Below are 57,671 nucleotides of genomic sequence, written 5' to 3' on the forward strand. Positions count from 1 at the left end.
ATGCTTTGATCAATTCGTTCTCTAGCAATATAAGATGTAGGGTCAATACGTTTCCAGCCATGATTTTCTTGCCAGTACTCAAGCCAGGCGTGGGCGTCTTTTTGCCTGACAAGCAAATATTGTCCAAAAGGATTCCATTCACCGCCATGATACCCAAGCACAACCCGCGCAGGGATTCCTGCTGAACGTAGAATAAACGTTACGGCGCTTGCATAATGTTCGCAATATCCTTCCCTGGTTTCAAACCAGAATAAATCAAGCTGGTCAGAGCCGTGCCCTACCGGCTTGGGATTAAGCCGATACCAGAATGGCTTTTGCTGAATATGGTGTAAAATTTGTTGTACAAACTGGGTATTGCTGCCTTGGAACTGCCGCTTTCTGTCTTCGGCCCATTGTTTTAAGCGAGGATTTGCATGAGCAGGTAATTGTAAATTTTGTTGTTTCTCGACTGGGCTTAAATAAATGGCCTGATTTTTTTGGCTGGTTAATCCGTATGAAAAACGGCGGGTCACAGGCTCGCCATTCCATCTCATCAGACCGACTGAAGAGGAGAACATAAGTTTTGGCCATCCTTCACCGGGATTTTTTAAATAAAACAGCCATTTTTTTTCATGGGGCTCGAGTAGAATTTCATATTCAGCTTCTTGCTTTGAAGGCAAAAGAGCAAGAGGGAAAAAAACATTATTCTTTTTCGATTGTTTCCATCCCGCGCCATCATAGTAATCCAGTATTAATCCATACCAGTAAAGGGCTGGGGTTGCTTTTGGGTTTTTAAATGTGATGCGCATGACTGTGCTTTCGTCAGGCGCCAGTGAAGAAAGAGAGCCTGGACTCATTTCTTCTTTAAAAGCCGTATGTCCTTGCGAAGGAGGTGTCACATGCCATAATGGATTCACCCTGGGAAATAGAAAAAACATTAAAATCGTAATCGGAAGTACAATAAGCAGATACTTCAAACTTTGCCTGGCTAATTGACCCGCAGATATTGAAGGCAAAACGAGCTTAAGCGATAAAAATAAAATGGCGCTTATGGAGGCGATAAGATACAAGAGAATCCATAGTTTTGCATGCAATACAAGGGCCGTGAATATGATATAAAAACTGGTCAGGATAACTACTTTGATATCACGTAAAGTCTGAATTTCAATAATTTTTAACCAAAAAAAACTCGTCAGAGCGCCGATAAAAAAACCGCTGGAAAAAAAAGAGCCGTATTGCCATTTAAGCAAGGCAAGGAGAAGCATGACAAGAATAAGGCGCAACCATCGCGGCAGGATTGGAAAATAATAATAATGCGCTGTTGCCTGATAGGAGACGGCAACCAGGGCAAGGAATGATAGCCACCAGGGTGTGGCAAACACATGGGGAAGAAAGCAAAACCCCATAACGAGCAACGTATAGCAAAGCGTTAAAAAAGGTACTTGTTGGCGGTAGTTAATTCTCATAAGTGGCCAATTCCCGTAAGCATTTCTGCAAATGCTGCCTGCCATGGCTGATTTCTGTTCGTTTTCCCTGTAAATCCAGGCCGTAGGCATGTCCCTCCTGCTCCGCAGTCTGAAGCCAATAACTCAGCTGCTGTAAATTAAGCTCCTCTTCCTGGTTATCCAGATCTTCAATACGAAAAAGCCAATTTTCGCCTGCAGGGCTAACCATGGTTTTCAGATACCATCCCTGCCCGCGGGCGGAAATTTTCCAGGCAATACGTCCTGCCTGAGCCCAAGGATTCAAAACAGATTTCAATTCATATAATTCTTCCTCGCCGATTTGATGGCTGAGGTATTGTTTTTCATCATTTCCAGTCTGCTTAAGAGGCCAAAACCCAGGATTTTTAGCTGCGGGATAAACATAGTATTCACGATTAAAAAACAAGGTGGCACGCACTGAAAATATACCGAGCGGAAATAAGCTCTTGATTGTGACTGGAGGCAGGATAAAGCGGCCGCGTTTGGGAGTGGCTAAAGGCAACACTACAGTACAGCCTTGTTTTGAAATGCAGTCAATCCTGATTGCTTCTCCTCCTGGAAATGAAAATGTTAATCCATAGCGGATAAATTTATCACCTTGAATTGAAAACGAAATTGCCACAGGCTTGCCTTGTTCGGTATCTTCAATCGATTGACAGCTTATCGTTAAGCCTTTTATATTACGATGGCTCTCCCACATGGAAAGCAGCGCAAGAGAAACCATGCAAAAGGCCAGCAAAAAAGCCGCATTCAGTTGATAATTAATAGCGCCGATGGTCAAAGACAAGAGCACCAATATAAACGCCAACCCAAATCCTGAGGGAAAAATATAAATTTGTTTTGAATGTAATATCTGGGGATTGCCAGTGGGGGCGCGTTTTTTAATCCATTTCAGAATTTTTTTTGTAAAAAATGTATTGATTGAAGCCATTAAACCGGAACCTTAACATGATTGAGCAAAAGATCTGCCGGAGAAAGCAGAATGTCAGATTTTTTGAGCACCAGCCGATGATTGACCACTGCCTGTAATATTGCCTGCACATCGTCGGGACGAATAAAATCACGGTCATTGACCATGGCATACGCTTGAGAGGCGCTGATAATGGAGCGCCCTGCCCGTGGACTCAGGCCGTGATTAAACCAGTCGTGGCTGCGGCTTGCGTGTAATATATCCTGAACGTAATCAAGGATTAAAGGCGATACGGTGATTTTCTGGCACTGGCGCTGCAGTTCTAAAAGCTGTTCGGGGCTCGCAATCGCCGGGGATTCAGCAAGCATCAATCTTTGTTCCTTATTCAGCAATAACGCTCTTTCCGCATCGGGAGGGGGGTACCCAATTGAAAGGCGCATTAGAAATCTGTCCAGTTGCGACTCTGGCAAGGGATAGGTTCCTGTTTGATGTACCGGATTTTGCGTGGCAATCACGAAAAAAGGCACAGGAAGCGGTTCAGTCCCCGCATCAGTCGTAACCTGCCTCTCTTCCATTGCTTCAAGTAATGCGCTTTGTGTTTTTGGGGTTGCCCGGTTGATTTCATCTGCAAGAATCAATTGCGAGAAAATCGGACCGCGGTGAAAATGGAATTTTTGTTGCTGGATATCAAATATAGAGACGCCAAGAAGATCGCTTGGCAAGAGATCGCTTGTAAATTGGATGCGTCGGTACTGCATGCCGGTAAAATGCGCCAGAGCATGGCTTAAGGTGGTTTTTCCCATGCCTGGGATATCTTCAAGCAACAGATGTCCATTTGCAAGCAAGCAACTGATAGAGAGCCTAACTACTTCTTCTTTACCTAATACAATTGAATTTAAAGCTTTTTGTAATTTTTTTAACATATAGGGTCTGCTTTTTTAATCACATGGAACAATGATCAAAATATTGTTGGTGATTCGCTTTAATAGAAAGTATATACCCTTAAAGCGTGATTTTCTGGGAAAATGGTTGATAACTGTATTTAGCCTCGGAAACATGCTACTTTTAGGGGACTTAAATATCCTGTCTCAAGGGCAGCGTATATCCCTGTTGAAACCCTTGCGGTATGGCAATGCGGCTAGGCGTAGCGCCTGATTCAGCGCTGCTTTTTATTGGGCAGGGATGGTTATTATGTTGCCGGTATTATTAGGGTATACTTTTTACGCTTACAGGGTTTTTAGGGGGTAAGGCAGCGCATGAGGGTTATCATCAGGATTGATACCCGCATTCGTTGAAACAGGTTTATATTGACATATCCTGAGGTATTGATTTTATGCATGACGGTGCTGTTTTTTACACAATTTTTTTAATTTTCGGCGGCGCTGCGGCTTTATCTACTCTTGTTTTATACACCAGGCAGTCTCTGCTGGTTGCATACATTTTATTAGGCGCAGCCTTAGGCCCCTGGGGCTTACGATTAATTACTGACTTAAGTGCTGTTCAGCAAGTTGGCGATATGGGCATTGTATTTCTGTTATTTTTACTGGGATTACATTTGCAGCCGCAAAATCTGATCCATATGCTAAAGAAAGTAACCTGGATTGCATTAATCAGTTCTATTGTTTTTGCTTTGATTTCCTATTGGGTGGGCCGCTGGTTTGGATTGAGTTCAGCAGAATCCTGGGTGCTTGGCGCAGCCATGCTTTTTTCGAGTACCATCATAGGGCTTAAATTACTGCCAACCACCATTCTGCATCATCAGCACACAGGGGAAGTGATGATTTCCGTCCTTTTGATGCAGGACTTAATTGCTATTGTGGTGCTGATCATAATCAATGGGGCGCAGCAGGGAGGTGGATTATCCCTGGATGATTTAGTGCTGGTTGGCGTTGCGCTTCCCTCATTGATCCTGTTTGCCTTTTTGGTCGAGCGCTATATTTTGATAAAACTTCTGGCTCGTTTCGACAGAACCCAGGAGTATGTGTTTCTGTTATCTATTGGCTGGTGTCTTGGTTTATCTATTCTTGCGCATAAGTTGGGACTTTCAGAAGATATTGGCGCATTTGTGGCTGGCGTAGCGCTTGCATCCAGTCCTATTTCTCTCTTCATTGCCGAAAGTTTGAAACCTTTGCGTGACTTTTGCCTCGTGATGTTCTTCTTTTTTGTGGGGGCAACGTTTAACTTCGGTTATGCCGCGCAAATCGTGATTCCGGCATTTCTGCTCGCCTCGCTGATGCTTTTTTTAAAACCGATTTGCTTTTATTTCTTGCTGTATAAGGCCGGTGAGAAAAAAGCGGTTGCAAAAGAGGTGGGCGTGCGCCTGGGGCAAGCCAGTGAATTTTCCCTGCTGGTAGCAAGCATTGCCCTAAGCAGCGGCCTGATATCCGATGCTACATCCAATCTGATTCAGGCCACGACAATCCTGACATTTATCGTATCTTCTTATGTTGTTGTTTTAAAATATCCAACGCCTCTTTCACTGACAGAAAAAATGCGTAAAGACTGAGGAGATGAATATGAAACTGTTTGTGGTGGTCGTTGCTTTGCTGAGCGAGCGTTTTTTTGTGCACGCTGCTTCTGGCAAACGGTTTTATTGGTTTTCAAATTATTGTCACACACTAATTTCAAAACTTCAAAAAATACCTTTTTTATCTTCATCATGGGCCAAGCTTGTAGCGGTTGTCACGCCCCTGCTCACTGCGGCATCAGTTATTTTATATATATCCGGTTCGATATTTTATGGCTTTGCTGAACTGGTTTTCAATATCATTATTTTTTATTATTGCCTGGGGCCTGAGAACCCATTTTACTTTAAAGGGTCTGAATCCAGCGACTCAAGAACCGCCAACTATCTGATAGAGGCAAATAGCAAGCTTTTTGCAGTGATTTTTTGGTATATGGCGCTTGGCCCCCTTGCAACCCTCTTATACCGAATGATTTCATTGTGTCAGAACGAGGAGCAGGTAGATGGAAATGCCAGGTTGCTGACTGGTATTTTTGAATGGCTGCCCGCTAAAATGACCGCTTTGCTTTATTTATTGGCAGGAAACTTTCAGGCGGGGTTTCATCATTTCGCAAAATTATTTTTTACCCTGCCGAGTAATAATCAGAATATCTTAAGGCTTTGCGGACTCGGGGCTTCCGGCATAGGAGAGGAGCAATCCCTGAATATTCCGCAAGCTGAAACTCTGGTGGAACATGCGCTTCTCATTTTACTCGTTCTATTATCTTTCCTTACCCTCGCTTCCTGGGTGTGACGGGGTTTATATATAAAAAGATTAGCTTAAGGTTCATTAATTATGGTTCAAATACTTATCCGAATTAGCATGGCAGCTTCAATCCTGTTGCTGGCTGGATGCCAAAGCCACACATCTCAGGGCAATAATGCACTTTGCCAGATAAAATGCAAAGAGAACTTTATATCTTGCACAAAATTATGTCAGGATAGCTGCAGGCAATGCGCGGCCTGCGCCATGGAATCAGCGGGCAAACATTATCTGCGTTACCGCCATCAACAGTGCGTACAGGGTAAAATTATTGCTCGTGAGTTGAAATCCTACCACGATCCTCTACAATGCCGCAAAACAACCTGTGATTGCTCCGCGGATTATCATGTGTGTCAGCAATCATGTACAGGAGTAATTCATAAAAGGCTGCAGGTTGCGCCAACTTGCTGCTGATATTATTTAGCGGGGAACTTCATGACAAACGAACAAATGAATGATATTGATCCAACCGAAACCCGGGAATGGCTGGATGCATTGCAATCAGTGATCATCCATGATGGTAATGAGCGCGCGGCGTTCTTGCTGCAAGAGTTGCTCAATAAAGCCAGTGCCCAGGGCATTAAACTTGCCACATCCATCCATACTCCATACCGCAATACCATAAAACCGCATGAAGAAAAACAAATGCCGCCTGATGAAGGAATAGGCAAACGCATTAATGCGTTAATCCGCTGGAATGCGGTTGTCATGGTTTTACGCGCCGGTAAGCACGCACCCGAATTGGGCGGGCACATTGCGACTTATGCATCTGCTTCTACACTCTATGAGATCGGGTTTAACTACTTTTTTAAAGGCCCTAAAAACAATGGCGGCGATTTGCTCTATATTCAAGGCCATTCATCGCCCGGTATTTATGCCAGGGCTTTCCTGGAGGGCAGGTTATCCGAGCAGCAACTTGATAATTTTCGACAGGAAATTGAAAAGGATGGGTTATCATCTTATCCTCATCCATGGCTCATGGAAGATTTCTGGCAGTTTCCCACTGTATCTATGGGTTTGGGTCCTCTACAGGCTATTTATCAGGCACGCTTCCTTAAATATCTTGAAAATCGAGGCCTGATTGAAGCAAAAGGGCGTAAAGTATGGGCGTTTCTTGGCGATGGTGAAATGGATGAACCTGAATCAGTAGGGGCCTTATCCATCGCGGCCAGGGAAAAGCTGGATAACCTAATCTTTGTCGTAAACTGTAATTTGCAGCGCCTTGATGGTCCTGTGCGTGGAAACAGTAAAATCATCCAGGAGCTTGAAGGTTTATTCCGCGGCGCGGGTTGGAACGTTATCAAGGTGATCTGGGGAGGCCGCTGGGATCCGCTCTTTGCAAGGGACAAGGACGGCTTGCTGCAAAAACGGATGGAAGAATGTGTGGATGGCGATTACCAAAGTTATAAGGCTAATGACGGCGCTTATGTTCGCGAACATTTTTTTGGCCAGTATCCCGAGCTCAAAAAAATGGTCGAGCATATGTCTGATGAGGAGATCTGGCGTTTGAACCGAGGCGGCCATGATGCGCAGAAAGTTTTTGCCGCCTATGCTTCGGCAGTAGAGCATGAAGGCAGCCCAACCGTTATTCTGGCGAAAACGATCAAAGGATACGGCATGGGAGCCGCAGGTGAGGGGTTAAACATTACTCACCAGCAAAAGAAAATGTCTATAGAACAGCTACGGGCTTTCAGGGATCGATTCAGCATTCCAGTAAGTGATAGCAAAATTACCGAGTTGCCTTTTTATAGGCCAAGCGAGGACAGCCCGGAAATCCAATTCATACGCAAACAGCGTGAAGAATTAGGCGGGTATTTGCCGTTCAGAAGCAGCGAAGCAGAACAGCTTGAAATTCCAGACCTGTCTCACTTTTCTGCAGTTACCAAAAGCTCTGGTGACCGGGAAATCTCAACAACCATGGCATTTGTCCGAATTTTGTCGATATTGTTAAAAGATAAAAATCTGGGTGAACGCATTGTTCCGATAGTTCCTGATGAAAGCCGTACTTTCGGCATGGAAGGCTTATTCCGCCAGATTGGAATTTATTCCCCGGTCGGCCAGTTATATACGCCGGTTGATCATGAGCAGGTGATGTATTATCGCGAAGCTCGCGATGGGCAAATGTTAGAAGAAGGGATCAATGAGGCTGGGGCTTTCTGCTCTTGGATAGCCGCAGCCACCTCATACAGCACTAATCAATTACCCATGATTCCCTTTTATATCTATTATTCAATGTTTGGTTTTCAACGCATCGGGGATCTGGCATGGGCTGCAGGGGATATGCGGGCGCGGGGATTTCTTCTCGGCGCTACTTCAGGAAGAACAACACTGGCAGGCGAAGGCTTGCAGCACCAAGATGGCCATAGCCATATTTTGGCGTCAACCATTCCCAATTGCGTCGCATACGATCCCACCTTTGCTTATGAATTAGCCGTTATTATTCATCATGGTTTATATCGAATGTATCAAAAACAAGAGAACGTGTTTTACTACATTACGGTAATGAATGAAAATTACCATCAACCCGAGATGCCGGAAGGTGTTGAGGAAGGAATAATCAAAGGGATGTATTTGCTGCAGGAAGCGGATAAAAAACAGGAACAACATGTGCAGCTTTTGGGAAGTGGGGCTATTCTTCGCGAAGTGATTAAAGCCGCTGAAATGTTACGGGAAGATTATTCTGTCTCCGCGGATATATGGAGCGTCACAAGCTTTAATGAGTTGCGCAGGGACGGAATGGCAATAGAGCGTTATAACCGTATGCATCCGGATGAATCTCCAAAACAAAGCTATGTCAGCCAACAGTTGTCTGGCAGAAAAGGTCCTGTTGTTGCGGCTTCTGATTATATGCGCCTGTATGCCGATCAAATTCGACCCTATATTGAAGCGCCTTATGTGACATTGGGTACTGACGGTTTTGGCCGAAGTGATACACGGGCCCGATTGCGGCACTTTTTTGAAGTGGATGCAAAATTCATTGTCATTGCCGCATTAAATGCCCTGGCAGATCAGGGACAACTACCAAAATCATCTGTTCTTGATGCTATGAAACGCTATAACATTGACCGTGATAAACTAGACCCGGTGAATCATTAATATCAGACTGGTCGCACATAGGTATGAAATTGATGCCTTTGATGCTAGCGGCTTTCAAGCCCATCAAGGCTTGAAAGCCGCTGGATCAAGCCAGAGTGAAACTCCCGGAACCCATTCTGGAATAGGTTGGCTAGATCTGCTTTGTTGAATTTTTGATATAAAGGCCCAAGCCTTCAGAAAGCAGCATTCATACATTGGAAAATCAAGCTAATAAAGCGAGAAATAAGTATGGCAAATCTAAAAGAAATAAAAATACCTGATATTGGTGGCGCCACGGATGTGGATGTCATTGAAATACTGGTTAAAGAAGGAGATGAAATCGAGCAGGATACTCCGTTAATCACGTTAGAGTCTGACAAGGCCAGTATGGATATCCCGGCTCCTGAAAGCGGGATAGTCAAGGACATCAAGTTAAAGGTAGGCGACAAAGTATCAGAGGGCGATATCATTCTGACGCTGGCTAATGAAGCCGGTTATCAGCCTGAAACATCTGCTGAAAAAGAAAATGAACAATCAGGCAATAAAACTCATGTTGAGAAACATCCAGGCAAAACAGAGACTGTCAAGGATAAAGTCACTTCTGAACCAAAAGAGAAATCTGTCAAGGTTCCTGATATAGGAGGAGCAAGCAACGTAGATGTAATTGAGGTTCTCGTCTCGGAAGGCGAGGAAATCGAGAAAGACACGCCCTTAATTACCCTTGAGTCTGATAAAGCCAGCATGGATATTCCATCTCCTTATTCCGGTAAAGTGCGTTCTATCCGAATCAAAGTCGGAGACAAGGTTGCTGAAGGAGATGAAATTTTAACCTTGCTCACAATAGAAAATGTATCTCAGGCACAACAAAAAAGAGAAGTACAGGAAGAAAAACAGGCAAAAAAGGAATCCCTGCCCCAAAAAGAAGCCAGAGGGCCTGCGAAAGAACCTGAAACGAGAGTTACAGAACCTGCTCAACCATTCTCGTCTGCCACTTTAGAAGAAGCAGCCATTCCAGCAGGTCCAGCAGTAAGGCGGATAGCGCATGAATTTGGCATTAATCTTGCTGAAGTTCGAGGCACAGGTCGCAAGTCAAGAATCACGACCGAAGATGTTCAAAACTATGTAAAAACCAAATTGCAGGAAAAAACAGCCAAAGGTCCTGTGGCGCTACCTGCCGCACCAAAAATTGATTTTAGCCAATTTGGCGAAATTGAAACCAGGCCTTTAAATAAAATCAAGCGCCTAACGGGTGTGAATGTACATCGCTCCTGGATTACTATTCCCCATGTGACACAATTTGATGAAGCAGATATCACTGATCTTGAGTCATTTCGTAACTCCCAGGCTGAAGAGGCCAAAAAAGCAGGGTTTAAACTCACTTTGCTTGCTTTTGTTTGTAAAGTTGTCGGCAAGGCGCTGACGGTTTATCCGCAATTTAACAGTTCCCTGGATGAAAGCGGTGAAAATCTGATATTCAAAAAATATGTCAATATCGGTGTCGCAGTTGAAACACCTAATGGTCTTGTGGTTCCCGTTATCAAGGAAATCAACCGCCTAACCGTAAGCGAAATAGCACAGGAAATGGGGCGCTTGAGCAATAAGGCCCGTGAAAAAGGACTCATGCCCGCTGATATGAGCGGCGGCTGTTTTACCATCTCCAGCTTGGGCGGCATAGGGGGCACGGCATTTACTCCGATTGTGAACAGCCCTGAAGTGGCAATACTTGGATTATCCCGTTCATTGATGAAGCCCGTGTTTAAAGACGGCGCATTCATACCTCGCCTGATGCTTCCTTTATCCTTATCGTATGATCATCGCGTTATTGACGGAGCAGAAGCGGCAAGATTTACCCGGTATATCAGTGACAGTTTAGGCGATATCCGCAAAGTATTATTGTAAAAAAGTTTATATAAATGAGGCTTTAACATGACAACAGAAATTAATGCAGATGTAGTGGTAATTGGCAGTGGCCCAGGCGGTTATACCGCAGCTTTCCGCGCGGCGGATTTAGGCCAGAAGGTCGTTCTTGTGGAGCGGTATGAGAATTTAGGCGGTGTTTGTTTGAATGTGGGCTGCATTCCTTCCAAGGCTTTATTACATATAGCCAAAGTCCTCGATGAGACGCGTGAGATGGGAGAGCATGGAATTTCTTTTGCTGAACCTGAACTGGACAGTAAAAAACTTGTCAATTGGAAAAATTCTGTGGTTAAAAAATTAACAGGCGGGCTCAACGCGCTGGCAAAACAACGCAAAGTTGAAGTAGTCAGGGGGGAGGCAAAATTTTCCGATTCGCACCAGGTGATTGTTGACACCAAAGACGGTGCAGTGAAGGTTCATTTTAAAAACGCCATCATAGCGGTTGGCAGCGAATCTGTAAGGTTGCCTTTTATTCCGGAAGACAAGCGAATTTTCAGCTCTACAGGTGCGCTTGAGCTTAATGATATCAAAGGCAGTCTTTTAGTGCTTGGCGGCGGAATCATTGGCCTTGAAATGGCAACCGTGTATGCGGCTTTGGGAGTCGATGTCACGGTTGTTGAATTCATGGATCAATTAATGCCTGGTGCCGATGCAGATATTGTGAATGTTTTGCAAAAACGCATGAGTAAAAAAGGCGTTAAATTCCTCTTAAAAACCAAGGTAACCCATGTCGAAGCCAAAAAAGACGGGTTATATGTCACCATGGAAGGCGAGCACAAAACAGACAAGCCCATGTGTTTCCAGCAAATGCTCGTTGCAGTTGGCCGCAGGCCAAATGGCGGCAATATTGCTGCCGAAAAGGCAGGTGTACAGGTTGATGATCGCGGCTTTATCCATGTGGATAAGCAAATGCGCACCAATGTTAGCCACATCTACGCCATTGGAGACGTGGTCGGACAGCCAATGTTGGCCCATAAGGCAATCCCTGAAGGAAAAGTGGCAGCGGAAGTCATCAGTGGTAAAAAGCATTATTTTGATCCGAAATGCATCGCAAGCGTTGCCTATACCGATCCTGAAGTTGCCTGGGCAGGCCTTACCGAAAAAGAGGCCAAGGCGCAAAATATTTCTTATGAAAAAGCGGTATTTCCCTGGGCGGCAAGCGGACGTGCTTTAAGCATGGGGCGCGAAGAAGGAATGACCAAGCTGCTCTTTTGCTCAGATACGAGACGCATCTTGGGAGCGGCGATTGTTGGTATCAATGCCGGAGATTTGATTGCAGAAACTGCGCTGGCAATTGAGATGGGTTGTGATGTGGAAGATATTGCTTTAACCATCCACCCGCATCCGACCTTATCTGAAACCATAGCCCAGGCAGCTGAAATTTTCGAGGGCAGCATTACTGATCTTTATATGCCTAAAAAGAAAAAGTAATCGGGATAGGGCGTGTTGATTGCTCTTCGCGCCTTATGTGCCTCGGCTTGCCCGAGGCATCCAGGATACCTATATGAAGAGCTCATTTCTTCATGCAGAGCACGCCATTCTGAGCCAAGCCCTTCAATCAAATTAATTTTCCATTGCCAGCGCTGAGATAGATTCGCCTTCGCGGGAATGACAATTATCCTTTCTTTTTGACTTTAAATGCCAAACTGCCATTCTCCATATAAACATCGACAGTATCGCCAGGCTGAAATTGCCCTTGTAATAACGATTGAGCCAATGGATTTTCGAGCTTTTGCTGTATGGTTCTTTTTAAAGGGCGGGCTCCATAAACCGGATCAAAGCCTGCCTCCGCCAGGTATTCAAGAGCACTTGGTTCAACCGACAGATCAATATCTTGCTGATTAAGCCTCTGGCGAAGATAATTGATTTGAATGGTCGCAATACTTGCAATTTGTTCCCTGGTTAAAGCATGGAACACGACGGTGTCATCAATTCGGTTAATAAACTCCGGGCGGAAATGCTGGCGCACGAGCTCCATAACAGCATCTTTGGTTTGTTCATAGGTCATTTTGCTTCCAATATCTTGAATGATGTCAGATCCAATATTGGAAGTCATAACAACGACTGTGTTGCGAAAATCAACCGTTCTCCCCTGACCATCGGTTAAACGCCCGTCATCGAGCACTTGCAGCAAAATATTAAATACATCATGATGCGCTTTTTCCACCTCATCCAGTAAAATAACAGAATAAGGTCTGCGCCGGACTGCTTCAGTCAAGTATCCGCCCTCTTCATAACCGACATATCCAGGAGGCGCGCCAATCAGCCTGGCTACTGAATGTTTTTCCATAAATTCTGACATGTCAATTCGGATCATGGCTTCAACTGTATCAAACAGGAAAGCAGCCAATGCCTTGCAAAGTTCTGTTTTACCAACGCCTGTTGGACCCAAAAATAGGAATGAACCGATAGGGCGATTTGGATCTGCCAATCCCGCGCGAGAACGGCGGATTGCATTGGCAACCGCATCCACAGCTTCATTTTGGCCAATGACCCGTTGATGCAAGGCTTCTTCCATGTGTAACAATTTTTCCTTTTCACCTTCAAGCATTTTTGCAACAGGGATGCCCGTCCATTTTGAAACTACTTCAGCAATTTCTTCTTCGGTAACTTTATTGCGCACTAATTTAGGCTCTTTGCTTTCTGATGTTGAAACCTGAGCCAGCTGTTTTTCAAGTTCCGGAATACGGCCATATTGTAATTCAGACATACGGGCGAGATCGCCTGCGCGTTTTGCAGTTTCCAATTCAATTTTGGCCTGTTCAAGCGCTTCTTTGATATGGGTTGTTCCTTGCATGGCCGCTTTTTCTGCTTTCCATACTTCTTCCAAATCAGAATACTGCTTTTCCAGGTCGCGAATCGTATGCTCCAAATCTTCCAGCCTTTTTTTGGATGCTTCATCCGTTTCTTTTTTTAAAGCCTCGCGTTCAATTTTTAATTGGATAAGGCGTCTGTCCAGCTTATCCAGGCTTTCTGGTTTTGAATCAATTTCCATACGGATTTGGCTGGCTGCTTCATCAATCAAATCAATGGCCTTATCCGGTAGTTGCCTGTCTGAAATATAGCGATGCGAAAGCGTTGCTGCCGCAACGATGGCGGGATCAGTAATTTCCACACCGTGGTGCACTTCATACCGTTCCTTCAAACCGCGAAGAATAGCAATAGTGTCTTCAACGTTGGGTTCATCAACCAGTATTTTTTGAAATCGGCGCTCAAGGGCTGCGTCTTTTTCTACATATTGGCGATATTCATCAAGTGTGGTAGCGCCAATGCAATGCAGCTCGCCACGGGCAAGCGCCGGTTTTAGCATATTGCCTGCATCCATGGCTCCTTCCGCCTTACCGGCACCCACCATTGTATGCAACTCGTCTATAAATAAAATAATCTGCCCTTCCTGCTTGGCCAAATCATTTAATACCCCTTTTAGCCGCTCTTCAAATTCTCCGCGGAATTTAGCGCCGGCAATCAAAGCGCCCATATCGAGCGATAAAAGTCGTTTGTTTTTTAAGCCTTCCGGCACTTCCCCATTAATAATGCGTTGAGCTAATCCCTCGACGATGGCTGTTTTCCCAACGCCTGGTTCGCCAATTAACACAGGGTTATTCTTGGTTCGTCTTTGTAATACCTGGATGGTGCGGCGGATTTCATCATCACGGCCAATCACGGGATCCAGTTTTCCCTGTTCTGCCCGTTCAGTCAGGTCAATGGTATATTTTTCCAGAGCCTGGCGTTGTTCTTCAGCGTTGGGATCTGTGACTTTTTCTCCACCGCGAATATCTTCTATCGCTTTTTCAATGGCTTTGTTTTCAGCGCCTGCCTGCTTAAGCAGCTTTGCCAGTGTGCCGCCTTCCTTGAGAGCCGCGAGAATAAACAATTCACTGGAAATATAATTATCCTTGCGCTCTTGCGATAACTTATCAGTCAGATTTAACAGCCGTCCGAGATTATTGGAAATATGGATTTCTCCGCCAGTGCCCGATACCTTTGGTAATCGTTCCAAAGCCTGGTCAACTGATGTTCGCAACTGAGAGATATTCACACCTGCTTTGGTCAAAAGCGGCCTGCAACTGCCTCCTTCCTGATCCAGAAGCGCTTTCATCAGATGCTCGGGTTCAATAAAACCATTATCGCGGCCGATTGCCAAAGACTGGGCATCAGCCAGCGCCATTTGAAACTTTGATGTCAGTTTATCCATTCGCATGAGCATTACCTTATTAATGGTGATAAGAGGGGTGGTGATTGTTTAAATTGTGTTCCGTTTCACGTAAAATGTGGGTATTCGCCTTAAAAAAATCAAGTCTTTTTATGAATAATCATTCTTCTACAGATAATGCCGAATCACAAGCGCTGGTCAATAAGCTGGTTCTCGAGTACATGCGCGAACAAAAACGCAAGCGCTTTTGGCGATGGGTCTTTCGATTCATTATTTTCCTTTTTATTATGTGGTTTGGTTATCAGATTTTAGCTTTACGCAGCGCAAATCTTGCAGCCAAAGCCAAGCCCCATGTTGGCCTAATTGATATTGAAGGAACCATTTTTGCAGATCAATCCGCTAATAGTGATAATTTTGTCAAAGGCCTTGAGGATGCTTATGAAAATGAAAGCCTGAAGGCTTTAATCATACGAATTGACAGCCCTGGCGGCAGTCCGGTACAAGCCGATTACATGTTTAACGCCCTGATGCATTACCGCAAAAAATACCCTGATATCAAGACTTATGCTGTATGCGTCGATGCCTGCGCTTCCGCGGCTTACTACGTTGCGGCGGCTGCGGATGAAATATACGCCAATCCGTCAAGTCTCGTAGGCTCAATCGGTGTTTTATATAACGGTTTTGGCTTTGTGGATACTTTGGACAAGCTTGGCGTCTCAAGAAGATTATATACTGCAGGGCGCTATAAGGGATTTATGGATCAATTCTCTCCAGAAAACGAAAAAGAAGTTAAGATTTTACAGAATATGCTTGATATCATTCATCAACAGTTCATCAAAAGGGTCAAAGAAGGCCGCGGGAAGCGACTGGTGATTGATGATCAAACCTTTTCAGGACTATTCTGGACTGGCGCTCAGGCTAAAAAGCGCGGGCTAATTGATGGCTTTGCAAGTTCTGGTCAGCTGGCAAGAGACATCATAAAGATTGACAGAATCGTCGACTACACCCATAAAGATAATTTACTTGAACGCGTGGCTAAAAATATAGGGACTGCCATGGCAAGCCAGACTGCGTTAATTCTGGGTGCAAGACCAGGCGTACAACTTCGGTGAATTCATTTTGCAGCCTGGATTAGACAAAGTCGTAATCCAGGGTTTTGCTCCGCCTTGTCCATACTACGCTTCGCTAGAGCTATCCCCGAAATAGCAAGCGGTAACCTTATTGTGTGTTTCGGTTTTCAATGCCTGCATTCTTGTCTGGGAATAATTGCAGAAAGTCGGACTGTAATTTCTCAAGATCTATTTTTTCCGCATCTTTGGGTGTGTGATTGGACTTAAAAAAGGTTTCTTTAAAATCAAAACTCCTTTTTTGTAATTCATTCACGGTTTTGGAATACATTTGTTTGTTAGGGATGCGTTTGGTAAAAAGAGCGATGGCTTCAGTTTTAGAACCTGGCATGTTTTCTAATTCTGATACGGCATGAACAGGATTTGCGCCCAGGGCAATCATTTTTCCGGCATCAGCAAAATGGCAGCCTTGAGTGTAGCCAATCAATGCCTTATTCAGCATTCTTTGTATTGCAATTTCTTCAACAGCATTGAGGGTGTCTTTAGCCGCTGATTCGTTACAATTGATGCCGCAGGCAGTTAATAATTCCTCTACCAACGCGCTATGGCCGTTTTTTGCCGCCTCTTTAATCGCATCTCCATAATATCTTGTGCCTTCCAGGAGATTAAATAGCGGCTCTTTTAGATTGGCAGATGCATAGCCCAGGATAGCAGGCAAGAGATATTTTTCTGAACTGGTATGCAATGCGATATTGACTTGTAAAGTATTGCCTGCCTGTGCCATACCGAAAATTTTTGCTTTCAGTGCGGCATCTTTATTTTGCTTACAATTCGATATCAGCTTGTCTGCTTCTTTTAAAGCCCCGCCACGGGCATATCCCATAACTGCCTCGGGCAGAAGGGAGTCATTTTTTTTAAGCAACTGGTTGACTTCTTCAACATGTTTGCCGAATGCATACCCATATACTGCGTCGCGATACGCGCTCGGCGCTTGAGATAACTCGGTATCAAAGATATTGACTTTGTTTTCAAACGCCAAACGATTGATTAAGTTTTCACCGCAAAATTGAAATTGGAAGTAAATGGAGGATAAAGTCATCGGCTTTCCCAAAAATGAGTCATGGCTAACTTATAGTTTATATCAAAGCTGTAATCCATGCACAGATCGAAGAAATCCAACAACACTCATGGTTTTACTTAATATTTACTTAATCCTTTGTTGCTATAGTTCTAGATAGATGCAAATTACATGCACACTGAATAGAGAATTTTAATTAAAAAGTGTACAATGTATGAATATATAAAGCAGTTTATAGAGGGGTTTTATATATCTTAACGGGAACTTATCCATGAATTTAAATCCTGAGCAGGCGAAAAGCTTAATTGAAAAGTACCTGTCTGAAAAAAAACAGCAAATCAAGGGCAATGATTTTACCGCTTTTCATCGTGTGTTTTCGCTCGTTGAAAAGGAAATAGGCGAGCACTTAAATCTTGCCGCCATTTCTACAGGAAACGAAACTTATCAGAAAGAACAAAAACAGTTATTTAAGATTCTGGATGCCGCAATTGAGTTTCAGGACGCAAATTTTGTGTTCCATGAATCCAGGGCAAGAGAAGCCATTCTATTGGCAAAAAAATCTTTTGATTTTACAGATGTTCGCTCCCTTCACGGGCAATTAAGCAATCTCGGAATCCAGGAAAAGTTCTTAAAGAATACATTGAGCGCCCAGGAATGGCTGACTGATATTGATATCAAACGCGCCCTCGCAATCATGGGGCTTAAAGATGCAGTGCACATAAGCCGCTTTAACAGCACAGACATTGGCATGCATCTCCATTTTGAGCGTAAAAAAAGACAAAATGTGACCGAGCCTTACTCAATTCCTTTTATCTTAAATAAAGGCAGTACGGGAAGTCGGGAGGGTATTCATTGGTTTGCGGGTATTATCACAGTAGATCCGCAAAAGCGCATGATACAGTATCAGGTCAAAGACAGCTTTGCCTTAAATGAAACCCAGAAAAAAGAAATAAAAAAAATAATTGAAAGCGCTATTCATTATCAAGAGAAATACCTCGACGAAGAGAAGCAGGAAAAAGCGTTTGAAGCCTTTCCAGAATGGGTTATCGATACTCAACATAGCACAATAGTTGGCGAATCCAAGCAAAAAGACAGCTATTCTTGCGGTTATCGTGCGTTGCATGCCATTTTGAATGAAGGAAGCCTCGCTTCAACAGTGAAGGAAAATGGCTATGCGGTACGTTATGCGAACTCCGATACCGACAGCCCAACGCTCGTGAAGCAATTCTATCAAATACAGCTGGAAAAACTCGAAGTAAAAGAGGAAATTTTACAACATTTAACCATAAAAAAACGATTTGAATCCATAACCGGTTCTCAAAATAAACGCCTCTCTCCCGAACAGATTGACAGCGCCCTTGCACCGTATAGCCTTGCAAAATCTGAAAAGATCCGTCCTGAGTCCCAGACTCATCCAGTTGTTATAAAAAAAATAAATACCATTAGTGTTTACGACAAAAGTGTCGCTTTTCCAGGCGGCTTGATTGATGAAAACTCGCCGCTCTGCAAAGAGGACTATGATGAATTTTTAACCCGCCTGGCTGGGTGGTTGAAGAATAACCAAAAAACACTGGCGCAATTGATTATTGCCCCTTGTACGAATGAAGCCCTTGACGGTTTGAACGCCTTTTCAGCATCAGATAACCCGATTGGATTTGAAGAGCTGGTACTTAATGTCTCTGATATGCCAAAGGAAGGAGTGAAAGACTTTATCGTCAAGCTGAAAACCTTGTTATCGAACATGTCCTCAAGCCAACTTGCAAGATTAACGCTTGTTGATGAGCAGTCAAAACTAAATAAAGAAGATTTGCAAGCCATAGTTCACTATGTAAAAGAACGTGGCATTACTGTGGAACTGATATTGCCAAAGCCTTTTCAAAATCAAGATTTGCAACGCGAAATTGATGAGGCGGTATCGACGAATCAATTTAAGTTGGTTCAAGGCTTATCCGAACAAAGCCAGTTAAAAACCAAAAAAAGTACTGAAGTAAACAAGCCCGAAAAAAAGCGTACCCGCCCCCGCCTTGATTTGACTAAGAACCTGAACAAAGAAGTTGAATTGCAACAGGAGCAACAGGTTGAAGTGGCTGTTGCTCACGAGCGCATTATCGATAAAGAAAAGCAAGATAAAGAAATTGGCGCGCTTGATGTTTTGAGCGCCAATGAATTTGATAAATTTTTTACAAACCTTAAAGAGCGTAAACTCCTGATTTCTGACGAGCAATATCTTTTGTCAGAGCAGGACGCAAGAGATGCCTGGAACGCCTGGTATGGTCATATTTTTCATCAGGAAAGCATGCAATATCTGGGACAACCACTGCTTGGCGGCATAACCCGCGAGGCATGTGAGGTGTTGCTCAAATACCGCGACAAGGTTCAGTCGGGGCTCGAATTTGATCACTTGCCGCGCGGGTTTGCCTTGGTGGAGTATCCGGAAGGCACGGGCTCCAGAGTGCTGCACTATGATAAAAACATTGCTTTACTTGCAGGCAAGCAGGATGAATTGGCTCTTCAATTTGGCAAGCGGCCTGCCTTAAAGCATCTTCCATATCCGCTTTTTGAAGCCGCGATTAAAAAACTGCAAAATGGAGATGAAAGAGATAAAGTGATTGCCGCTCAGTGGGAAGTGTTGAAAAAGGCAGAATATGAGCGCGAGGCAGTGCAGGGCTTTCAGGATAATCTGCCGTTCTTGCTGCATTTCAACAAGAAGCAGCTTGATGCTCTGTTTGCTCTTTCTTTCGAAGACGGGAAGCTTGTAACCCGTAAATTTGAATTATTAGTCAGGCACCTTCCCCAAATTGCCGCCGTTTTTCCTGATGAATTCGCTAAGGATATACAACCTGCTGCGAATGCACTGCTTTCTGTATTCGGTTCGGAAGAAAATGTGAAGAAGGCAGTGGAACTTGCCAGAACCTTTAAGCCTCTGCAGGAAAAAAGCCTTTTATCCATACTGATAGATGATAAGAAAGAATTAAATGAACAGGTTAAGAGATGGGAAAAAAAGCTCGGGAGCCTTAATCATGACGCATTGCTGCAAGTCTATAATCAATATGGCGAGGCAGGTTTAGAAAAGCTCTTTGCCCAATGGGAAAAAACAAACCTCGACGTTTTAAAAACACTGCACCAGAATTTATATGTTCATGGCCAAAGTTATGCGCCTTTTCTAGCTGAGGCCCATCAAGACGCAATCAGCGCTGTTCAGGGGCTACAAGGCGCACAAAAAGAATGGTGGAATTTACTGCTTAAACAACATGCTAACGCGGCAGGCTATGACGACTTGCCGGCCTTGGTTGATGCTTTTAAGGCATTTTCCACCTTCATTCAGGATAAAAAATTAGAATTTTATCCTCTTCAGAACGATGCTTTTTCCAGCGTAAAAAGCATGCCTGTTGCCCTGGCAAGGATAACTTCCATTCTCAATCATTGCCCGAAAGAGGACTTAAAAGAGCAGTGGGAAACTGTCAGCGCGATTCCCTTGGCATCGAATGGTGCAGTTCGGGCAATTCATGATGCTGAGATCAATAAGAAAGCCTGCACCATCCTGTTGCCAGAGATGGATTTAAAAGACACAGAATATGATGCGGTTCATGGGTATGACACTGCAAACTCTCCAAAAAAAATTGGCGAAAGCAAGGATGAGAAGGCGTTAGCAAAAAATGTCTACCGCTATCTGGCTGCTCAAAAACACCGCCTGCCCATTCGTTTTTATCAAGAGGCATTGGCAATTTTATTGCAGAAAGATAAAAAAACGTTCCCCATAGAGCTTAAAGCCAAGCTTGCTGCCATGCTTGTGGATGCAACGACAGGAGCCCAAAACAGCCTTCATTTGGCGTCTGTGGAAGAATCGCTTAAGCAATGGAAAATCATGCTTGAAGGATTGGAAAACCTTCCCCTGCCTTCGGCAGTAAAAACACTTCTGCCTGGAGTAGAAAACAATGCGCGAGGCCAATTTGTTGACCGGCTGTATACGCTAAGCAAGCCCCCTGCGTTACCTATTCTTGTGAATTTATGCCTGATGATTGCCAACTCGCTGAAGCTCGACTCTCTCAATCTTTTTACAATCAAAGGCGAATTCGACAGTAAAATTGAAAGACTAGATAAGACCTGTTGGCAATTAGAATTTTTAACCAAGTATTATGAAGATGCAATTTATGAAGGCATGAGGTTTTATGAGAAAGCTGATTATGAGCGGCCTGCGAAAGACTCTATCTTCTATTCTCATATCAATACCGCATTAAGCATTGCGCAATACAATGAAAAAAAAGGGACTTTGGCTAATCCTGATGATCGCCTGAAATCGTTAATGCAGCTTATCAGTACCTTTAATTTACAGTCTGATAAAATTGAAAATCTGAATACGTATTTAGGCGTAGCAGATGCAATGTTTGGCGATAAGAAAGAAGCTGTCAATTATGCCTTGTTCTTACTGCGGCAAATGGAACGCAATAAGCTTGTAAATGATACCCAAAAGCTGGATGCTGATACATTAAACAAATTTATCCAAAATTTAGGCCAAGACTACTTCTTACTGGAAAAAAAACCTGAAAACTATAAAGCGTTTATTGAAAACGCTGTCCAAGAGCGTTTTGAAAAGTATTACTCCGAGGGTTTCTTTGAAAAATTAAAAGCAATTGGTATTCCTGAAGATGTAAAAAACATCATTAAAAAACGGTTTGCAAATGAAGAGCAAGAGTCTATCGAATTCATTTTAAACAAATTTTCCAGCCCAGGTGATAATCTTCAATACAAGTCATTGGTAGAAAAAATAGCGCTTGTGGCAGGTACGCTTGAAGCGTCCGAGCGCAATTTGTTCCTCGGCAATTTAAAGCGTGAAGAATTGTTCAAAACAACTGCCATCGCGGATTATATTGGACTTATTGACGCTGTGTTGGAGAGAGGCCATGTCAATGATTTCAATTACCTCTTGGCTCAGCCTGAATCCCATGGCACAGACGGCTTGTGTCAGAAAGCGCAGTTATATTTAAAAACCATACTGCCGGAAATTGATAAAACAAGGAGCAAGGCTGTATCTAAAATGGATTCCTTGACTTTTGTGACGCAATTATTGCTTGAAAGTTCCAAGGACAGCCTAAAACGTCAATTTGAAGATAGAAAAGAAGATGCGCAAATACTCGAATCACTCATTAAGCGATTGGATGCCGCTGAAAAACTTCTTGCCGCACAAAAACCAGTTGATCTTAAAAAACTGCAAGAAGAAATTCAAAGCTTTAATGAAAAGAGCTCTTTTAAAGATCCGGCAATCAAGGAATTGGATAGGGCGGTTGGCGAGATTCTCAAGAAACAGAAAGAGGCAGAATTACAAGAGCAGGAATTAAAAAAACTGGAGCAGAAAAAAAAGCAGCAACCAGAACCCAAACCTCAATCTGTAACTGAACAAATTACCACAGGTTTAACACGATTTTGGGGATTCGTTAAAGAGAGCTTTAAAAAAACAGTTCCCGCCAAACAAGAGCCCAAAGCCCAGATATCCGGCAGTGAAGAGAAAGCGATAAAAAAAGTTGAGGTGCCAACTTTAAATCCGCAATCGATAAAAGACGCTTTAAAAGCTTTGCAACTTGAAAAAGACAGAAGAAGTTATTATGCCGGAATGTTCCAGGAAGTCTTTGGTAAAGTTTGTCAAATTGCTGAACAGTATCCTGGCGCTAAAAATCTGATCATTGATTTTGTTAAAAATTACATTCGTGGATACGACAAGAAAGCCGGTTCGTTGATTGTCAATGCCTGGGAGTGCGTAGAGACCCTGCGGAAGCAATTTAAAGAATTGGATGATGTCGATATCGTGCGCTCCTTATGTGAACATTACAGCGGCCAAGAAGGCGATTATACACCAGAGAAGTTATTGGATATTCTTCGTGATGATGTGTTTACTCAACTTGAGAACAAGCATAAAAAATTATTGCTGAAAATCGCTTCTGCTTTGTTAAATAACGGCTATTTTTTCAAGCCCCAGGAATTCAAAGAGCTTTTAAGGCTATGCGCTCAAGAAGAAAAAGGCCAAGCCTTACTGGGGCTGCTTGCTCAATTTTATGATACAGCGCCATACCCTTCACTTCAGCAAATATCCGGCTGGCACGAAAAGGCTCTCAAGGAAAATGATTATAGCAAAAGCCTAACGTCTTGCTACGTTGAGTTTGATAAAACACCATGCCCTCGTGAATTTAAGGAAGATGATCCTAAAAGCAATGGCTTTCATCTGGCAGAAGCAAAAGAAAAAACAGGATTGACGCCGTCACAGCATAGCATTCAGGGGGTTGAATTTAGCGAAGAAGAAATTAAGGAACTGGAGGCAGCATCGCAAGCAGCAAAAGACAAGGCAACTGCCGACTTGATTAAGGAATTTAAAAGCTTTCATCCAGACGCCAAGCCGCAAGAGGCCAGTATGGCCAAGCTCGTGGCAGCGGCCGCGGAACTTTTGTACCGCAGTAAAGGAAAAGCGGGTAAACCGGGCAGCTCTTTTGAAATCAATACGACCCAATATCTCGCGGTTTATGCGGCATTAAAATCAGGCGGCCATAACCTTTGTGAAATTGGTACGGGGGAGGGTAAATCCCGCATCATGGCTATCCATAATGCCTGCCAGTTTGCTTTGGGAAAAACAGTTGATTTTGTAACCAGCGATGTGCAATTGGCAAGACGCGATTACCTTGCTTTTAAGTCTTATTATTCCCTCCTTGGGGCTAAAACCAACCTAATCTATCCTGATACCCAAACCCGTGAATACTGCATAGGCGGTATCAATTATTCTGACGCGTCAAGTTTAAGCCTGTTTCGCAATAAAGCCCGAAGCGCAGGTCATGGTGATTTGGTCATAGACCCCGATAGAACACGTCGCGCCTTATTGCTCGACGAAGCGGATAAAACCTATTTTGATGCCTATGACACCCGCTTTAACTATTCAACCCAGGGCGATGACAAGCTTAAAGGCATGGAGTGGGTATATCCGGTTCTCGTTCAGTTTTTCGATGAAAAAAAACATCTGGAGCTGTTTTACAATGATATGGATGCATGCAACAGCGCATTCTTTAATTTTGCCGCAGGAAAATGTAAAACCGAGCTTTATGCAAGGCTGAAAGCGCTTCCGACAGCCCAGATTGAAACCTGGCTTGAATCAGCGCTTACCGCAAGAACGCTTAGGTTTGGTGAAGATTTTGTCATCGAACCTGATACAACGGTTGTCACTCCCTTGGGTCCTAAAATTGCCAGTGAAGCACGCTTGATTGCTGACGGCAGGGTATCGCCACATTCGAAATTTTCATTTGGCGTGCATCAATGTCTGCACGCCAGGTTAAATTTATTGAAACAAAATCCCAAAAGGGAAACGGATAACACACTGCTGGCTAAAATTGAATCGTGCAAACAACCTTTTGTTCTGGATGCCGAAAAGCAAATTATTTATTCCTCAACCAGTAAAAGTTTGCTGGATGATTATGCCGAAGGCGTTTCAATCGGTGTAACCGGCAGCATTCCCAAATCAAAATTTGAACGGCAGGAAGCTCAGTTATTCCATGACATGACATTTATTTCAATTCCCCGCCATAAAGGAATGTTTCGGGAAGACAAGGCGGTTCGGTTAACAGCAAATGCCGAGCAGCAACTTGAGGCTTTGGTCGAATATATTCTTGAGGCAACCCGCAACAATCAGCCAACACTTGTTCTTTGTGAAAATGACAAACAAAGTGATCTTTTACATGAGAAGCTCAAGGAAAAATTATCCAGAAAAAGCTTTGAGCTTCAAAATATCCAGCGTGTTCACAGCCAGATGGCCGGTAAAGACGAAGATGCTGCGGTTATAAAAGCGGGCAAACCAGGCATGGTGACTATATCAACCCCCATGATGGGTCGAGGAACGGATATCCAACTGCAGGGTAACGCTCAAGAGAAAGGTTTGAAAGTCTTAATTACCTATCTGCCACGAGAGCGCGACTTAAAACAAATGATTGGCCGCAGCGGTCGATTCGGAAACCAGGGAGATTCCCGATTAGTGCTTGATAAAGAAGAGTTAAAGAAAAGGTTAGGAAAATCAAGTTTAAATGACGGTTTTTATACCAACACCGAAACTTATATCAGCCAGCAACAGGCTTTAATGGACAGGAAAAGGCAATGCGAGCGTTTGATTAAAAACGCAGTAAGTGATTTCAATGTAACGCTTGCCAAATCATTTTTTGAGGATTTGCTCCCTAACACTGATCCCGCGCAGCATAAGGATTTATACCCGCTTTGGATTAAATTTTTCAGAGAGAAAGATCAAGTTTGGAATGCAATCTGGCCTCAGATATTAAGTGAAATGGGTAAGCCCAACCCAAATTCTGAAGCCATCGATCATCACTTAACCCAATTTAAAGAAAAAACCCAATATCTATGGAAAGAACTGTATGAATCGGCAGAAAACATGAAATTACGCGGGGCAAAAACACAGGAGGAATCTCCGCTTGCTAAACTAATAAAAAATACACCTGATTTAAATCTCGGCACCAAGACAAAAGAATTGCTTAAAGAATTTTCAGTGAAGAAAGTCGTCCCGGCCGAGATTAAAGTGTACGACCGCTATGACCCCGCGCATGAAGGCCGTGCCGTATTATATTCAAGACCTTTTGAAAAACTTCGCGCCATATTTCGCGGCGAACGCAGCCTTTTTGCCGAATTCAACAGCTGGCGGAAGGGAAGCGGCATCTTATTTCCTAACTTGCGCGCCTGGTGGAATGGACATATGACTTTCGGGCAAATGTTGCTTGGCGGTTACAGCAGTCCGCCGGCTAAAGCGCAGCTTAGAAAACCGGTGTCAGGCGTAAAGGAAGAAACAAAAAAGACTTCTGTTACTTCCTATGGAACCATAAATGGCGCCTTAAACAAAAAAGAGAAGACAGTCAAACCTCCCCCTCCAGAGAAGAGCGCTATCAAAACTTTAGAAGAATATATGGGTGAGCATCTTGAGGATAATTTAGGACATGCGGCAGCCGGCATCCAACTTCAGGTGCAAAATGAAACTCATGGCAGGAGCATTCGTGTTCTCGATGGCAAAGTGGATTTGGCAAGCCTTGAGAAGGGGTATTACTTGCGTTTTATAGAGCGTAAAAATAGCCAATTTCATGTGTATGGAATTGAAGTCAAAGACCAGGGCAATGTTATTGTCCATGAAAACATACCTCCATCAGAAATGAAAAATCATGAGGATAAATTATTTAAAGAGCAATTATCTCAATTGCATAATGAACATAAAATCTATTTCCGCGCAGCAAAAGAAACAGGCGGCGGCATAGGCTTACATGAAGATTTGGCGCTCCATTATGCGAAGAACGGTTTGGTAGGTGAGTATGTGAACTCCAAGCTTTGTGCGTCTCATACCTTTCCGAAAAAAGACACGATGCCCAAACAAATGGAAGAACAGCATAACAAATTTACTGTCTAACGCGATGTTCGACTTTTTGCACGGGCACGATTTGCTCCGTGCAAAAAGTCGAACATCTCATATCTAGTACATTTTGATGCTAAAGAGTCCCGGCAAAGGAACTGATTCTCAACCTTGAACTTCTTATCATGATAAACTCAAGCGAAATCTGTGTTACTATACGCGTGCTGTCAGGAGATAACACGCTTATAGGTAAGTATGACTAAGAATACGGACAATTTATTCGCAAAAATCATCAAACAAGAAAAGCAATTAATTGCCAAGAAGGAATCAGTCGAACAGTTAAGCCCTTTAATTGATGATGAATTTATTGAAATTGCCCAGACTGGCAAAGCGTTTGATAAACGTGAAGTGATCCGCTGGCTCGAGCAGGAAAGTCATTCAGAACGAACTGGCCTCCAATTCAAGGCGAGGCTAATCAGCGATCAAGTGATTTTGTTAACCTACATCAGCAGCAGCAAGGTTGAGGGTGGCAACTGTAAACTGGCATTACGCTCTTCTCTCTGGCGGGAGAAAGAAGGTTATTGGCGGATGGTGTTTCATCAGGAAACGCCTATTGATTAGAGGTTAACCCTTCCCTGGATTTGGGAACTTTATCGCAAAGCCTAACGCAACTGCCTCCAGGATTGGCGGCCGAAGCGGCTGCTGCCCGGGTTTTCCGTGACTTTCTTAATACTGCCGCTTGTGCCTGCCAGGTATTTAAATTCCTGACTTCCAGCGCTAAGAACTGAAGGCATATTGGTTAAGCCGACACCAGGATTATATCCGCTGGCGACAACTTCCGTTGTATCTCCTCCGCTACTGGTGATGGAGACGGCATCGCCGGCATCAAAACCACCGTCGTTATTTAAATCAAATACATGATAATTCAAACGGGCGCCAGTGAATGCATTAAGCTCCATCAGCCAGCTTTCACCGCCAAAATCGCAGGGATCTTCAGTTGGGATAGTGGTGGTGAAGATGATTTTACCATTCAAAAAAAGCATGTTGGCAATGACGCGTTCTCCGCGTTGCACGTTATTGACGGTTAAATCCATATACCAGCCGCGGTCATTATTGGCGAGCAAATTGTCGCTGGTAACCCGCACATTGTCTTCTTCCTGTAAAATAGTTTGCTGGCGCAATTCATTGCGTCCTGTGATGACTGTATTATTTGTATCTCTTAAAGCATAAACACTTTGTATGCTGGTATCCGTTTTGTCGCTGGCTTCCAGATATTTACCTGTGCCAATGTAGACCTGCAATCCAGAAGGGTCGACATCCAGACGGGATACAGTGGGTTTGATGGTAATGGGCTGTCGATTGCCATTTGCATCCTGGGCGACAAAAAACGGCGCGGGGTTGCTGCCTGATTTAAAACTGAAATCCCATTGATTGACATTACTTGAAGAGATGTCAATTTTCCAGAGATTGCCGAATAAATCGCCGACGTATACCCTATCGGCAATACTATTGCCGTCAATATCCACCACCACGGGCGAGGCCATGCCGTTTGGGCGGCCAAGGCCCAGCGGATCATCACTCATGCCGACGCCTGTATCCAATTTTTTAATGATTGCGCCTGTGTCGATGTTAACAATATATAAAACGGCATTCCCTGTTATGCTGGCTCGGCCATCATCGGCTGTATTGTTATACCCATTACCGAATATGGCGGCCCATTGTCCGTTTGCCAGGCGGACAATGGCTGGCTGGCTGTAGGTAAACCCTAAATCAGCATCATTCACGTCGGTAAATTCCCATTTCACAATATTTGCGGCATTCGCTTCAGTAAAAGAAGCGGGATCTGTAACATCCAGAGCGTAAATGCCTTGTCCGCCGCCATTTAACCCGCCCGCAAGGATAGTTCGCCATTGGTTGTTGATAAATACATCAATCACAGCGGGTGAACCATCAACAAAATAATGGTGATTGTAATCGGGGGAAGTCAGTTTAGTCAGATTAGGATAGACAGCGGAAGGAACATAGGCAAAAAGCTCATTTCCGGTTATGGCATTAAAAGCATGGAGCATCCCATCATTGGCGCCTACATAGAGCACTGCCTGGCGGTTGAGATTTGCCTGACGAAAACTGTTATAGGAAACATTGTTTTCAGGAGCAGCCCCACTCCAAACTACCGGATATTGTTGCTCGGGAACGCTGATGGCAATGGGATTGGAGTTAATGATATCGCCAAGAACCGTTGAGCGGTCGCGGAATGTTCCGCCGTTTCGCGCCTCTTCTGCCTGGTTGCCGCGGATGAAATTAAGACGGTTGCTGCCCAGGGAGTCATTAAGGCCGGTTGCAGGATTTGTATTTAATAAAGCAACTTGAGAAGCATCAAGCTCATCTGTTCCGGGAGATGCGGGAGTTGTTGGCCATCGAAAAGCAATTCCTGTATTCGTTGAAGGTTTATAGGTGATGATGCGCCTGCCGGTATTGAAATTTTGCAGATCCAGTTGCTGTGCCGCATCCCAGATTGCACCTGAAGGCCCGCTGCCGGTAAACAAAATATCACCCGTAGTTTCATCAATGGCAAATGCAAGCAATTGCCCGCTCCAATCTTTGGTGCGGAAGATGGCTTGATAGATTCTGGTTTCTTCGGCAAGAAAACCGCTGCTTAAAGCAGCAGATGCGAAAGAACCTGTACGCTCCATAATGAGCCCAAAGGCTTTTGCGAGCAGGGTTTTTAAATTCGTTGCGTTGGTGACCAAAAAATAATTATCAGGATTGCCATCCCCATCTTTGTCAAATTCCTGGTTTTGATCGGGGATATTGTTGTTATTAAGATCAGTAAAGCCCCCCCATTTTGCACCATACCACAGTGGTGAGTTCAATAGGGCGGCAGTAGGCTCGTTGCTTGAGGTAAATATGCGGGTCGTGACTGTGGGTAGCGGAAGATTATCCTGCCAGCCTTGCCCCGGTAACTGGCCTGGGGGCGTATCCAGAAAATAGTCTATGTCAGCAGTAATTGACGTATCGCTGTCACGGACCTCAAGATAAACGCCGTCTGCCGTCGTACCTGAAATCACATAACCCATGTGCTGGGTAATGGAACCCGCGCTGTAGATGGTTTCCAGGGTAATGGTCAGCGTGTTGTTGGGATTGACAGTGATGGTGTATTTGACAATGGCATCCATATCAAAGTCAGCGCCTTGCTGGACATCTTCAAAATTCACCCGAAATACGCCTCCTGTATCCGTTAAGGACTCAATGTAGAAATCGACTATATTGTTTGTCGGCTGATAACGTCCTTGTGTTGCATTGATGCTGAATCCTTTTACGGATTTGCCAAAGGGAATAATGGTAATTTTGTTTCCGCCCACGTTGAAAGAAATTTCAGGGGAGGGTGAAGATAAGGCAATCATATAAGTTTTGATATTCTGAATCCCTTGGGCGCTGTTGACATCATTTACCCAGCCATAATAGGCGACACTTGCAGTATAGTAGCTGCCTTCGGAGTTCGGTTCATGGGGGGCGAGTCCGCGGATATTGCCAAAACTTGTAACTGTTTTGGGCGTCGGCGCACCGTCGCTCACGCCACCTGACTGGCCGATAAAAGCGAGAATGCTGGCAAGCCCTTCTCCTGAAAAAATGGCTTGGCCAATCGCTGCGGCAGATAGAGAAGGCGATAAATCGCCGCTGAAACTGTTAAAATAACTTCCAGGAACTTGGTCGCTATCGTAAGTGGGATAAATATCGCTGATGACTAGCATGTTTGCTTTAGCGCATCTTGGATACTGGCTGTAGGGGTTAATCCATGAGGGTTTGGGTAAGCCAAGCGCTCCATCGGTTCCGCCTGAATAATTAAAAGATGCCGTCGGATTGGATTTTCCAGCGAAATAGCGCACGGCTTCATACATCATTTCGGCTAGTGGATTGCCCCACATCTGACATTCGCCATTATTGATGTTGCGGGTGGTGATCCAGCCGCAGTCATAGGTATAATCCGTTTTAAAACCGGTTACGGTTAACTTGTCTAGCGTTGCGATAATGCCGTTGACACTGGTAAATTGTCCAGTGTTCAAGTCAATTTCATCAGTAATGGATGAAATGTTTTTTCTTAATACGCCGCCTGCCAAATTATTGTTGTAAGAACCCGTGATCAACCCAAAAAGCATGGCATCGTTTTCGCCAAATTCCTGCAGTAAGCCGATGGGTTTATGGTTGCCATTGGCATAGGTTCGACAGTTCTCTTCAAGGCCAATGTTTGCATCACAGACCTTAACGCGCACCACGAAATCATAGATTGCATCGATGAATGGGCCGCTGCTGCCATTTAATGCCCTGCTGCCTGCAACGGGCCGCTCGATGCTGACCCACTCCCAAATGCGGTAAGGCTCATTTAATGCAACGCGTAGAAGAGGCAAGCCTGAACCATTGCGCAATGTGGTATTGGCAAAAAGGTGGCGTCCTAAAGTCGGTTGGTTAAAAGGGGTGTAATCGCTGATGTTATACCCATCGACAAGGCTGCTATTATATTCCTTGCCCCAACTGTGGCCGTCTTGCGGGATGTAGGTTCTTTGCAGGATGGTTTGGCCGCTGCCGTCGACAGACCGGTAGCCGCCGTATAAAACCTTTCTGATGGCATCAAGGCGTGCGGTGGTCAAATAATTGAGAAAGTTGCCGCTCCAGTTTCCAGGGCATCGTTTGTCTGCAGTATTGGATATTGGGTAAAAATAGAGCCCCGATGCATCATAGGCATAGCATTTGTAACTGTCAAAGTAGCCGAAGTAATCAATACCGGGTTTAAAGCGCAAATCAATCGTGCCGTCGCCATCAATATCAGTAGAATCGTTATAGGCTTCAAAATAGAGCTTGTGGTCACGGCTGACCACAAGCATGGACAAAGGCGCTACTGCATCTGAAAGAAAAAGCGGGCTTTGGGAAAGATTAAGCGGCGCTGCCATCATCTTGCCTGGCAAAATCATGCAGGGCAACAACAGCAGAGGAAGCAGGCGTTTCATCAGAATCTCCTGCCTATCGTGGTTTGTAAAATGCTCACTGCATTATCGGTCGCACCAGTACCGCGAGCAGTGATTTGGTAATAAAATACCCCCTGGCTTTTTTTTGACGAGTCGCCGACTTCCGGAGAATCAGGCACATACTGGAGGAACTCAACGATATAGCGAGGCGGTGTAGCAATATTATCCAGTTCTGAACCATAGGCTGCCGAATTGGATTGCCACCAGGTGCTTGTCTGTGTGGTAAAATCCAGATTTTGGTAAGGTTCGCGCACGCAGGGAAAAGCAGAGCAGGAAGCTTGCACGGAAGGTTGTTTGCTTAAGCTTAAAAGCCAGGCCTCCCCTGCAGTAAGGGCGGTTTCTGCTGCATTAAAGGATAACTCTTTATCCTGCAGGTTTGCCGACATTTTTTCTTCCATATGGGTCACTTGCATGGCGCTGACGCCAAGCAGGGTTATTACAAAGAGAAGGATTAAGGTTACCGCAAGCGTTGCGCCAAACTGCTGTTTCATGATGGCAACCCCCTGTTTCTTAATGTGATGAATGTTTGCCATTCCCGCCGCAATTTTCGATCAGTCGGTGTATAGGTTGTGCCGTTAAATTGATAAGCCTGATTTTTATTGATGATGTTTTCAATGGAAGAGAATAATAAATTTACTTTTAAACTGATGACTTTGTCCCAGTTATTGCTGGCGTTAACTTCGGAAGCGGTTTGATAGACATCGGCGGCTTTGTCATTGTTGGTATCGATACCATAACTGACCTGCATGTTTTCAACGCCATCGGCAATTTCAATTTCATTGCCGTTGATGTCTTGGCGAACCAGGGCATAAATGGGCTGATTGCTTGCATTTTTGCGCCCCGTATCCTTAATGTAAAAAGCATAATAAACATACCGCATGACATGAGCTCCTGCAGTATAGGCAACAGTTAAATCATTGCTGGTATTATTGGTAACCGTATGGGTAATGGCTGTGGCGTTTGTATTGCCGCCTGCAACAAAAATATCCCCTACGCTGCAATTGCTGATCATGACGACTTCACCGGCTCGAATACCCAGGCGGTCATAAACGAGAATGGGGTTATTGGTTCGATTCATATCATCGCGCAATTGAACATTCGTGTTGGCAGCCATGCGGATTTCGACAACATCAGTTCCAGAAGCCGGTTTTCCGCTTAAGTTGGCAGGAAGTGTCGGGCTAAATGAAGTAGCCAGGCCGTCAAAGCCCATAACCGGTTTATCATAGAGCAATACGCTTGAAGGATCTTTTACTCTGTTTGTCATCTTGACATAAGTTTCACTGGCGCAACCCTGAAAACCCGCCATGCGGATTTCCCGGTTTAGGTAATAGTTGGCATAGCGGGCATTTTCCTGCAGGCGCGCTAAAGCATCCTGCACACGAAACGTTGTTTTATTGGTGAGGTACACAGAACCTGCCGTTGCAATCAGCAAGGTGCCAAGGGTGATGGCCACCATAAATTCTATGATAGAAAATCCTTCGTTCAATATTTTCAAGGTCATAATTCCACCTCCAGGATAAGGCAGGTTAAATCGACCTCGGGATTCCCGCTGCATCCCAAACCGGCAGCTCCTGTACGGTTATTGTCCCAGCGTACTGTGATGGTGAATTGGTTGCCATTTCGCGTAACGGTTCCCTGACCTGAAGGTAAAAGCTCGGAGTTGGTGGTATTCCATTGATAAGCATCTCGTTGTGCAATTTCGGAAATGGTGCAGGCGCTGCACGTTGGTTCTGCAGGAATGCCTGAGATGTTGTTATAGGCACCTGCTTTAACGCCTGGATAATTGGCCCGCATTCGGTCAATCATACTGTTTGCCTGGGCAACGGCTATAGCGCGCAGTTGTGCCGAATGATTGCTTCGAATCATATTTAATTGCAGCGCCGCAATGCCTAAAAGGCCAACGGCTAAAATCACAACGCTGATTAGGACTTCAAGCAGGGTAAATCCTAATTGATTTTTATATATATTTATCATTCCTAAAACTTCCGATTCCTATATATAAAGATAGCTCAAAAAATGAACTTTGCGATCGTTAATTAGTCTTTTGTCCAAAGCTACTGCGGTTTTTTTTATGAAATCTTGAATGAGTATGTTTTTGTTTAAACGAAGTATTTTTTAAAAAAGAATTGTATTTGTCCCTCCCGCGCATGCGAAAATCCATACAAGACAAAAGCATCGTATTGTTTTCAGCGTGTTGGATGGCGAGGGATCGCCTGGATTTAGCAGGAAGCTGCGCTCAAGGGATCCTTCACCGTCATTCACGAGAAAGGGGAACTGCGGTTATTCGCTGATAGACACAAATTTTGGTCTTTTTAAACAACTGTAGATAAGGATTGCAGAAGTGTTTTGAATATTTTCGGCGTTCCTGTAACGATATCACCTTGCTTTAAGTAGTTTTCACCGCCTTGAAAATCGCTGGCCAAACCGCCTGCTTCTTGAATGAGCAGGGCACCCGCAGCGATATCCCATATGTTTAAACCGAATTCAAAAAATCCATCGAGACGCCCGCTGGCCACATAAGCCAAATCCAGGGCCGCAGCGCCAGTGCGTCGAAGCCCTGCACATTTCCCCGAGAGCGCTTCAAAAGCGGACAAGTAACGTTTGATGGCAGCGCTGTTTCGTAAACTGAGACCTGTACCCAAGAGTGACGAGCCAAGCTGCGTTTGTTTGGAAACGCGAATGCGGTAATCATTTAAACGCGCGCCTCTGCCCCGGGTTGCAGCAAAGCATTCATGCCGTAGCGGGTCAAAAACAACCCCATGCTCAATCCTGTTTTTTATGCGGACTGCTATGGATACAGCATAAAATGGAAATCCGTGTAGATAATTATTTGTTCCATCCAAAGGGTCAATGATCCAGACTGTTTCAGCATTATCGTTATGGATGCCGCTCTCTTCCGCAATGATCCCATGCGCCGGATAGGCTTTATGAATTGTGCGGATGATGGCCTGCTCCGCTTTGATATCCACTTCGGAGAAATAATCTTCCTCGCTTTTTGCGGTAATTTTGATGCGATCGAGTTGATCAATATGCCGAACAATGATTTCACCTGCATGGCGCGCGGCGGAAATAGCGATATTTAACAGTGGTTCCATAATTTACCTTTAAACATAAAGCCTGCTATTCTAACACAGTTTATCTGTTTAGATAAAAATCAAATCTAACAGGCAGGGCAAAATCATACTGGATCACAGGTTGCAATACTTGTAAAAAAGATGAGTCCATAAATTTCTGCAGTAATTAAAAAAATATAATCAAACCAGAACACCATAACGATCTGTTTCCACCCAAAGCGGTACGATCTTGCCCTGTCCCACAGGCCGAATCTCAATAAAGTTTATTTTCCTTCCTGAATCAAGTTATGATTTGAAATAATTCCCTGAGCGCAGGATGCGGCTTTGGATCAGAATATAGTGACAATCTCACGCCCTGCTTTTATTTCACGGGCAGCGCTGATTTGCCTGGCGACTGCAGTATTGGCCTGGCTTATTAGTTTTTTGCCGGTTTACCAGGTTCTATCGGGATATTGTTATGACTTGATGGCGATATCCATCCCAAAACCTTTTTCTGTTCCAGAAGCAAAAGTGTTGCTGATCCATATGGATAAAGAATATCCAGAGGTAAATGATGATGATTGGCTGCAACTTTTAAAAGAACTTGAAGAATTAAAAGCAAGTCTGATTATCTTTTCTTTTCTGCCAGGCAATGCCGGTGAATCCTTTTTTTCGGCCGCAAAAAGCTTTGGCAATGTATTTTTTGCACGGGCAGCAAAAAATAATCCAGAAACGAATGAATGGCAATTTGTTGAAAAGATACCGGCAAAAGCGGAAAATCTTGGGCTGTCTATTGGTGTTTTAGCTTTGCCGGACAGCATGTACGGCATTTACCGAACCCAGCAATATAATTATGCTGTTAATGGTAAACCTTACCCTGCTGTTGAAACTCTGGCTGCACAAGCGTTTTTAAAAAATAAACAAATTGTATCGGGCAAAGATTATTTTATCTATTTTTCATATCAAACTTTACCTTTTTTAAACTTAAAGCAAATTTTAAAAGGAGAGCTTGTTCCAGAGCTGATAAAAAATAAAGTTGTTTTTATAGGGAAAGATCAAAAACAGGAGGGGATGGCGACACCGCTGGTACGGTTAGGCGAGCAAATCAGCACCTTTCAATACCATGGCCTGGCTTTAAATACTCTCCTAACCGAGCAGGCAATTCGTTGGTGTACGGGCTTTGCCAAATTGGGATTTATTCTGATAAGCAATTTCCTGGTTTTAGCAGTTTTTTACTGGAGCTCCCTGCGTTTTGTGTTCTTAATTCTCGCTGGTATTTTGCTTGCGGAGTTCGTCATTGCCTGGTTGGTGCTCGCCTTGTTTTATCTTTGGATACCCATATTAGCGATGTGGATTGCCCACATTCTGTTTTTTATATTCTATATGCATTACCAGGATATAGTAGAACATGACCAGATCTGGAAAATAATACACAGTTTATCGGGAAAATTTTTAAGACAAAATATTCCGGATAAAGTTTATGCGCAGGAACAATACTGGTCAAAAATTATTGTCATGGTCAGCCAGTCTCTTAATCTCGAGCGCGCGATTTTTCTGGAATCAAAAACAAATTCATATTATGTTCAGGAAGTTATTGCATTAAATTGCGGTTTGGCAGACATTCACGAACGGCGAAGGGATTACCGCCGTGAACCTTATCGTTCTGCCATAAAACAAAATGCCATATTACCTGTTGAGCAATTTTTTCTTTACGGAACCGAAGATGAACAGCAGTTTATTTATCCCTTGACTTTTTTAGATAGATTGCTGGGATTTTGGGTATTCAGCATCAAACCTAAACAATCTCTGTCTGCAAAACAGGAAGATTATATAAGACGGGTAGGCCGCCATATTGCGACTCTTTTATTTTATCGTGACTTGTGGCTTAAACAGAAAAAAGAAAAAAATTTTTTCAATTATTTTCAACATACCAGTCATTACCGTCTGCTTGCGACCCTTGACAGAATGCTATCGTTGCTGGAAAGGCAGTTTACTGCTATAGAAGATTACTTAAACGCACAAAGCACTGCCAGCATTTTTTTTGATTTGTTTGGGCGTATTTGGATAGCGAACCAAAAGATGCAAGCACTTTTAAAGCGTGCAAATATCCGTATTGAAGAACTGACCGCCCTGGATATGCTGCATCAATTGGCTGGTGTGGAAATTAAGGAAGCAAAGCGTTTATTGCAGACATTAATAGTGGAGGGTGGTGAAGCTGCGTTCACTGTGAACTTGCCCAATATCAACGAAAAGATTTTCAAGCTGCGACTTGCAGCTATTAATACCAATATTGAAGATTACCGCTTGCGTACAAAAAACATGCTTGATGTAGAACGCCAGGGTTTTTTATGTGAAATTATAGACTTATCCCTTTTAAGACAAGAAATAAACCGGAAGCAATGACAATTTTCCCCCTCAATATATTTCCGTATGCTTTATCGAGTTCTGTCATTACCACGGTATGGGTTGGGGTATTTGTTGTCACTTTTTTTAACCTGAGGCTGGGTTGGGTTTTATCTGGCCTTGTTGTTCCTGGCTATTTGGTTCCTTTGTTGATTATTCGCCCTGTATCTGTAGCCGTCATTCTACTGGAAGCTGTGATCACCTACTGTCTGGTTTGGGGCTATTCAACTTATGTTGCTCTGTGGTTAAAGGGCAGCGAGCTTTTTGGGAGGGACAGATTTTTTATCCTGTTGCTTGTTAGCGTGCTGGTGAGGATAGTCATGGACAGCTGGTTTTTGCCGCAGTTTGGCATGTATTTGAACCAGAACTTTAATATTCATCTTGATTATCACAGCGCTTTACATAGCTTTGGCTTGATTGTTGTCGCTTTGGCCGCAAACCAGCTATGGAAAGCGGGCCTTTATCGTGGATTGATGCAAAACTTGCTCATTCTCGGCATGACCTATTTGCTTGTGCGCCTATTAATAGAATATACCAATTTTAACGTCAGTAACCTGCAATACATGTACGAAGACATTGCCATATCAATGCTTGCAAGTCCTAAATCTTATATTATTCTGATTCTAACAGCTTTTATTGCTTCAAAATTAAATCTCCATTATGGCTGGGAATATAATGGCATATTAATTCCCGCCTTATTAGCCCTGCAATGGTATGAGCCAATTAAAATTGTATCCTCGTTTGTAGAAGCCTTTGTCATTCTGGGTGCTGGAATTCTTGTTTTAAATTTACCGCCTTTCAGGCATAAAAGTATCGAAGGTGCCTATAAAATTCTTTTATTTTTTAATATAGGTTTCATATACAAACTGATACTTGGTTATTTTTTTTATTATTTTTTCTCTTTTGTTGATGTAACTGATTTATATGGATTTGGCTATTTACTCTCAACTTTAATCGCCATTAAAATGCATGATAAAAAGGTTTTCATTCACCTGCCTGTTTCCACTTTGCAAACCACCATAATATCGATTGTTTGTGCATGTATCGCAGGATATTTGCTGACCTTGCTGCCACAATATAGCTTGCGGCAGGGATGGATGCCTTATGCTCCAATAAAACGGCATGTTTTGCCTGAAAATATTACCTTAGAAGAGGCGCTTCAACATGAAAAAATCAGCCTTTATAAGTCAAAAATTGATGATTTTTTTCAACAGCCTACACCCCATGAATTAAACCAGTTTGCAACAGCTGTCAGACAGTTACTGACCATTAACCAAGAAAGCCTCAAGCGTGATGATCCTGTTATAAGAGGAGCTCGGAAATTATTAAAAGAAACTAATTATCAGGTTGAAATGATTGAAAATCGTTATTTTCTTCTTCATGAAAAATATCCTCAGCGAGGCACAGGCATATATGTTATAGATACCTTGGCATCCAGTCATCTGCTGATTGAAGTACCAAATCCGATTAGAGAACACTATTCTCTGGAAATTGCAGCATTTTTCTTTAGAGAATTGAATGCGCGGGGACTTGCTATTGCGGGTGTTTCAAGAGATACAGGGGAATCTCCATTAAGCAATGTATTGCGTAACCCAAATACTTTTTATCAGGTATTCCATCATGTTCTTCAGAAAAATAATGTATTGCAAATCAGAGTTTATCCTGCCGGTAAAGATTTACCGAACCTCATCCGTATTAAAAATACCCTGCCGGAAGGTCTTAATTTAAAAAGGTTAAAACAACTGTTAGAAAACTTTGAAGTGTCCTGGCAAAAACCAGATGAGATGAATTTGCAATGGCATACGACTAAAAGCGGATTTGTTGAGTTGATTTTTACCCATTCTGCAACTTATGAATTTTTAAGCAAAATTTTTAAGCCTCATGCCAAAGCAAGCGGGAAACCAATTTTAGAAGAAAAAGGATACTTATCGAGCTGGATTTTTGCTAAAAAGAAACAAATGGCTGATAAAGGCAGCAACCTATATCAACCCTCTGAAATGGAAGAACTGTTGTATTTTGATAACGAAGTTCTAACGCCGCTCATTTCAGCAATTAAAACCTATGATAAAAAAGGGAAGTGGAGTGATGCAAGCCTTAAGATATTAAGTCTTATCAATGCGCAGGCAAATTTCATGGGCTATGAAATTATCCTCTTTGAAGAACTTCACACCAAGAAAAACTATGTCATATTAAGCGAAATTCCTGATTCGCCAAAAAGAGGTTACAGAGGGAGCTTTATTTTTCGCCTGGGGCAATCAAGTCCCTACGTTATTCAAATTCCAAGGCCAATTTTTGAAATAAACAGCTTTGAATACGGTGTTAGTCTGTTTGAGATTCTGAATGCGCGCGCGCTGATTATCGCAGGAGCTCACCCATATGCAAATCAGGATAAAACCTCAGATTTATTAAGCCAGGCGAATAGTAAAAATCTCGTGAATCTCGTTTCTCAGGTTATTTTGCGGGAGTATGAAGGTAAACCCCTAATGCTTGTGCAATGCCGTACCTTTGGAGTACAGGAAGACGCGCCGACTGCTCAAGCTGAAATATTGCTTTCTTTTGCGGATGGGTCGATCAACCCCGAACAGTTTACCCTGCTCGCTCAGGAGTTAGTGAAGGCATTAAGAACCATGGGGCTTGAAATCAAACTGGTTCAGGGTTCTCCGGCGACTATTGGGTATGAGGCCAGCGGGGCATATTTAAGTCAATATCTTGCACAAAGTAAAAATAAAGAAATGGCAACTGTCTGGCTCTCTCCAATACTTCGTGCTGATTTTCGCTTGCCGGAAGATACGCCTCTGGAAGAGGCTAAATTTTCAGCGGCAGGCATAGATACTGTTGAAAAAGATCTCTATACCTATTTACATAAGTTAAAACGTGGATCTAACAAAAGGATTCCTGAAAAATTAAAGCGCAAGCTAATGGAATTTTTAAAAATCCAAGATATGTTGCTTTTGCAACAATTGCAACATCACTGGCCGGACTACCAGTTTCAACGAGTAATAGACCTAAGTACACAACAGTCTTTCTTGCTGATTTTCGACAAGGGGTATCATCTGCTTGCGGTCATGAATCTTGCCGCAACCAATAAAGAAAGAACGATCTTTATCAATACCGAGCAATTACCGCAAAATAAGATTAAAGAATTTATCGAGTCACGGGCAGCCTGGCTGGAAATAATAAAGTAGAATGGTTCTCAAGGATTGAACAAGGTTATTCATGAAGAAACTCGGCTTGCTGGTTGTTTTGCTGTTAATAGGCTTAAGCGCCTGGATTTATCATCAGGAGTTAAAAAGTCCTTATCCCATGCCGTTGGATAAAAGAGCATCTGAGGCAAAAACCAGCATTGTATATGAATTGGAGAAAGAAAAATGGACGGTATTTAATCTGCCCCCCAACACACCGGGTTTAAAAATTGTCACTCATGCCAATCTGCCAGTACACCTGCAACTAATCCCCGATGAACGATTAAAATACGCTTTGGAATACCAGCTTCTCGATAAAAATAACAGGGTCTTGCAAACCCGGGATTATCATTTTACTGCCACAGTTAAGTTTTATAAGGATCCCCGCTTTAAAAAGCCAATCACCGCATCTTTTTATTATGACCCAAATATCATTCCTTCTGATGGTAAGGTATTAAAATTAAATCTAGAAGGCATGCCCGCCGTTGCTCGATTTCGAGTCAGAGTTAAAAGCAAAGACCCTGTTCTGCAGGGAATACTGATTCGCGTGTACGCCGCCAACATAAGCCCCCTTCCAAACTATCCTCTTCAATGGCGGCGATTAAATCAGGCACAACAGGAACGGCTTGCTCGCGGCAACATTTACCCAAGTTATTTATTGACTGAAGAAGAAATAGCAAATCTCCTGAAAGATCAATATCTTCCTGTAGGACCAGCCGGAATAGAAGGTGAGGATTACAAATCTTACAAACTGTACATCGCAAACCAGCAGCACATGGAACCTGTACCGTCTGATATCCTGCCTGTTGGTTTACTGGTGGATGATGTGCTGCGTGGAGTCATTCCCTTACCCAAGGGAGAGAATATGATCCGCTTGCAATTTTCCAGCGCAAAACAGGGCAATGATCCGCCCAAAGGAAGCACCATTATTATCCGTTGGCGTGGCAGGACTTTGTTCGAATCCAGGCAATTTAAAGTCGAGTGGTCCGGAAATAAGGTGGAATGGCAGCATCGGTTACCCCTGGGAGAACTGGAAATTATAGCCCCTGGACAGTTGATTGTTCGTGCCTGGGTTGTCAATGGTAAGCCCGTTGAAATAACGCCTGAACCGCTATACCTTAGGACGTACACCGCTTTTCGCAACAATCCTGTGCAATACAGCATCAATCACCCCAATAACCAACCAGCTCTTTTTCGGGTGGATTTTCGTTTATTAATTCCCTTCAATATCAGTAAACTTACATTGCCGAAAGTTCAATATGCTTTACTTGATCAAAATAAAAAAACAATTGCGAGGGGCTTATTAAGCATTAACCCGGGGGAATTTGGCGAATTGCTTTCCCATTATGAGCGTCTCGATGATCAACCGTTTTCTTCCCGAGTATCTTCAACTGTTTCTTATTATTTTGTCTTACAGCCAGAAATTAAATTTATCAAATTTCTCGCAAATGAACCTGTGCTGCTGCGCGCCTATAACAGGCCCTATAATATGGTTCGGAAAATTAAAGTTCCTGAAGCCTATTATTATCATCTGCAGCCAGAACTTCGCCAACCAGCATGGTTTTTTTTAAAACCGGATAACGAAGATGATCTCTTGCTGAATAAGCGCTCTATCTTGCTTGTAACCCAGAAAGAACCTGAAGAGCTCAATCCAGAAGCGCTGGCAGGCAATTACCGCTGGGAAGATTTTCACCCGCAAGGGACGAGTCTTGGCAAACTTATCTTGACTCCCATCACTTATTTTAGGGCACTGAGGAAAGAAGCCCTAAGTCAGGTTTATCAGAAGATACCGGTGAATCATACAGTTGGGATTGAACTGAATGGAGAAGCTGGTGAAAGAAACATCAATCCTTATCTTGCTTATATCCGCAACGACAGCACTCCAGCAGTTGTAAAGCTTTTGATCGATGGATGCATGCATTATCAGGGTCTTATTCCTGGTGCGTCTGGCGAAATCCTGTTGCCTGCCATCAACACAGGAAAACATCAGATCCATATTCAAAGCGACAAGGGCACGGTTTTTTATCTAAATCACACCTCTACCACCAAAGGCGATTATTTAAAGCGTCTGGTCAACTATCTTGACAAGGATGGGCTGACCTTTAATTATGAAAAAATAAGTAGGGATGAAGAAACATTATCGTTTCGATTTTATGTGCCTTATGAAGCAGTAGGTCGAAATAAAATATCCATTGAGATACAGGCAGTGCGAAGCCTTAAAAATCCCCTGCGTTACTGGAGTCTCCTGAATCGGGAATTTGATATTGAACCCAATAAGGCATCCAAAATACCCGTATTTTTTATGCCCCAACAAAACCTGGATAAAGGACAGTTACTCACTGTTCCCGTGGGTGAAGATGTAGAGCCAGGCACTTATACGGTCAATGTTAAATTGTTAAAAGGGACGCCGGGCTATCTCATTTTTTCACGCTTGATACCTGGTGAGTATTCACTGGATAAAATTTTTATGGAAAAAGAAGGCGGGCGATGCGCCAACTCAATGTAAACATCAGGCATGAAACTGTAAAAGAAAAAAAAATAAGGCATCGGCTTAAATCAATTTTCTTAGGCTTTTTTATATTCAATTCATGTCATGCAGACATTGCGGCAACAGCTGGGAATCTGCTTACTGAAGCATCACGTGGCAGCATTTATAAAGAGCCGTCTTCTATGGAATTGATTAGAGCAGAAGCGTTATTCCGCAGCATGTACCGCGGCGACTACCAGGGGCTTAAAAAAAAATGGAATGAACTTAATTTTGATCTCATCGAAGTTCAAGGATCAGATGAGCATGTATTGATCGTTAAAGAGAAAGATAAAGCAAAATTTGGCCGTGGTTTTTATATTTTCAGGGTGCATGATGGGAAACATACCCTGCAGGCGCCACACAGCTTTTTTGATTACAAGACCCGCCAAATAACGCTTGAACTATTTTTTACAGGAGATTTTAAAGCTGCCGCCTGGAATACCGTTTCCAGAAAAAGCATTGATATGGCAAGGGCTGAAGAAAGCTATATGATGGCATTTAGCAAAGCCTTTGCCCATGAAAATTCGAAGCGGTATCTCATTCAAATTCATGGCTTCAGGCAAGCAAAAAGAAACACTAAAGCCGGGCGTCATGCCGAGATGATTCTAAGCAGCGGTGAAGGATTTCCTTCACCCATTGTTCAACGCCTCGCAAGGTGCTTGAAAAATAAAGTTGACGAAAAAACCAGGGTCTGTTTTATTGATATATTTGAACTCTGCGCTACTGGCAATGCGATTGGCCGGATGTTAAAAACCATGGGACATGCAGGGTTTATACACATGGAATTAAGCTTCAAGCGGCGTTTTGCGCTGCTTAAAGATCGCGGTTTGTTAGTGAAGCTAAAGGATTGCTTAACTGAATGAAACACAATTATTGCCGCTGGCTTTTGCTTGGCATTTTATTTCTATCCTCAAGCACCGTATTTTCAGAGCTTGATAACGTGCAGGCGTTATTGTTAAAAGCCTATCAGACGCCTTTACGCTGGGATAATATTGAGAGTACGCCTTATTGGATTTCTGGCGAGAAGCCAGTCTATTCTTTGCAGTTAAATCAACATATTATCAGGCTGAAACCTGGGCAATTTGTCAAAGTATTGGTGCCCGAAGGCAGTGTTTTACGGATTATGAGCCGGTGTCCTTTTTTAGATAAAAAAGAGCTTGAAGTCAGTGCTTCAAATGGTACAGGATTATATGCTGAAGTTCCCATGCTTTTAAGCGAGGACGCCCATTCTTTTTTAACACCGAGAAATGAGCAGCATCCGCGGTTGTTTCTCATATCAAGACCTAAAAATTCCAAGGGCATGCGGGAAATTTCTCTTTTTAACTCACGGTTGGATTATCTGCCGGAACTTGCTCCTTACCGTGAGATCATTCCTTTTTGCACAAAGCCTGCAGAGATGGGACGGGAAATAGACGGCAGTATTGAACCTTATTGGGAATTTTTACCTTCACAAATCCATGCGGTGACAGTTTATGGTCCCACCCGTCTGGCTTTTGAAAACCGTATTGTTTATCCTGAAACGGAAGCCCAGCCGCTGCAAACTTATCAGGTCAACAGCAGGCTGGATGGTAAGCCATATCGTTCCTTGCAGTTTGAAACGTCACAAGAGCTCAGATGGCCGGTCAAGATTAATGGAAAAATCTCTGTCGCCGGGCGTCAGGAAGTCGGCTACCTTGAAATTCCAAAAGGTAAACATCGCCTGCAATTACAGGCCAGCGCAAAGTTATATGGGCGCTTGTTGAAACAGCAATCATCCGATTATTTATTTCCAAATTTCAACGCGCCAATCGTTCGGGCAGAAACGGTTGAAAAGCTGTTGCCGCTCAAGTGGCCTGATTTCTGGTCCATGGATAAAAAAAACATTATCCGTATCATTCATGATCCCCATGCATTGCCAGAAGAAAAAGAATATATTGCCAAGCGTGTGATGCGTGATAATACCCGAAAGGATGGCGGTCTTTTGGGGGTGATGTTCATGGAGCTTCTGGCAGGGCGGCACCTGGAATATCCTTTGATAAAAACTGTTGCCCAGGAATTTTTTGGATTTCATACCTTTTATCGCGATATTATGCCCGCAGATAAAAATACCCATGATCCGCAATACATGGCCTGGTTTTTAACGCCTGTTTTACACAATCCGGGTGAAGAAGGGCAAAGATTACTGTCAGGGGAGCAATTTTTACAAGCTTTGCTTGGCAGAATTGCAAGCGGCTATTTTAACCGACTGCCCAAAGAAGGTTATGAATATATCCTGCCGCCGCGGGCTTCTCCCACTTATCTTCGGGTGATAATCGACAGCCGGCAAACGCCTCCGGGCGCCAGATTTTTTCTAAAAATTGAAAATGAAGCACCAATTGCGTTTAAAGTCTTATGTAATCCCGAGCTTCAGCCAGCTGCATATCAACATACAGAGCAGCAAATGGGGCTTGAGGTACTGGCAAAACTTACAAAAGAACCGATTAAGGGTACGCTCTCCGCCTTATTCAGCCAGCACCATACCCCGGCAGAAATGACAAGAGCAGGTGTCTATGAGCTGCCTCTATCCAAAGAAACCAGAAAAATTAAAGTCTGGCCAGCTAATCCTTCTTTGCCTGTATATGTTGCCCTTCAATACCGGGAATCCGATCAGTTTTCACTTTCAGAAACCGCTTATATCAATACCATTCAGCAATTAAAGCCTGACACGCCGATATTCAGCCTTCTCCAGAAAACGTTGAATATCCCGTATACCCATCACCTAAACAATTCCCAAAAAGAACTGGAGAACCACTGGCTGCCCCTGATTCGCTTTATCATATCGAGATATGCAGAATTTTCTGCTTCAGTAGCTGATGCTCCAACGCCAAAGAGGGTAAAAGAGTCAGAAACTCATGTAAAACTTCAGCAAAAAATGAAGCTTGCTGAAGTTTTGGCAAGCGATTCTCAATGGCTGCCTGCGCTTGAAATTTGGAGTGACATTGCCCAAACCGCGTCTTCAAAATTACAGGAAAAAGCCCAAATAAAAGAAATTGAGGCCTTATTCAAGCTTGGCGAATACTATCTTGCGGAGATGAAATTGCGAGGTTATCTTTTATATGGAAAAAATCCCAGCATTCGGACATGGGCAAAAGAACGATTACGATCGTATTTTGTTAAAACCCATGATATTGAATCATTGAGCGATCTGTTTTCTGTATTGTTGGTAATAGAACCTACCCCTTCTCATGCCATAGAGTTAATGAGCTGGCTTTTGAAAAATAATGAACCGAAGCTTGCCTTGATGTTGGGTTTGACCATTCCTGACAAACAAAAACCGATAAACCTAATCCTCTATGCCGCATATCAAAGTCAATGGTGGAAAATTTATAATCATTTTTCAAATCAAGTCCGCACCCCAGAAGAACGCCATTTCTGGAAGGCTCTCGGCTTATTGGAAAAAAGAAAAATAAAAGAAGCGCTTGGTTTACTCGAACATGCAGGCGTAAGAGGGCAGAAGTGGAAAAATCATTTGGTTAAAGCTTGTCAGATCCTCCAAAAAATCAACTCCGAACAACTTGCAGAAAGAGAAGAGGCGCTCTCGCAATGGGAGATTTGGCAAAGAGAGCAGCCAGGGCCAAGTGCATGGAAAGACGATGCGGCAGCTGTCGTTGATTATGCCAAGATGGTAACGTTATACAGCATTCCGAGAGATTTATATTCTGCGGCATTTGCGGGAAATAGGGCGCATCCGGTTCGCTTAAAAGTGGCAGGCCCCATCAAGTTACGCCTTGAAATTCGTCCATTGCATCATAAAACATCCAAAGAACCTATAGATGGTTGGATCATGGTTCGTGAAAAACAAATTTTGCAGTTATTTCCGATTAATGGCAATGTGGTATCAGAAGCTGTGAAATTATTCGGAAATACAGATATGCAGCCCGGTCGAAGAATCTTTGTTGAACTTGAGGTTAAACCAGGTATTCATGAATTTAGGATTGATGCTCAAAAAACGCCGTTTTTAACGCGCATACAAACCTATCAGCCGCAAATCGTCAATCCTATCCTGCCTGTTTTAAATCCGGCGATTGTTACAGCCGCGCTTCAAGGGACTCTCTTGCGGTCACCGCATGCGTCCATTCCCTGTTATTTTTATGACTGTATGACCGTTATTGAACAAAAAACAAACTGCTTATTAAAGAAAAAAAGCGTGCGGAACTTATCCAAGCAATTATGTATTCATTAGATGCGTTAAAAAGCGCTATACAACAGGTTGTTGAGTCAGGGACTCCAGGTGAAAAAGACCCGGCTTGGTTTTTTGGACAAAAAACGCTTAAAACATCCTTGTTGCGCTTAAAAGCCATTTCTGGATTTCAAAGTTTTTGCCTGAACATTCAGACTGCGGATGGTTTGCCGGGAGCCATCAGGTTTAAACCTTTGGTAAAGTTTATCTCGTTTTATCTTTGTTTAATTTGTCTGGGCGGTATAGGCGATAAAACTTTTGCGGCAAAATACCAACCTGGAGTTACACACCCAAGCAATCACCAGGCATCAAACGAAGATATCATTAAAAAAATGACTGCATTTCTCTGGCTCGCTGAAAACGATAAAAACAAAAAACAATGGGCAACCGCGGCGGGAGAGATGCTTTTTCACCGTTATTCTTACATCCCGGAGTTACAGCCCATGTATGCAAGGCTGACGCGACATCTTGACTGGTTGCTATTGACCAATATCATGCAAAGCCCCGGGGTGCGTTTTCTTCCTGAAGATGGGTGGCTGCCTGAGGCGCCATCTCTTCGTATCCGACGGGCAATTACACCCCAATTAAAACAGGCAGAGCATGTCCTCGCCGGAACAGGACGGCTGGTGTATGTTATGGATTTTAAAAAAAACCAGAACATTCAAATGGCGCTCAAAGTCATTGATGTGCCTTTCATCCCAAGAACCCGTGTTGATATCCGCTATCGACTTGATAATGAACCGCCGGTTAAATTATCTATCCCTGCAGATACTGTTGATAAAACCATTCCTATTTCTGTAGCGCCTGGCAAACATGCATTGCGTATCGACATTCTTAATCCGGTTTATAACCAGTATCTCGCAGTAAGCTTTAAAATCAATGGAATAAAACCCGAATTAAAAAGAAGGGAACAACTGTATTTTGTTGCCAGACAATCAGAACCCATACAATTAAAAATAAAAGGGCCAGTTTTGCTGCGTATTGATGAGCGCCAGAAGGATATCATCATGACCCGTTATCAGCTTGTTGGTTCTAAAATCGAAACTATTGAATTAAAACCAAGCCTCGGTGAGCAAGAAGCTTTATTTCGCATCTTTCAAAGGATACCTGCCGAAGAGATACGCCAGAGTATGCCCCGTAAAATTAATGTACCCTATATTCCGGCCAAAGACGCATTTACCCAAATAGATGCGCCGCCAAAGCCCAAAATTGTGAGGTTTCACGATGGTTTGCCTTTAGGGGGGCAGGAAAATGGCACCTTAAGTTTTGCAGTCAGTTATAATCGGCGCAAAGATGTGCTGGAAAGGGAGGTCACCAGCATCGATTTAGAGCAGTTTGAAGCGTTAAACATGAACTATCGCTACTACAACCAGAATCTAAATACTTATTTTAATACCGGTATTGAACAGCACATCAGACGTTTTGGAGGGGCAGTATTAGGCATTGAAGAGCGCATCAATTATCGGCCCGTTTGGTTGCCTGTAAATTTTTGGTTGTATGGGAATGCTTTTTTTCAAAATCCTGATGGTAATCAGTGGATTCCCCTAGAAGGCAAGCAGGAGTGGTCAACTACCTGGGTTGGTGCTGTTTCCCAGCAAAGAAATTTTACCCCTAAAACATACCACATTCCCAACGCCTCATTTTTAGTACGGGGAATGAGCCTAAATAACCCTGAACAGTATGATCCGCGAGACATCGACCAAAATGTGTTTACATCTTATACATCCAATCACCGGGAGATCCTTGAGCTGTCCGATACTGTTTATCATCGACCCTGGCTTGATGCTTTGGGATTTTTTCGTGGTACCGTGGCAAATAATGAAAAAATGAATTTGTTAAGCACGAAATTTGATCTGGGCTGGCGCCAATTAATAGGGCCTGTTCAGGCAGATGTATCCTATCAATATGCCAATTATTATCCTGAAAAATTATTGCGCCGAACTTACAGTTTTAATGTGCTCTGGCAAAAATGGCTAAATAGCATGCAGTTATATGAATTGAAATTCCAGATTCAAAGGGATATTGACGCACCAGCAACTATGGGATTTCTGGTATTTACCTGGTATACCAGCAATGGCCGTGGGTATCGTGATTTTGTTCCTAATGAACTGTTTTTTCGTGACATACGCAGCCGCAATATTCCGCCTTGTCCTAATAATGGTGTTATAGTGAAATAGGCCGTTGAGTTTTGTAATTGTTGACTGCAAACTGAATTGATAGGGGTCTTTGTCGGTACAAAACCCACACAAACTTTATCTTGAATTCATTTTCGCTACAAAAATAAACAGGATGTTACCCAAAATGCGAAAAGAAATAGAAGCGTTTGCCTATAAATCTGCAAACCTGTTTTTAGCAAGGCTTGATGCAAAATTTCTAAAGCCAGTTTGGAAGCGGTTTTTAATAGATGAAAAAAGAAAAGAATCAGGTTTTTTGGGTGAAAGCAAAGCAAATACCTCAGAAAGGCTGTTGAAATTTTTAAAAGTTGAAATCCAGGCCTGTTTAGACAATATTAGCCGCTTCAACGACGAGCATCAGGATTTTATTAATCTTTATCAGAAAGCTTACACTGTTTTTGAACAACAAAAATTAATATTAAATTATGCGCAAGTTTTAGGCGCTACAAAAAGGGACTTAAAAAAGGATTCAGCCGCATTTTCGCGTTGGTTTGATAAAGATGCGGTCATTGAACGATATCAGAGAAAAATAGCGCAGTCTGAGTATACACTTATTTTATGTCTAAAGCTTATAAAACCACTTCTTGAGCAAATTCTGGAACATATGGACAAAGAAGCGTTTTCAGCTTTCTGGCAGCAGATACGGCTTCATGAATTATTTGAAACCATGCTGAAATACCGCGGTGATGCAAGGGTGGTGCAATCTGCTTTGTTCAGCCTTCGCCAATCGCTTATATTCCTGCCTCAAAGTTTTAAAAATAAGCTGTTTACAGACAAACTCCGCGAAGAAGTCCTTAAGATTGCCCATTCGGGTCTGCTCTCTCTCTGGTGTCAATGTGAAGCGCTTGAAATCCTGTTGCATATTGATGAAAGAATACTTGTCAAGCTGCTGGCAGACTATTTCAGTAATGAAAACGTGCGGGATAACCTTTTTTTGCACGCTAGGTTCGCAGTCTTTGCATCGCTGCTCATTGGAAAATATCCCGAGTTAGAAAAGACTTTACAGAAATTATGCCATGACAAAAAGCCTTATGTTCGCCAAATGCTGGCTCGTAATCTTAAGCATTTACCTGAAAAAAATTTGCAGAAATACATGAGAACCTTCTGTTTACTGGATAAAGCTCCAGAAGTTCGCGCAGCAGGTCTTTTAAATATACCGGAACTTGCGTTAAAGGAGGAATTATTCACCCCCTTGCTGGATTTTTTAATTGAATTATCAGAGCAGGAAAAAGACACTTTTGTTTTACGGGTATTGTGTAAGACCATTGCAGATTCTTATTTTATATTAAAAAAAAATAAGCACACAGAAGCTGCTGATGTTTGGTTATCCCGCTTAAAGCCATGTTTAAGCGCCCTGCATTTACAAGCTGAAAATTTAAGCGTCCGCCGTGAGGCCGCATATGTTTTGCTATCTCTCTGGTGTGAAAGCGATGAAAAAGCTCGAGCTTTAAAAAATGAATTAATCAAACTGATTCAGCCTCTTCGCGCAGGCCAAAGCATACGCCTGCCAAAAAAATTACTGCAAAACCACGATACTCAGACGATAGGCCGCGTCTTGGCTGTATTGGCAATCAATGACTTTGATTTAATATTTAAAATCGGCAAATATGGAAGTTCTGTTACCAGAGGCCATAAATTTGGATTTCGCCTATGGCGTTTATTGTATGAACTTCGTCATTCTTCATCTGATAAAAGGCAAGGCTTTCCCTATACAATAGGCCGAACCACTAAAGGGCAAATCCGTGCGCCGTCATCCATACTTGCCGAAGTTACCAAAACAAATGTTCCAGGCGAGCCTTTGCTCATGGAAAGTGAAAATGGATATCGGCCTTATTTACCCCTCATGGACGATGTCATGACCTGCCTTAAAAGTTCTGGCAAGACCATGAAACTGTTCACGAGTGAAGGCGTGACAAGCATTAAAGCACCCGATAAATTATTGCATCGTTTAAAAGCATATTATTTACTCAATATGCATTTTAACGATTATGATAAATTGCGAAACTGGCAGGAAACAGATAGCGTCTCGCCTAAACGTTATATCAAGTCTTTAAAAAGACTCGGCTTTCATATTTTTTTCAAGCCTTATGATACAGAAAAAGCAGACCCTGCCGTCACTCGTTTTTTTTCAAGCATCTCTTTGGTGCCATTTTTAGAACATTGGCATCAATTTGAAGATTATATGTCTTATCCTTACGGGAATTCATTATCTGATCTATTTATTTTTTGCCTCATTATTTTAGGTTATTTTATCGGACGGCACACCTACCTCAATCTCAAGGTATGGAGAGCGAGAAAAGCATTGCCTTTAGTCATAGGCGGCACAGGCACAAGAGGCAAATCTGGCGTTGAACGCATGAAGGCTGCATTGTTTAATGCGCTTGGTTATAGCGTTATTTGTAAAACAACCGGTTCTGAAGCGATGCTATTATACAGCAACAGACTTGAACCCTTGAGAGAATTACATTTGTTTCGCCCATTTGATAAGGCGACAATCTGGGAACAAACAGAAGTCATGCAGATGGCAAGGAATTTGGGTGTCGAGGTTTTTTTATGGGAATGCATGGGCTTACATCCCAACTACATTAAAATATTACAACGCGACTGGAGTCAAGATAATCTTTCAACCATCACCAATGCTTATCCCGATCACGAAGATATTCAAGGCCCTGCAGGTATTAACATACCTAGGGCCATGGCTGAATTTATTCAACCTGGCGGTATTTTAATCACAAGCGAACAGCAAATGCTGCCGATTTTAAGGGAAGAAGCCTGTCTTGCAGGCAGTGAAATTGTATCGGTTAATTGGATAGAAAAAGGGCTAATCACAGAAGATATCCTTAAACGATTTCCTTATCATGAACATGCTGAGAATCTTGCATTGATTTTAAAGCTGGCTGATAGGTTGGGAATTGACCATGACTTTATCCTAAAAGAAATTCCAGAACGTGTGGTCCCTGATATTGGCGTTTTAAAAATTTTCCCCCCCGCAGTTATCGACACCCGCAAGCTTGTTTTTGTCAATGGCATGTCGGCCAATGATCGTTATGGCTGTCTTGAAAACTGGAAACAAATCGGTTTCCAAAATCATGATCCGTATGAACATCCGGATGAGTGGATCAGTACGGTTGTTAATAACCGTGGAGACAGGGTTACTCGCTCGCAGGTTTTTGCGTCCATGATAGTGAGGGATTTACAGGCCGATAAACACTTCTTAATTGGAACAAACCTGAACGGACTAATAGGATTTATTGAGGGGGAGTGGCATGAGTATGCCAAGACAATAACCCTGTGGCCCGAGGAAGAAGGAGGCACATTTAAAAGCGTCAGCCAGGGTTATCTCAGGAAAATGCGCATACCTTATTTAAATAAACATATCGTTGCCCGGCTTAAATCCTTGCTGGAAGGTATAGATCAAAAGCAGGATGTTGCGCCAATCATTAAACAATGGGAAAGTCCGGAAAAATTAGAAGAAGCCCTGCGAAACAGCCCGTACAAGGATTGGTTAAAAGATATTTTGGCATACCATGAATTGAATCTTAAGAATTTTTACCGCTATGAGGAAATCCTGAAAAAAGCAGAGAAGGCCGGTCAGGCAGAGCGCGGGGAGATCGATCAGCAGTTTAAAGAATATTTACAAGCCATTTTTATGAACAAAATCCATATTATTGGTGATTATGCCATCAGTGCCAATGCAATCATGAATAAATTTATCCAGGAGACACCGCCGGGTCTAAAAAACGCTTTAATGGGGATACAAAATATAAAGGGACCTGGCCTTGAGTTAATCCGCATCTGGCAGGATTGGGAATACTGCCATAAGGCTTGCAGAAAAATCAAACAGCATGATGCATCTGCTATTGAAAAAGGCATCAAAGAACTGGTCGATTTTCATGAATACAATTTACTGTGTTTTAAAGAAGTTGAAGAAACTCTGGAAGAACTTGAGAAAATGAAGCTTGCCGAGGAAGAATGGCATGCTGCAGAAATAAAACGCATAAGAACAAACTATGAGCAAGCAAAAAACAAACTTAAAAAACACATTGACCAAGAAAGTAAAACAGGTTTTTTTTACCAGATCAAACTTGGGATTCAATCAGTTTTTAATGTATCGAGGGCAGTGCAAAGAAGGCGGATTGCCAATCAAATTTATAAGGATTTGGCCAATGAACGCATCAGTGTAAAACGTGCGGAAAAAGAGTTGAAAAAATTAACGATTGAGCAAACAACAGTTGGCCATTAGACTAAGAGATAGATCTATGATTACGGTTTGCTGACTGAGCCCATCTGTGGGATAATTTTGCCTTTGCGTATCCCGTGGAGGTGAACTTATGGAAGACAACAAACAAAAAGCGCTGAGCGCTGCTCTCGCCCAAATCGAGCGTCAATTTGGAAAAGGTTCCGTCATGCGCATGGGTGATGGCACGGCCGTGCGCGATATTGAAGCAATATCCACAGGTTCCCTGAGCCTGGATATTGCATTAGGCATAGGCGGTTTGCCTAAAGGACGAATTGTAGAAATTTACGGTCCTGAATCTTCTGGTAAGACAACGCTTACCCTGCAGGTTATCGCTGAGTGTCAAAAAAATGGCGGTACAGCCGCTTTTATTGATGCAGAACATGCTCTTGATCCGGGCTATGCCGAAAAACTGGGCGTTAAGGTGGATGAATTATTGATTTCGCAGCCAGACACCGGAGAACAAGCCCTGGAAATCACGGATATGCTGGTACGCTCGGCTGCAGTAGATGTGATTATTGTGGATTCGGTTGCAGCATTGACCCCCAAAGCAGAAATTGAAGGCGATATGGGTGATGCCCATGTTGGCTTGCAGGCCAGGCTCATGTCGCAAGCGCTGCGTAAGCTGACTGCTAATATTAAGCGTTCCAACACACTAGTCATTTTTATTAACCAAATCCGAATGAAAATTGGCGTGATGTTTGGCAACCCGGAAACAACCACCGGCGGTAACGCATTAAAGTTTTATGCATCTGTACGCCTGGATATAAGAAGAACCGGCGCTATTAAAAAAGGGGATGAAATATTGGGCAATGAGACGCAGGTTAAAGTGGTTAAAAATAAAGTTGCCCCCCCATTTAAACGCGCGGACTTTGATATTTTATATAACGAAGGTATTTCTCGAGAGAGCGAGATTATTAACCTTGCAACCGATTTGGGTTTAATTGAAAAATCCGGAGCCTGGTATAGTTATCAACAGGAAAAAATCGGGCAAGGCAAAGAGAATGTTCGCCTGTATTTGAAAGAAAATCCAAAGCTTGCCATGGATCTGGAAGCTGCGATTCGAGCCCAGTTACTGAGCAAAAAACCATTGCCCGTGTCGGAGTCAGAGCACATGGAAACAGCAGACTAGATAGTCATCTCCTCGATCATTGAAATGATATGAATTTTTTGTGAGATGACAAATGAACAGCGCATTTGCAAGCGCCCAGCGTTTGCTTGCCAGGCGCGAGCATGGAGCAAAAGAGCTGCGCGACAAACTGTTGCAAAAAGGCCATAGGGCTTCGGAAGTCGATCAGGTTATCAATGAGTGCCAACGGCTTGGTTTGCAAAGCGACTTGAGGTTTGCAGAAAGTGTCTGCCAGAGCCGGATTCAGCAGGGTTATGGACCACTAAGGATCCGCCAGGAGTTGCAGGTTAAGCGAATTGATTCTGAACTGATTGAGCAGGTGCTGCAAAAAGAGGAGGGCAACTGGTGTGCTTATGCCCTGGCTGTCTGGAAGAAAAAGTTTAAGCATCAAGAATCAGGGCATTGGGCGTTACAAAAGCAACAGCGGTTTATGTATTATCGGGGTTTTTCTCCGGATACCATCGCCCAGATTGTGCGTGAGTTGTGATAGAAAGGGCTGGTAGCAGGCATCAAGGCAAAGTCATATTTTGATATAGGCGCCAATGATGTCATTCCCGCTTGGATGGGAAGTGACGAAATAAAAACTGTTAATAACAAGCATGAAGTTGGATAACTATGAAAAGTTCAGAAATAAGACAAGCATTTCTCGATTATTTTGCACGCCGCGGGCACTATATTGTACCTTCCAGCTCGCTGGTTCCAGCCAATGATCCAACGCTGTTATTTACCAATGCAGGCATGGTGCAGTTCAAGGATACTTTCCTGGGCGTTGAATCCCGCCCTTACAGCCGGGCGGCAAGCGTGCAGCGCTGCGTGCGCGCAGGCGGAAAGCATAATGATTTGGAGAATGTTGGTTATACTGCCCGCCATCATACTTTCTTTGAAATGCTTGGCAATTTTAGTTTCGGCGACTATTTTAAGCGCGAAGCAATTAGTTACGCCTGGGAGTTTTTAACACAAGTCCTGAAGCTGCCGGCAGAGCGTCTTTGGATCACGGTGTATAAAGATGATGAGGAAGCTGCAAATATCTGGTTGAACGAAATTGGCGTTTCACCGAAACGGTTTTCGCGGTGCGGCGAGCAGGATAATTTCTGGTCGATGGGTGATACGGGGCCTTGCGGGCCGTGTACAGAAATTTTTTACGACCATGGGAGTGAGGTGGCAGGCGGCCCTCCGGGTACGCCGGAGGCAGACGGCGATCGTTATATTGAGATATGGAACCTTGTATTTATGCAATATAACCGTGATAAAAACGGCGTTTTGCATCCGTTGCCCAAACCTTCTGTGGATACTGGAATGGGGCTTGAGCGCATTGCCGCTGTTATACAGGGAGTTCACAGTAATTACCATATCGACAGTTTCCAGTATTTAATTCATGCCATAGCAGGCTTGACTCAGGGAGTCGCAATTGAAAATCCTTCCTTGAAAGTCATCGCAGATCATATACGGGCCTGTGCTTTTTTAATTGCAGATGGAGTTATTCCAGGCAATGAGGGCCGCGGATATGTGTTGCGCCGGATAATCCGGCGCGCCATTCGCCATGGCTACAAACTTGGTTTGCCCACACCGTTTTTTTATCAATTGGTAACGCCCCTTATTGAAGTCATGGGAGAAGCATACCCAGAGCTTGCGGCAAACCGTGAACAGATTGAGCGGATATTGTTATTGGAAGAAAATCAGTTTGCCCGTACTCTTGAGCAGGGAATGCAGTTGTTGCTGGAGCAAATTGAAGGCTTGCAAGGTAAACAATTATCAGGAGAAACTGCATTCAAATTATATGATACCTATGGTTTCCCGATAGATTTAACAGCAGATATCGCCCGTGAGCATGATATTCAGGTGGATATGGAAGGGTTTGAGCAATGCATGAAGCATCAGCGTGCTCTTTCCCAGTCCGCCAGTCACTTTGAAGCCGATTATTCGCATCCTGCTCAGTTATCGGAATCATCCACATTCGTAGGCTATGAGCATGACACCGTGCAAAGCAAGGTGATAGCCATATTGAAAGAGGGCAGCAAAGTGGAGGAATGCGGCAGTTTGGGGAAAGCTGCGGTCATTCTTGAGCACACGCCATTTTATGCCGAAAGCGGCGGCCAGGTCGGTGATAAAGGCCAGCTCCTTGGCGAAAACGTCGTTTTTCGCGTCGATGATACCCAAAAGATAGGGCAGGCCATCGTACACTATGGCGTGCTTGTTTCTGGAAAACTCAAGACAGGGCAATGGTTAACGGCACAGGTTGATGTTGCAAGGCGGGATGCTATCCGCTTGAATCATACAGCCACTCATTTGTTGCATGCCGCATTAAAAATGATAGTAGGCGAGCATGTCCAGCAGAAAGGATCTCTGGTTGATGCTGAGCGTGCGCGTTTTGATTTTTCTCACTTTGAAGCGTTAACCCGCGAAGAGTTAGCTCAGCTTGAAACATTGATCAATGACAAGATTCGTCTGAATACGCCTGTAATCACGAATACCATGCCTCTTGAGGAAGCCAAACAGGCCGGAGCGGTTGCTTTGTTTGGGGAGAAATATGCCGATACAGTTCGTGTGTTATCTATTGATGATTTCTCAAAAGAGCTGTGCGGCGGCACCCATGCAAGGCGCACTGGAGATCTTGGCCTTTTTAAAATTGTTGCGGAATATGGAATCGCAAGCGGTGTCCGGCGAATTGAAATGGTCACTGGCGGTTATGCCTTGCAATGGGTTAATCAGCAACTTGGTTTATTGTATCAGATGGCTGAACAATTAAAGACAACGCCTGCACAGTCTCCTGAAAAATTGTCACAGGTTCTTCAGGATATGAAATCACAGGAGAAGGAACTCATGCGTTTGCAGGCAAAACTTGCCATGCAATCAGGACATACGCTTTTAGAAGAAGTGAAACAGGTTAATGGCATTAATCTTTTGATCAAAAAACTGGAACAAGTTGATAGCCAGGCATTAAGAGCCACGCTTGATCAGTTAAAATCCAATCTTGACTCTGCCGTGATTGTTTTATACACCCTGAATCAGAATAAAATCAATGTGATTGCCGGCGTCAGCAAAAATATAGTCGGCAAGGTGCCAGGCGCTGCGACATATGTGCGCCACTTATGTGGTAAAGGCGGCGGCAGAGATGATATGGCCCAGGGAGGAGGAGCAGTGCCAGACGGCTTGCAGGAAAAACTGGCGGAAATTACAAGAATGCTTGAGGATGCACAAAAATAAAGAAATTTGCTGCCCAAGTGGCAGGTACTGCTAAAATCGGAAGGAAAACTGCCGATATAATGATTAGATACATTTAGGTGAGGCGCTAAACATGGCACTAATTGTGCAAAAATTTGGGGGAACTTCGGTTGCTACTTTAGCGCATATCAATCATGCTGCAGATTTAGTGGCCAGAGCCAAGCATGCTGGCAATGATGTTGTGGTTGTGGTGTCAGCCATGAGTGGTGAGACAGATAAGCTTATA

General features: G+C 43.4%; 29 protein-coding genes (1 of these 29 cut by a window edge). 19 read left to right on the plus strand and 10 right to left on the minus strand.

The window, feature by feature from the left end:
* From Llon_RS04310 to Llon_RS04320, 3 genes are all read right to left on the minus strand, one after another.
* A partial coding sequence (locus Llon_RS04310) for a transglutaminase TgpA family protein (protein ID WP_058528832.1) occupies positions 1 to 1,445 on the minus strand: 1,445 nt, incomplete at its 3' end.
* Positions 1,435 to 2,394, minus strand: a complete 960-nt coding sequence (locus Llon_RS04315) for a DUF58 domain-containing protein (protein ID WP_058528833.1) — start codon at positions 2,392 to 2,394, stop codon at positions 1,435 to 1,437. The genes Llon_RS04315 and Llon_RS04310, both read right to left, overlap by 11 nt.
* Entirely contained in the window at positions 2,394 to 3,296 is a 903-nt protein-coding gene (locus Llon_RS04320; protein ID WP_058528834.1) for an AAA family ATPase, read from the minus strand. The genes Llon_RS04315 and Llon_RS04320 overlap by 1 nt, the downstream gene beginning before the upstream one ends.
* 410 nt (positions 3,297 to 3,706) lie before the next feature.
* Between Llon_RS04320 and Llon_RS04325 the strand changes: the two genes are divergently transcribed.
* The 5 genes from Llon_RS04325 to lpdA all read left to right on the plus strand — a co-directional run bounded on the left by Llon_RS04325 (position 3,707) and on the right by lpdA (position 12,062).
* Positions 3,707 to 4,879 (plus strand): cation:proton antiporter, encoded by a 1,173-nt coding sequence (locus Llon_RS04325; RefSeq protein ID WP_058528835.1) that lies wholly within the window; start codon positions 3,707 to 3,709, stop codon positions 4,877 to 4,879.
* 10 nt (positions 4,880 to 4,889) lie between these two features.
* Positions 4,890 to 5,630: a hypothetical protein gene (locus Llon_RS04330; protein ID WP_058528836.1), complete on the plus strand. Its 741-nt coding sequence runs from the start codon at positions 4,890 to 4,892 to the stop codon at positions 5,628 to 5,630.
* A 444-nt stretch (positions 5,631 to 6,074) separates the two neighbouring features.
* Positions 6,075 to 8,735 carry a pyruvate dehydrogenase (acetyl-transferring), homodimeric type gene (gene aceE / locus Llon_RS04340; protein WP_058528838.1) on the plus strand — a complete coding sequence of 887 codons (2,661 nt, stop codon included), beginning with the start codon at positions 6,075 to 6,077 and terminating at the stop codon, positions 8,733 to 8,735.
* Between the two features lie 228 nt (positions 8,736 to 8,963).
* Positions 8,964 to 10,613 (plus strand): dihydrolipoyllysine-residue acetyltransferase, encoded by a 1,650-nt coding sequence (gene aceF / locus Llon_RS04345; RefSeq protein WP_058528839.1) that lies wholly within the window; start codon positions 8,964 to 8,966, stop codon positions 10,611 to 10,613.
* Between the two features lie 27 nt (positions 10,614 to 10,640).
* The gene (lpdA, locus tag Llon_RS04350) at positions 10,641 to 12,062 is read left to right on the plus strand and encodes a dihydrolipoyl dehydrogenase (RefSeq protein ID WP_058528840.1); all 1,422 of its coding nucleotides are present in this window, start codon (positions 10,641 to 10,643) and stop codon (positions 12,060 to 12,062) included.
* Positions 12,063 to 12,246: 184 nt separating this feature from the next.
* Here lpdA and clpB read toward each other — a convergent pair whose 3' ends face one another.
* Positions 12,247 to 14,832: an ATP-dependent chaperone ClpB gene (clpB, locus tag Llon_RS04355; protein WP_058528841.1), complete on the minus strand. Its 2,586-nt coding sequence runs from the start codon at positions 14,830 to 14,832 to the stop codon at positions 12,247 to 12,249.
* Positions 14,833 to 14,936: 104 nt separating this feature from the next.
* Between clpB and Llon_RS04360 the strand changes: the two genes are divergently transcribed.
* A complete protein-coding gene (locus Llon_RS04360; protein WP_058529094.1) occupies positions 14,937 to 15,896 on the plus strand; it encodes a S49 family peptidase in 960 nt (319 codons plus the stop codon).
* A gap of 106 nt (positions 15,897 to 16,002) precedes the next feature.
* Here Llon_RS04360 and Llon_RS04365 read toward each other — a convergent pair whose 3' ends face one another.
* Entirely contained in the window at positions 16,003 to 16,950 is a 948-nt protein-coding gene (locus Llon_RS04365) for a hypothetical protein (protein WP_058528842.1), read from the minus strand.
* Positions 16,951 to 17,200: 250 nt separating this feature from the next.
* Between Llon_RS04365 and Llon_RS04370 the strand changes: the two genes are divergently transcribed.
* The gene (locus tag Llon_RS04370; protein WP_058528843.1) at positions 17,201 to 26,356 is read left to right on the plus strand and encodes a preprotein translocase subunit SecA; all 9,156 of its coding nucleotides are present in this window, start codon (positions 17,201 to 17,203) and stop codon (positions 26,354 to 26,356) included.
* A gap of 198 nt (positions 26,357 to 26,554) precedes the next feature.
* Positions 26,555 to 26,920: a nuclear transport factor 2 family protein gene (locus Llon_RS04375; protein WP_058528844.1), complete on the plus strand. Its 366-nt coding sequence runs from the start codon at positions 26,555 to 26,557 to the stop codon at positions 26,918 to 26,920.
* Between the two features lie 41 nt (positions 26,921 to 26,961).
* Here Llon_RS04375 and Llon_RS04380 read toward each other — a convergent pair whose 3' ends face one another.
* The 5 genes from Llon_RS04380 to Llon_RS04400 all read right to left on the minus strand — a co-directional run bounded on the left by Llon_RS04380 (position 26,962) and on the right by Llon_RS04400 (position 34,415).
* Positions 26,962 to 31,302, minus strand: a complete 4,341-nt coding sequence (locus Llon_RS04380; protein WP_058528845.1) for a pilus assembly protein — start codon at positions 31,300 to 31,302, stop codon at positions 26,962 to 26,964.
* The gene (locus Llon_RS04385) at positions 31,302 to 31,811 is read right to left on the minus strand and encodes a pilus assembly PilX family protein (protein WP_058528846.1); all 510 of its coding nucleotides are present in this window, start codon (positions 31,809 to 31,811) and stop codon (positions 31,302 to 31,304) included. The genes Llon_RS04380 and Llon_RS04385 overlap by 1 nt, the downstream gene beginning before the upstream one ends.
* Complete coding sequence (locus tag Llon_RS04390; RefSeq protein WP_058528847.1) at positions 31,808 to 32,821, minus strand: PilW family protein; 1,014 nt, start codon at positions 32,819 to 32,821, stop codon at positions 31,808 to 31,810. The genes Llon_RS04385 and Llon_RS04390 overlap by 4 nt, the downstream gene beginning before the upstream one ends.
* Positions 32,818 to 33,294 carry a type IV pilus modification protein PilV gene (gene pilV, locus Llon_RS04395; RefSeq protein WP_058528848.1) on the minus strand — a complete coding sequence of 159 codons (477 nt, stop codon included), beginning with the start codon at positions 33,292 to 33,294 and terminating at the stop codon, positions 32,818 to 32,820. The genes Llon_RS04390 and pilV overlap by 4 nt, the downstream gene beginning before the upstream one ends.
* Before the next feature lie 338 nt (positions 33,295 to 33,632).
* On the minus strand, positions 33,633 to 34,415 hold the full coding sequence (locus Llon_RS04400) for an inositol monophosphatase family protein (protein ID WP_058528849.1): 783 nt from the start codon (positions 34,413 to 34,415) through the stop codon (positions 33,633 to 33,635).
* 303 nt (positions 34,416 to 34,718) lie between these two features.
* On the opposite strand from Llon_RS04400, the gene Llon_RS04405 reads away from it, so the two are divergent.
* The 11 genes from Llon_RS04405 to Llon_RS04455 all read left to right on the plus strand — a co-directional run.
* Positions 34,719 to 36,776 (plus strand): CHASE2 domain-containing protein, encoded by a 2,058-nt coding sequence (locus Llon_RS04405; RefSeq protein ID WP_058528850.1) that lies wholly within the window; start codon positions 34,719 to 34,721, stop codon positions 36,774 to 36,776.
* Positions 36,773 to 39,961, plus strand: coding sequence for a poly-gamma-glutamate biosynthesis protein PgsC/CapC (locus Llon_RS04410; protein WP_058528851.1), 3,189 nt, complete (start codon positions 36,773 to 36,775; stop codon positions 39,959 to 39,961). The genes Llon_RS04405 and Llon_RS04410 overlap by 4 nt, the downstream gene beginning before the upstream one ends.
* Positions 39,962 to 39,992: 31 nt before the next feature.
* A complete protein-coding gene (locus Llon_RS04415; protein WP_058528852.1) occupies positions 39,993 to 42,464 on the plus strand; it encodes a hypothetical protein in 2,472 nt (823 codons plus the stop codon).
* Positions 42,446 to 43,348, plus strand: a complete 903-nt coding sequence (locus Llon_RS04420; RefSeq protein ID WP_058528853.1) for a hypothetical protein — start codon at positions 42,446 to 42,448, stop codon at positions 43,346 to 43,348. The genes Llon_RS04415 and Llon_RS04420 overlap by 19 nt, the downstream gene beginning before the upstream one ends.
* Positions 43,345 to 46,686, plus strand: a complete 3,342-nt coding sequence (locus tag Llon_RS04425; RefSeq protein WP_058528854.1) for a hypothetical protein — start codon at positions 43,345 to 43,347, stop codon at positions 46,684 to 46,686. Before Llon_RS04420 ends, Llon_RS04425 begins: the two co-directional genes overlap by 4 nt.
* The gene (locus Llon_RS04430) at positions 46,674 to 48,860 is read left to right on the plus strand and encodes a hypothetical protein (RefSeq protein WP_058528855.1); all 2,187 of its coding nucleotides are present in this window, start codon (positions 46,674 to 46,676) and stop codon (positions 48,858 to 48,860) included. Before Llon_RS04425 ends, Llon_RS04430 begins: the two co-directional genes overlap by 13 nt.
* Positions 48,861 to 48,984: 124 nt before the next feature.
* The gene (locus Llon_RS04435) at positions 48,985 to 53,100 is read left to right on the plus strand and encodes a hypothetical protein (RefSeq protein WP_058528856.1); all 4,116 of its coding nucleotides are present in this window, start codon (positions 48,985 to 48,987) and stop codon (positions 53,098 to 53,100) included.
* Between the two features lie 88 nt (positions 53,101 to 53,188).
* Positions 53,189 to 54,226 (plus strand): recombinase RecA, encoded by a 1,038-nt coding sequence (gene recA, locus Llon_RS04440; protein ID WP_058528857.1) that lies wholly within the window; start codon positions 53,189 to 53,191, stop codon positions 54,224 to 54,226.
* A 52-nt stretch (positions 54,227 to 54,278) separates the two neighbouring features.
* Positions 54,279 to 54,710 carry a recombination regulator RecX gene (recX, locus tag Llon_RS04445; RefSeq protein ID WP_058528858.1) on the plus strand — a complete coding sequence of 144 codons (432 nt, stop codon included), beginning with the start codon at positions 54,279 to 54,281 and terminating at the stop codon, positions 54,708 to 54,710.
* Between the two features lie 128 nt (positions 54,711 to 54,838).
* Complete coding sequence (alaS, locus tag Llon_RS04450; protein ID WP_058528859.1) at positions 54,839 to 57,427, plus strand: alanine--tRNA ligase; 2,589 nt, start codon at positions 54,839 to 54,841, stop codon at positions 57,425 to 57,427.
* Positions 57,428 to 57,518: 91 nt separating this feature from the next.
* Positions 57,519 to 57,671, plus strand: partial view of an aspartate kinase gene (locus Llon_RS04455; RefSeq protein WP_058528860.1) — the 5' end (the start) only. The gene runs 1,113 nt beyond the window's last position; the window shows 153 of its 1,266 coding nt (coding positions 1-153); its start codon is at positions 57,519 to 57,521; its stop codon lies beyond the right edge, outside the window.

Origin of the sequence: Legionella londiniensis (assembly GCF_001467825.1) — a bacterium.
Classification (GTDB): Bacteria; Pseudomonadota; Gammaproteobacteria; order Legionellales; family Legionellaceae; genus Legionella_A; species Legionella_A londiniensis.

Bases quoted from the DNA above. Each gene is read 5' to 3' on its own strand.
- Llon_RS04315 (WP_058528833.1), bottom strand. From the start codon at position 2,394: ATGGCTTCAATCAATACATTTTTTACAAAAAAAATTCTGAAATGGATT.
- Llon_RS04320 (WP_058528834.1), bottom strand. From the start codon at position 3,296: ATGTTAAAAAAATTACAAAAAGCTTTAAATTCAATTGTATTAGGTAAA.
- Llon_RS04325 (WP_058528835.1), top strand. From the start codon at position 3,707: ATGCATGACGGTGCTGTTTTTTACACAATTTTTTTAATTTTCGGCGGC.
- Llon_RS04330 (WP_058528836.1), top strand. From the start codon at position 4,890: ATGAAACTGTTTGTGGTGGTCGTTGCTTTGCTGAGCGAGCGTTTTTTT.
- aceE (WP_058528838.1), top strand. From the start codon at position 6,075: ATGACAAACGAACAAATGAATGATATTGATCCAACCGAAACCCGGGAA.
- aceF (WP_058528839.1), top strand. From the start codon at position 8,964: ATGGCAAATCTAAAAGAAATAAAAATACCTGATATTGGTGGCGCCACG.
- lpdA (WP_058528840.1), top strand. From the start codon at position 10,641: ATGACAACAGAAATTAATGCAGATGTAGTGGTAATTGGCAGTGGCCCA.
- clpB (WP_058528841.1), bottom strand. From the start codon at position 14,832: ATGCGAATGGATAAACTGACATCAAAGTTTCAAATGGCGCTGGCTGAT.
- Llon_RS04360 (WP_058529094.1), top strand. From the start codon at position 14,937: ATGAATAATCATTCTTCTACAGATAATGCCGAATCACAAGCGCTGGTC.
- Llon_RS04365 (WP_058528842.1), bottom strand. From the start codon at position 16,950: ATGACTTTATCCTCCATTTACTTCCAATTTCAATTTTGCGGTGAAAAC.
- Llon_RS04370 (WP_058528843.1), top strand. From the start codon at position 17,201: ATGAATTTAAATCCTGAGCAGGCGAAAAGCTTAATTGAAAAGTACCTG.
- Llon_RS04375 (WP_058528844.1), top strand. From the start codon at position 26,555: ATGACTAAGAATACGGACAATTTATTCGCAAAAATCATCAAACAAGAA.
- Llon_RS04380 (WP_058528845.1), bottom strand. From the start codon at position 31,302: ATGAAACGCCTGCTTCCTCTGCTGTTGTTGCCCTGCATGATTTTGCCA.
- Llon_RS04385 (WP_058528846.1), bottom strand. From the start codon at position 31,811: ATGAAACAGCAGTTTGGCGCAACGCTTGCGGTAACCTTAATCCTTCTC.
- Llon_RS04390 (WP_058528847.1), bottom strand. From the start codon at position 32,821: ATGACCTTGAAAATATTGAACGAAGGATTTTCTATCATAGAATTTATG.
- pilV (WP_058528848.1), bottom strand. From the start codon at position 33,294: ATGATAAATATATATAAAAATCAATTAGGATTTACCCTGCTTGAAGTC.
- Llon_RS04400 (WP_058528849.1), bottom strand. From the start codon at position 34,415: ATGGAACCACTGTTAAATATCGCTATTTCCGCCGCGCGCCATGCAGGT.
- Llon_RS04410 (WP_058528851.1), top strand. From the start codon at position 36,773: ATGACAATTTTCCCCCTCAATATATTTCCGTATGCTTTATCGAGTTCT.
- Llon_RS04415 (WP_058528852.1), top strand. From the start codon at position 39,993: ATGAAGAAACTCGGCTTGCTGGTTGTTTTGCTGTTAATAGGCTTAAGC.
- Llon_RS04420 (WP_058528853.1), top strand. From the start codon at position 42,446: ATGCGCCAACTCAATGTAAACATCAGGCATGAAACTGTAAAAGAAAAA.
- Llon_RS04425 (WP_058528854.1), top strand. From the start codon at position 43,345: ATGAAACACAATTATTGCCGCTGGCTTTTGCTTGGCATTTTATTTCTA.
- Llon_RS04430 (WP_058528855.1), top strand. From the start codon at position 46,674: ATGTATTCATTAGATGCGTTAAAAAGCGCTATACAACAGGTTGTTGAG.
- Llon_RS04435 (WP_058528856.1), top strand. From the start codon at position 48,985: ATGCGAAAAGAAATAGAAGCGTTTGCCTATAAATCTGCAAACCTGTTT.
- recA (WP_058528857.1), top strand. From the start codon at position 53,189: ATGGAAGACAACAAACAAAAAGCGCTGAGCGCTGCTCTCGCCCAAATC.
- recX (WP_058528858.1), top strand. From the start codon at position 54,279: ATGAACAGCGCATTTGCAAGCGCCCAGCGTTTGCTTGCCAGGCGCGAG.
- alaS (WP_058528859.1), top strand. From the start codon at position 54,839: ATGAAAAGTTCAGAAATAAGACAAGCATTTCTCGATTATTTTGCACGC.